The organism is Pseudomonas kielensis, assembly GCF_014236655.1.
In the GTDB taxonomy this organism is placed as follows: Bacteria; Pseudomonadota; Gammaproteobacteria; order Pseudomonadales; family Pseudomonadaceae; genus Aquipseudomonas; species Aquipseudomonas kielensis.
Map to the genome: position 1 here is coordinate 346,030 of NZ_JACMYG010000001.1, position 42,719 is coordinate 388,748.

The 42,719-nt window shown below is 62.7% G+C and carries 45 protein-coding genes and 1 pseudogene (1 of these 46 running past the window's edge); 27 read left to right on the forward strand and 19 right to left on the reverse strand.

Annotation, left to right across the window (positions count from 1 at the left end):
- The 3 genes and pseudogenes from H7995_RS01430 to H7995_RS28785 form a co-directional block, all read left to right on the forward strand.
- A protein-coding gene (locus H7995_RS01430) for an acyl-CoA dehydrogenase (RefSeq protein ID WP_182343214.1) crosses the window boundary here: on the forward strand, positions 1–161 show its final stretch. It extends 1,642 nt beyond the left edge of the window; 161 of the gene's 1,803 nt are visible here — the last part of the coding sequence; its start codon lies beyond the left edge, outside the window; its stop codon occupies positions 159–161.
- A 308-nt stretch (positions 162–469) separates the two neighbouring features.
- Positions 470–1,201, forward strand: coding sequence for a hypothetical protein (locus tag H7995_RS01435; protein WP_182343212.1), 732 nt, complete (start codon positions 470–472; stop codon positions 1,199–1,201).
- 273 nt (positions 1,202–1,474) lie between these two features.
- Positions 1,475–1,621, forward strand: a pseudogene (locus tag H7995_RS28785) (acyl-CoA dehydrogenase C-terminal domain-containing protein); the annotation flags it as partial.
- Between the two features lie 144 nt (positions 1,622–1,765).
- Here the strand turns inward: H7995_RS28785 and H7995_RS01445 are convergent.
- Both H7995_RS01445 and H7995_RS01450 read right to left on the reverse strand, forming a co-directional pair.
- Positions 1,766–2,068, reverse strand: coding sequence for a cell division protein ZapA (locus tag H7995_RS01445; RefSeq protein ID WP_166592752.1), 303 nt, complete (start codon positions 2,066–2,068; stop codon positions 1,766–1,768).
- Positions 2,065–2,295 carry a hypothetical protein gene (locus tag H7995_RS01450; RefSeq protein WP_166592769.1) on the reverse strand — a complete coding sequence of 77 codons (231 nt, stop codon included), beginning with the start codon at positions 2,293–2,295 and terminating at the stop codon, positions 2,065–2,067. Before H7995_RS01450 ends, H7995_RS01445 begins: the two co-directional genes overlap by 4 nt.
- Positions 2,296–2,613: 318 nt before the next feature.
- Between H7995_RS01450 and H7995_RS01455 the strand changes: the two genes are divergently transcribed.
- The 3 genes from H7995_RS01455 to selO are packed head-to-tail and all read left to right on the forward strand — an operon-like array spanning position 2,614 to position 9,253.
- Positions 2,614–4,356 (forward strand): potassium/proton antiporter, encoded by a 1,743-nt coding sequence (locus H7995_RS01455; protein ID WP_166592753.1) that lies wholly within the window; start codon positions 2,614–2,616, stop codon positions 4,354–4,356.
- A gap of 34 nt (positions 4,357–4,390) precedes the next feature.
- Complete coding sequence (mscK, locus tag H7995_RS01460; RefSeq protein WP_182343210.1) at positions 4,391–7,741, forward strand: mechanosensitive channel MscK; 3,351 nt, start codon at positions 4,391–4,393, stop codon at positions 7,739–7,741.
- Between the two features lie 48 nt (positions 7,742–7,789).
- Complete coding sequence (gene selO / locus H7995_RS01465; protein ID WP_182343208.1) at positions 7,790–9,253, forward strand: protein adenylyltransferase SelO; 1,464 nt, start codon at positions 7,790–7,792, stop codon at positions 9,251–9,253.
- Between the two features lie 6 nt (positions 9,254–9,259).
- On the opposite strand, the gene H7995_RS01470 is transcribed toward selO, so the two are convergent.
- Positions 9,260–9,661 carry a helix-turn-helix domain-containing protein gene (locus H7995_RS01470; RefSeq protein WP_103397313.1) on the reverse strand — a complete coding sequence of 134 codons (402 nt, stop codon included), beginning with the start codon at positions 9,659–9,661 and terminating at the stop codon, positions 9,260–9,262.
- Entirely contained in the window at positions 9,658–9,954 is a 297-nt protein-coding gene (locus tag H7995_RS01475; RefSeq protein WP_185817853.1) for a type II toxin-antitoxin system HigB family toxin, read from the reverse strand. The genes H7995_RS01470 and H7995_RS01475 overlap by 4 nt, the downstream gene beginning before the upstream one ends.
- Before the next feature lie 194 nt (positions 9,955–10,148).
- On the opposite strand from H7995_RS01475, the gene trxC reads away from it, so the two are divergent.
- Positions 10,149–10,583, forward strand: a complete 435-nt coding sequence (gene trxC / locus H7995_RS01480; RefSeq protein ID WP_185817854.1) for a thioredoxin TrxC — start codon at positions 10,149–10,151, stop codon at positions 10,581–10,583.
- Between the two features lie 14 nt (positions 10,584–10,597).
- On the opposite strand, the gene H7995_RS01485 is transcribed toward trxC, so the two are convergent.
- A complete protein-coding gene (locus H7995_RS01485; RefSeq protein ID WP_166592758.1) occupies positions 10,598–11,368 on the reverse strand; it encodes a ParA family protein in 771 nt (256 codons plus the stop codon).
- Between the two features lie 355 nt (positions 11,369–11,723).
- Between H7995_RS01485 and H7995_RS01490 the strand changes: the two genes are divergently transcribed.
- Genes H7995_RS01490 through H7995_RS01580 form a run of 19 tightly spaced genes read left to right on the forward strand, consistent with a single transcriptional unit; the run spans position 11,724 to position 29,066 of the window.
- On the forward strand, positions 11,724–12,443 hold the full coding sequence (locus H7995_RS01490) for a beta-ketoacyl synthase chain length factor (RefSeq protein WP_185817855.1): 720 nt from the start codon (positions 11,724–11,726) through the stop codon (positions 12,441–12,443).
- Positions 12,419–13,228 (forward strand): lysophospholipid acyltransferase family protein, encoded by an 810-nt coding sequence (locus H7995_RS01495; RefSeq protein WP_166592760.1) that lies wholly within the window; start codon positions 12,419–12,421, stop codon positions 13,226–13,228. Before H7995_RS01490 ends, H7995_RS01495 begins: the two co-directional genes overlap by 25 nt.
- Positions 13,209–13,469: a phosphopantetheine-binding protein gene (locus tag H7995_RS01500; protein WP_166592761.1), complete on the forward strand. Its 261-nt coding sequence runs from the start codon at positions 13,209–13,211 to the stop codon at positions 13,467–13,469. The genes H7995_RS01495 and H7995_RS01500 overlap by 20 nt, the downstream gene beginning before the upstream one ends.
- A gap of 9 nt (positions 13,470–13,478) precedes the next feature.
- A complete protein-coding gene (locus H7995_RS01505) occupies positions 13,479–13,733 on the forward strand; it encodes an acyl carrier protein (RefSeq protein WP_182343202.1) in 255 nt (84 codons plus the stop codon).
- The gene (locus tag H7995_RS01510; protein WP_185817856.1) at positions 13,730–14,275 is read left to right on the forward strand and encodes a COG4648 family protein; all 546 of its coding nucleotides are present in this window, start codon (positions 13,730–13,732) and stop codon (positions 14,273–14,275) included. Before H7995_RS01505 ends, H7995_RS01510 begins: the two co-directional genes overlap by 4 nt.
- Positions 14,272–15,954: an acyl-CoA synthetase family protein gene (locus H7995_RS01515; RefSeq protein ID WP_166592763.1), complete on the forward strand. Its 1,683-nt coding sequence runs from the start codon at positions 14,272–14,274 to the stop codon at positions 15,952–15,954. Before H7995_RS01510 ends, H7995_RS01515 begins: the two co-directional genes overlap by 4 nt.
- Positions 15,947–16,681, forward strand: coding sequence for a glycosyltransferase family 2 protein (locus tag H7995_RS01520; protein WP_185817857.1), 735 nt, complete (start codon positions 15,947–15,949; stop codon positions 16,679–16,681). The genes H7995_RS01515 and H7995_RS01520 overlap by 8 nt, the downstream gene beginning before the upstream one ends.
- Entirely contained in the window at positions 16,678–17,625 is a 948-nt protein-coding gene (locus H7995_RS01525) for a lysophospholipid acyltransferase family protein (RefSeq protein ID WP_166592765.1), read from the forward strand. Before H7995_RS01520 ends, H7995_RS01525 begins: the two co-directional genes overlap by 4 nt.
- Positions 17,606–19,150, forward strand: a complete 1,545-nt coding sequence (locus H7995_RS01530; protein ID WP_166592766.1) for an HAL/PAL/TAL family ammonia-lyase — start codon at positions 17,606–17,608, stop codon at positions 19,148–19,150. The genes H7995_RS01525 and H7995_RS01530 overlap by 20 nt, the downstream gene beginning before the upstream one ends.
- Entirely contained in the window at positions 19,143–19,568 is a 426-nt protein-coding gene (locus tag H7995_RS01535; RefSeq protein ID WP_166592767.1) for an acyl-CoA thioesterase, read from the forward strand. The genes H7995_RS01530 and H7995_RS01535 overlap by 8 nt, the downstream gene beginning before the upstream one ends.
- Positions 19,565–20,254, forward strand: a complete 690-nt coding sequence (locus tag H7995_RS01540) for an outer membrane lipoprotein carrier protein LolA (RefSeq protein ID WP_166592768.1) — start codon at positions 19,565–19,567, stop codon at positions 20,252–20,254. The genes H7995_RS01535 and H7995_RS01540 overlap by 4 nt, the downstream gene beginning before the upstream one ends.
- Positions 20,238–22,580: an MMPL family transporter gene (locus H7995_RS01545; RefSeq protein WP_185817858.1), complete on the forward strand. Its 2,343-nt coding sequence runs from the start codon at positions 20,238–20,240 to the stop codon at positions 22,578–22,580. Before H7995_RS01540 ends, H7995_RS01545 begins: the two co-directional genes overlap by 17 nt.
- Positions 22,574–23,734 (forward strand): cation:proton antiporter, encoded by a 1,161-nt coding sequence (locus H7995_RS01550; RefSeq protein ID WP_166592104.1) that lies wholly within the window; start codon positions 22,574–22,576, stop codon positions 23,732–23,734. Before H7995_RS01545 ends, H7995_RS01550 begins: the two co-directional genes overlap by 7 nt.
- Positions 23,721–24,968 carry an NAD(P)/FAD-dependent oxidoreductase gene (locus H7995_RS01555; RefSeq protein WP_166592103.1) on the forward strand — a complete coding sequence of 416 codons (1,248 nt, stop codon included), beginning with the start codon at positions 23,721–23,723 and terminating at the stop codon, positions 24,966–24,968. The genes H7995_RS01550 and H7995_RS01555 overlap by 14 nt, the downstream gene beginning before the upstream one ends.
- Positions 24,965–25,465, forward strand: a complete 501-nt coding sequence (locus H7995_RS01560; RefSeq protein WP_166592102.1) for a DUF3261 domain-containing protein — start codon at positions 24,965–24,967, stop codon at positions 25,463–25,465. Before H7995_RS01555 ends, H7995_RS01560 begins: the two co-directional genes overlap by 4 nt.
- Complete coding sequence (locus H7995_RS01565; protein ID WP_166592101.1) at positions 25,462–26,658, forward strand: beta-ketoacyl-[acyl-carrier-protein] synthase family protein; 1,197 nt, start codon at positions 25,462–25,464, stop codon at positions 26,656–26,658. Before H7995_RS01560 ends, H7995_RS01565 begins: the two co-directional genes overlap by 4 nt.
- On the forward strand, positions 26,655–27,119 hold the full coding sequence (locus H7995_RS01570) for a hotdog family protein (RefSeq protein WP_166592100.1): 465 nt from the start codon (positions 26,655–26,657) through the stop codon (positions 27,117–27,119). The genes H7995_RS01565 and H7995_RS01570 overlap by 4 nt, the downstream gene beginning before the upstream one ends.
- Positions 27,112–27,840, forward strand: a complete 729-nt coding sequence (gene fabG / locus H7995_RS01575) for a 3-oxoacyl-ACP reductase FabG (protein ID WP_166592099.1) — start codon at positions 27,112–27,114, stop codon at positions 27,838–27,840. Before H7995_RS01570 ends, fabG begins: the two co-directional genes overlap by 8 nt.
- Complete coding sequence (locus H7995_RS01580) at positions 27,840–29,066, forward strand: beta-ketoacyl-ACP synthase (protein WP_182343186.1); 1,227 nt, start codon at positions 27,840–27,842, stop codon at positions 29,064–29,066. Before fabG ends, H7995_RS01580 begins: the two co-directional genes overlap by 1 nt.
- 9 nt (positions 29,067–29,075) lie before the next feature.
- On the opposite strand, the gene H7995_RS01585 is transcribed toward H7995_RS01580, so the two are convergent.
- A complete protein-coding gene (locus H7995_RS01585) occupies positions 29,076–29,975 on the reverse strand; it encodes a LysR family transcriptional regulator (protein ID WP_166592097.1) in 900 nt (299 codons plus the stop codon).
- Between the two features lie 119 nt (positions 29,976–30,094).
- On the opposite strand from H7995_RS01585, the gene H7995_RS01590 reads away from it, so the two are divergent.
- On the forward strand, positions 30,095–31,372 hold the full coding sequence (locus tag H7995_RS01590) for an MFS transporter (protein WP_265537078.1): 1,278 nt from the start codon (positions 30,095–30,097) through the stop codon (positions 31,370–31,372).
- Positions 31,373–31,416: 44 nt separating this feature from the next.
- On the opposite strand, the gene H7995_RS01595 is transcribed toward H7995_RS01590, so the two are convergent.
- From H7995_RS01595 to H7995_RS01655, 13 genes are all read right to left on the reverse strand, one after another.
- Positions 31,417–31,764 carry a YgiW/YdeI family stress tolerance OB fold protein gene (locus tag H7995_RS01595; protein ID WP_166592096.1) on the reverse strand — a complete coding sequence of 116 codons (348 nt, stop codon included), beginning with the start codon at positions 31,762–31,764 and terminating at the stop codon, positions 31,417–31,419.
- A 143-nt stretch (positions 31,765–31,907) separates the two neighbouring features.
- Positions 31,908–32,384, reverse strand: coding sequence for a type II secretion system protein GspM (gspM, locus tag H7995_RS01600; protein WP_166592095.1), 477 nt, complete (start codon positions 32,382–32,384; stop codon positions 31,908–31,910).
- On the reverse strand, positions 32,381–33,478 hold the full coding sequence (gene gspL / locus H7995_RS01605; RefSeq protein WP_185817859.1) for a type II secretion system protein GspL: 1,098 nt from the start codon (positions 33,476–33,478) through the stop codon (positions 32,381–32,383). The genes gspM and gspL overlap by 4 nt, the downstream gene beginning before the upstream one ends.
- Positions 33,478–34,338, reverse strand: coding sequence for a type II secretion system protein GspK (locus H7995_RS01610; RefSeq protein WP_322740471.1), 861 nt, complete (start codon positions 34,336–34,338; stop codon positions 33,478–33,480). The genes gspL and H7995_RS01610 overlap by 1 nt, the downstream gene beginning before the upstream one ends.
- Complete coding sequence (locus H7995_RS01615) at positions 34,335–34,886, reverse strand: type II secretion system protein GspJ (RefSeq protein ID WP_232534578.1); 552 nt, start codon at positions 34,884–34,886, stop codon at positions 34,335–34,337. The genes H7995_RS01610 and H7995_RS01615 overlap by 4 nt, the downstream gene beginning before the upstream one ends.
- On the reverse strand, positions 34,876–35,268 hold the full coding sequence (gene gspI / locus H7995_RS01620) for a type II secretion system minor pseudopilin GspI (protein ID WP_166592092.1): 393 nt from the start codon (positions 35,266–35,268) through the stop codon (positions 34,876–34,878). Before gspI ends, H7995_RS01615 begins: the two co-directional genes overlap by 11 nt.
- Positions 35,261–35,728: a type II secretion system minor pseudopilin GspH gene (gene gspH, locus H7995_RS01625; RefSeq protein ID WP_166592091.1), complete on the reverse strand. Its 468-nt coding sequence runs from the start codon at positions 35,726–35,728 to the stop codon at positions 35,261–35,263. Before gspH ends, gspI begins: the two co-directional genes overlap by 8 nt.
- A gap of 3 nt (positions 35,729–35,731) precedes the next feature.
- A complete protein-coding gene (gspG, locus tag H7995_RS01630) occupies positions 35,732–36,187 on the reverse strand; it encodes a type II secretion system major pseudopilin GspG (RefSeq protein WP_166592090.1) in 456 nt (151 codons plus the stop codon).
- Positions 36,188–36,190: 3 nt separating this feature from the next.
- Complete coding sequence (gene gspF / locus H7995_RS01635; RefSeq protein WP_166592089.1) at positions 36,191–37,402, reverse strand: type II secretion system inner membrane protein GspF; 1,212 nt, start codon at positions 37,400–37,402, stop codon at positions 36,191–36,193.
- Between the two features lie 2 nt (positions 37,403–37,404).
- Positions 37,405–38,880, reverse strand: coding sequence for a type II secretion system ATPase GspE (gspE, locus tag H7995_RS01640; protein ID WP_185817860.1), 1,476 nt, complete (start codon positions 38,878–38,880; stop codon positions 37,405–37,407).
- Positions 38,877–40,772 carry a type II secretion system secretin GspD gene (gspD, locus tag H7995_RS01645; RefSeq protein ID WP_371927899.1) on the reverse strand — a complete coding sequence of 632 codons (1,896 nt, stop codon included), beginning with the start codon at positions 40,770–40,772 and terminating at the stop codon, positions 38,877–38,879. The genes gspE and gspD overlap by 4 nt, the downstream gene beginning before the upstream one ends.
- Positions 40,773–40,775: 3 nt before the next feature.
- Positions 40,776–41,312 (reverse strand): type II secretion system protein N, encoded by a 537-nt coding sequence (locus tag H7995_RS01650; protein ID WP_166592086.1) that lies wholly within the window; start codon positions 41,310–41,312, stop codon positions 40,776–40,778.
- A 221-nt stretch (positions 41,313–41,533) separates the two neighbouring features.
- Positions 41,534–42,719 (reverse strand): lytic polysaccharide monooxygenase (locus H7995_RS01655; protein ID WP_185817861.1); only part of this gene is annotated, 1,186 nt, incomplete at its 5' end.

Genomic DNA, 42,719 nt, shown 5'->3' on the forward strand with positions numbered 1-42,719 from the left:
GGTTGGCCAAGGGCAATGCCGCCGATGTCGGCTTCTACAAAGGCAAGCTGCAAGCGGCACGCTACTTCCTGACGTGGGAGGTGCCGGGTTGCCACCATGAACTGGCGATTCTTGAAGCGCGGGATGACGTGTGCCTGGGCATGCAGGATGAGTGGTTCTAAACCGCTGAAAGCTTCGCTCGCGAGCCAGCGCCTAGAGGATTCCCCCTACCGTCGTATGACGCCCCCCCCCCAAGTAGAGCCGGCTTACCGGCAAGGCCGATCGCAGCACTCCGCTGCTTTTATCAGGTCCTACCTGCCCGCGCTAGCTGTCAACTCTGACAGCTAGCGCGGCGCACCGTTTATCAATAGGCTCGAAACGCCGAATGGTTGTTCTTGTTGTCGTTCGGACAATTCGAATGAACACATCTATCGAAGCCCGACATGACGAATACCCATTGCTCCAGCACTGCGACAAAGGAGAATACGGCATGAGCACTCAACTATTGATTCCGCGTGGCGGTTCACTCATAAACAAAGGCCATTGCATTCAAGCTGCCACTACCTCGACAGGCAATGTTGCGCGCACGGTGTTTGCCTTGCACGATAAGTGGAGAGGTGTCATAAGCAAAATTTATCACTTAGGTGAAAACGAAGTCACCCACATCAACATCATGCTGATGCCAATGAACAAAGATCAGACATCCATCGAGACAGAATCCAAAGAGGGCATTGAGGAAGTAACAGCGCTCAATACATCTATTGGAGAAATGCTTGAAACCATAGCCAAAGATGCTGAAGTAAAGAGAAATGGTGTCCTCTACAGGCTTCAACGAAAAGTCTTCTACAAAAATGGCAATAACTGGACTTGTGAACTTATCGCACGCATTGAACAGGACGAAGTCATTCTCAGAAGGGACAACATCAGCCACGATCAGTTTATTTTCGCCGCGCGAACCGGGGATATCATTGCCCACTCCAACTCCCGAATCGACAAAAAAACATTCAAGCTGATCAGAGACAACACTTACAGTGTCACCCTCGAAGCTGCAGGAGAAACGTATAACAGCAGCCGTAACATCGACTTCAATCATGTATTCTTTGTCGCCGCACACGGTGATCAAATTACCACCACGAGCGCAACGCACGTCATCGACTATAAGTTCTGCGATGAAAAACCCTCCAACAGCGAAGCGTTCGACATTTATCTTGCTGTCAGTTGAAAACATGGCAATAGCCATGATGAACCAAAGAAACTTCATCATGGCTATTGCCAGGCATCGCGCACTTCAGAAAACAGCAAATCGCCTCTTCGAACAAACCCGAACCAATGCCAATCGGCTCGACGCATTCGCTACCGCACACTAAGCCCACCCATCTGCCGCGCCAGATCAGCCCAACTGCGCATTGTGGTTAATCTCTTCCATTACTGCCGACTGCTCTGCCGCGGCCGTGGCCCCACCCGCCTGAACCCAATCCAAAAGGGCATCTACAGCAATGCCGCAGATGTCGGCTTCTACAAAGGCAAGCTGCAAGCAGCACGCTGCTTCCTGACGTGGGAAGTGCCGGGTTGCCACCCTGAGTTGGCGATTCTTGAAGCGCTGGATGACGTGTGCCTGGGCATGCAGGATGAGTGGTTTTGATCAATGCCTTGTGGGGCTGGTCAAATCCAATCGTCGGATCGCCGCCCGGAGCAAGCCCGCTCCCACAAGGGTCTCTGTTGCTCACAGAGTAAGTGGGAGCGGGCTTGCCCGCGATAGCGCCGGCTGGGCCGACGCTATTTTCAGTCAGACCTGACTGATGGTCTTGGCGATAACTTCAACCGTGGCGCTGACTTGCTCTTGGTAACGGTCGAGTTCCTGTTGGTGACGCTTCTGCATTTCCAACTGCTTTGAACACAGGTTCATCGCCGTCAGCACCAGCAGTTTGTCCCCGATCAGGGTCGGGTATTTCTTCTTGGTCTCAGCCAGCACCGCCTTGAGCATGAGCGCGGCGTCGAGCAGCGTCTGCTCTTCCCCGGCCGGTGCCTTGATCGAATAGTCTTCTCCAAGAATGGAAACGACTTTTACCCCATCGGCACCGTAGTTCATGCGTTCACAGGGCCTGCGCTCACACGCTCAACCAGGGCCTGGATACGGGCCACGGTTGCGCCCTGCTTTTCTTCCTGTTCCATCAGGCTCAGTTGCAGGCTTTCGTTTTCGTCCTTGGCTTGGGCCAGCTCTGTGCTCAGGGCCTGGTTGGTGCCGAGCAGTTCCTGGTTCTGTTGCACCAGCTCGCTGACCAGTTGTTCCAATTGGCTTAGGGTTGCTTCCAACATTTTGATCTTCCGGGCATTTTCAAAGGGCGCGTACGATAAAGAAAAGTCACCACAGGCGCCAGGGTTATTCCGGCGCAGAGCCTTGATTTTGCTGGCGGCGAACTTTCCTGCGAGTGTTAAAGACTGCGATTGGCCCATCTGGTTCCTGCAGCTCGTCAGGGGCAGGCAATTGTTTGCCGCGCCCCCTTGATTGCACGGGCGTAAGCCAGGCCACTCAAAAGCTTTTTGACAGCATCACATTTCGACAGGTTAGAATCGCTGGCACGCAGACTGCATGGTCAGTTTGTGCCCGCCTTTCAGATTTACGGAGTACTGCCTTTGAATGCGACGACCATCAACAGCCTGTTCTTGATCGGCGCGTTGCTGGTAGGTGCGAGCATTCTGGTGAGTTCACTGTCCTCACGCCTGGGCATCCCGATTCTGGTGATCATCCTGGCGGTGGGCATGACCGCCGGCGTCGACGGCGGCGGCATCATCTTCGATAACTACCCCACCGCTTACCTGGTCGGCAACCTGGCGCTGGCCGTGATCCTGCTCGACGGTGGCTTGCGCACCAGGGTCTCGAGCTTTCGCGTGGCGTTATGGCCCGCGTTGTCGCTGGCCACCGTCGGGGTGCTGATCACCACCGGGCTGACCGGCATGGCCGCGGCCTGGCTGTTCGACCTGAACCTGATCCAGGGCCTGTTGATCGGCGCCATCGTCGGCTCCACCGATGCCGCGGCGGTGTTCTCCCTGCTCGGCGGCAAGGGCCTCAACGAGCGGGTGACGGCCACCCTGGAAATCGAGTCCGGCAGCAACGACCCGATGGCGGTGTTCCTCACCGTGACCCTGATCGACATGCTCGCCAGCGGCCAGACCGGCCTGCACTGGAGCCTGCTGACCCACCTGCTGCGTGAGTTCGGCATCGGCGGCCTGATTGGCCTGGGCGGTGGCTGGTTGATGCTGCAGATGGTCAACCGCATCAACCTGGCCACCGGCCTGTACCCGATCCTGGTGATCGCCGGCGGCCTGGTGGTCTTTGCCCTGACCAACGCCCTGCACGGCAGTGGTTTCCTCGCGGTGTACCTGTGTGGCCTGGTGATCGGCAACCGCCCGGTACGCAGCCGCCACGGCATTCTGCACATGCTCGATGGCATGGCGTGGCTGGCGCAGATCGGCATGTTCCTGGTGCTGGGCCTGCTGGTCACGCCCCACGATCTGCTGCCGATCGCCCTGCCGGCCCTCGGCCTGGCCCTGTGGATGATCCTGTTTGCCCGCCCCCTGTCGGTGATGGTCGGCCTGCTGCCGTTCAAGGCCTTCCATGGCCGGGAAAAGGTGTTCATTTCCTGGGTCGGCCTGCGCGGCGCGGTACCGATCATTCTCGCGGTGTTCCCGCTGATGGCGGGGCTGCCCAATGCCCAGCTGTATTTCAACCTGGCGTTCTTCATTGTGCTGGTGTCACTGCTGGTCCAGGGCACAAGCCTGCCGTGGGTGGCCAAGCTGCTGAAGGTGACGGTACCGCCGGAGCCCGCGCCGATCTCCCGCGCAGCCCTGGAAGTACACGTGACCAGCGAGTGGGAACTGTTCGTTTACCGCCTCGGCGCGGAGAAATGGTGCATCGGCGCAGCGCTGCGTGAGTTGAAAATGCCCGAAGGCACCCGCATCGCGGCACTGTTTCGTGGCCAGCAACTGCTCCATCCGTCGGGTAGTACGGTGCTGGAAGTCGATGACCTGCTCTGCGTGATCGGCCATGAACACAACCTCCCGGCCCTGGGAAAACTGTTCAGCCAGGCACCGCAACGGGGCCTGGACCTGCGCTTCTTCGGCGACTTCGTTCTCGAAGGCGACGCCCAGCTGGGCGCGGTTTCCGCGCTGTACGGGCTGCAACTGGAAGGGGTCGATCCGGACATGCCGCTCAGTCGCTTCATTACCCAGAAAGTCGGCGGCGCTCCGGTGGTGGGTGACCAGGTGGAATGGAACAACACCATCTGGACGGTCGCCGTCATGGACGGGAACAAGATTGCCAAAGTGGGCGTCAGATTCCCCGAAGGAAGTCGCCCGGGCCCCGGGTTGTTCCTCTAAACTCCTTTTTCCGCCACGTCTTCGATCGGTCTCTATGCCAACCCTGCGCACATTTTTAGCTATCGCCCTGCTGGGGCTGAGTCTTTCCGTCGGCACCCTGCAGGCGGCCGAACCACCCTCCGCTGACGCCGTGCAGAAGAGCCTGGACAAGATCGCCGAACGCAAACTGCCCGAGGCCGATCAAAAAGCCCTGCAAGCGGTGCTGCAACAGACCCTGGCCCAGCTGTCGAAAAAGGCCGACTACGACAAGCGCCTCACCGACCTCAAGCAACAACTGAGCACCGCGCCCAAGCAGAACATCGAGAACCAGCGCGAACTGGAACGCCTCGAGGCGACCAAGGTGATCCCGGTTGCCCAGCGCTACGCCAGCCTGAGCGTGCCGCAACTGGAGCAGATGCTCACCGATCGCAGCACCCAGCAAAGCGACCTGCAAAAGGCCCTGGCCGAAGCCAACAGCCTGATCATCACGGCCCAGACCCGCCCCGAGCGTGCCCAGGCCGAAATCAGCAGTAGCCAGACTCGCATCCTGCAGATCAACAACATCCTCAAGACCGGCAAGGACAACGGCAAGACCCTCTCCAACGAACAACGCGACCTGCTCAATGCCGAGCTCGCCGCCTTGAACGCGCTGATCCCGCTGCGCCGCCAGGAACTGGCCGGCAACAGCCAGCTGCAGGACCTGGGCAACAGCCAGCACGACCTGCTGACCGAACGCACCGCGCGCATGGAGCAGGAGATCCAGGACCTGCAGACCCTGATCAACCAGAAACGCCTGGCACAGTCCCAGGAGACGGTGACCCAGCAGTCGATCGAAGCCCAGAAAGCCGGCGGCAGCAGCCTGCTCGCCACTGAAAGTGCGGCCAACCTGAAGCTCTCCGACTACCTGCTCAAAAGCACCGACCGCCTCAACGAGCTGACCCAGCAGAACCTGCAAACCAAGCAGCAGCTCGACACCGTGACCCAGAGCGACGCGGCGCTGGACGAACAGATCAGCGTCCTCAAGGGCAGCCTGCTGCTGTCCAAGATCCTCTACAAGCAGAAGCAGGCGTTACCCCGCCTGCGCCTGGACGGCGACCTGGCCGACCAGATTGCCGACATCCGCCTGTACCAGTTCGAAGTCAATCAGCAACGCGAGCTGATCAGCAATCCCACGGCTTATGTGGATAACTTGCTGGCGGCCCAACCGCCGGACCAGGTGACCCCGCAACTGCGCAAGAACCTGCTGGAGCTGGCGCTGACCCGGGCCGACCTGCTGGAGCGCCTGAACCGTGAACTGAGCGCCCTGCTCAACGAATCCATCACCCTGCAGCTGAACCAGAAGCAACTGCTGACCACCGCCCAGAACCTGCGCTCGACCCTCGACGAACAGATGTTCTGGATCCCCAGCAACAAACCGCTGGACCTGGAATGGCTGCGGACCGTGCCGACGCGCCTGGAAAAACAGATCAACACCCTGCCCTGGACCTCGACCCTGAGCGAGTTGAGTGACGGCCTGACCCAGCGACCACTGCTGTTCACCCCACTGGCGTTGCTGTTCGGCTTTTTGCTGTGGCGCCGCAAGTACCTGTATGGCCGCCTGAACAAGGTCCACCAGGATATCGGGCACTTCAAGCGCGACAGCCAGTGGCACACGCCCCAGGCGATCCTGATCAACGTGCTGCTGGCGATGCCGGTATCCCTGGCACTGGCGCTGTGTGGCTACGCCCTGCAGATCGACGCCCGCGGGCAGAACACCAACCTCGGCGCGGCCCTGCTGCAAGTGTCCCAGGCCTGGTTGGTGTTCTACACCGCCTACCGGATCCTGGCGCCGGGCGGCGTGGCCCAGTTGCACTTCCGCTGGGAAAAACCCCAGGTCGAGTTCCTTCGCACCTGGATCCGGCGCCTGGGCGTGGTCGTGATCGCGCTGGTCGCCGTGGTGGCGGTGGCCGAGTTGCAACCCGCGGCGCTGGCCGACGACGTGCTGGGCATCGGCGTGGTGCTGACCTGCTACGCCCTGATGGCCTGGCTGCTCAGTCGCCTGCTGCTCAACAGCCCGAACCACAACAACGCCTCGCTGTTTCGCAAGGCGCTCGGGGTGCTGTTCACCGCCCTGCCCGTGGCCTTGTTCATTGCCGTGTGCTTCGGCTACTTCTACACCGCCTTGAAGCTCAGCGACCGGCTGATCAACACCCTGTACCTGTTGATGTTCTGGCTGGTGATCGAGGCCACCTTCGTGCGCGGCCTGTCCGTGGCGGCTCGGCGCCTGGCCTACCAGCGAGCGCTGACCAAGCGCCTGGCGGCCAAGGAAGCCGGCGACGGCGAAGTGGTGGTCGAAGAGCCGACGCTGGACATCGAGAAGGTCAACGAACAATCCCTGCGCCTGATCCGCCTGGCCCTGCTGGGTGGCTTCATTGCCGCCCTGTACTGGGTCTGGGCCGACCTGATCACGGTGTTCTCGTACCTGGACAACATCACCCTCTACGAATACACCAGCGGCACCGGCGCCAACATGAGCATGGTGCCGATCAGCATCGGCGACATGCTCGGAGCCCTGATCATCATCGGCATCACCCTGGCCCTGGCACGCAACCTGCCCGGCCTGCTGGAAGTGCTGGTACTGTCCAAGCTGAACCTGGCCCAGGGCAGCGCCTACGCCACCACCACCTTGCTGACCTATGTGATTGCCGGCATTGGCTTTGTGACCACGCTGTCGACCCTCGGGGTCAGTTGGGACAAGCTGCAATGGCTGGTGGCCGCGCTGTCGGTCGGCCTGGGTTTCGGCATGCAGGAAATCTTCGCCAACTTCATCTCCGGGATCATGATCCTGTTCGAGCGTCCGGTACGGATCGGCGACACCATCACCATCGGCAACCTGTCGGGCACGGTGAGCAAAATCCGCATCCGCGCCACCACCATCACCGACTTCGACCGCAAGGACATCATCGTCCCGAACAAGACGTTCATCACCGGGCAACTGATCAACTGGTCGCTGACCGACACGGTCACCCGCGTGACGCTCAAGCTTGGCGTGGACTATGGCTCGGACCTGGACCTGGTCAAGGAGCTGCTGCTCAAGGCCGCCCGCGAAAACCCGCGGGTGCTCAAGGAGCCGGAGCCCCTGGTGTACTTCCTGAACTTCGGCGAAAGCACCCTGGATCACGAACTGCGCGTGCACGTGCGTGACCTGGGTGACCGCAACCCGGTCCTCGACGAGATCAACCGGTTTATCAACCGTGAATTCAAGAAGCAGCACATCAACATCTCGTTCCGCCAGATGGAGATCTACCTGAAGAACCTCCACGGCCAGGAGTACAAGATGGTGCCGATCGAACCGGAAACGAAAACCATCGTTCCGGCAAAGGACCTCCCTGGCGAGCAACCGCCGTCCGCGCCGAAACTCGACTAACCGCGCAATCCCCAGCAGAATGCTCGGACATTCTGCTGGAGATGGCCGTTGAAAGCCCTCGACGAACTGACCTTCGACAACCGCTTCGCTCGCCTGGGCGACGCGTTCTCAACCCATGTCCTGCCCGAGCCCATCAGCGAGCCGCGCCTGGTCGTGGCCAGCCACGCCGCCATGGCCCTGCTGGACCTCGCCCCCGCGGTGGCCGAGACCCCGGTGTTCGCCGAGCTGTTCGGCGGTCATAAACTGTGGGCCGAGGCCGAACCCCGGGCAATGGTCTACTCCGGGCATCAGTTCGGCTCCTATAACCCGCAACTGGGCGATGGCCGCGGCCTATTGCTGGGCGAGGTCTACAACCAGGCCGGCGAGCATTGGGACCTGCATCTCAAGGGGGCCGGGCAGACGCCTTACTCCCGCATGGGCGATGGCCGAGCGGTGCTGCGCTCCTCGATCCGCGAGTTCCTCGCCTCAGAAGCGCTGCACGCATTGGGCATCCCGAGCAGCCGCGCGCTGTGCGTAATCGGCTCCAGCACACCCGTGTGGCGCGAAAAACAGGAGCGGGCGGCGATGGTCCTGCGCCTGGCGCCGAGCCACGTGCGTTTCGGTCACTTTGAATACTTCTACTACACCAAGCGTGCCGAGCAGCAGAAGGCCCTCGGCGAACACGTCCTGGCACTGCACTTCCCCGAGTGCCTGGAACAGCCGGAGCCGTACCTGGCGATGTTCCGGGCAATCGTCGAGCGCAACGCCGAACTGATTGCCAAGTGGCAGGCGTATGGGTTCTGCCATGGGGTGATGAACACCGACAACATGTCGATCCTGGGCATCACCTTCGACTTCGGGCCGTTCGCCTTTCTCGACGACTTCGATGCCCACTTCATCTGCAACCACTCCGATGACCAGGGTCGCTACTCGTTCAGCAACCAGGTACCGATCGGTCAGTGGAACCTCAGTGCCCTGGCACAAGCCCTGACGCCATTCATCAGCGTCGAAGCCCTGCGCGAGACCCTGAGCCTGTACCTGCCGCTGTTCCAGGCCCACTACCTGGACCTGATGCGCCGGCGCCTGGGCCTGACCACCGGCGAAGACAATGACCAGGCACTGGTCGAGCAGTTGTTGCAGTTGATGCAAAACAGCGCCGTCGACTACAGCCTGTTTTTCCGCCGCCTCGGCGATGAAGCCCCCGAACAGGCCCTCGCCCGCTTGCGCGATGACTTTGTCGACATTCAGGGTTTCGATGCGTGGGGTGAGCGCTACAGGGCCCGGGTGGCCCGTGAAGGGGTGGTTGACCAGGAGCAACGCCGCACACGAATGCACGGGGTCAACCCGCTGTACATCCTGCGCAACTATCTGGCGCAAAAAGCCATCGATGCGGCAGAAAACGGCGACTACTCGGAGGTCCGCCGACTGCATGCGGTGCTGAGCAAGCCATTCGAGCAACAAGCGGGGATGGAAAGCTACGCAGAGCGACCGCCGGAATGGGGCAAGCATCTGGAGATCAGTTGCTCGTCGTGAGGTGAGTCAGATAAAGACTTCAACCGACACGCTAAAGCGCTCGGCCAACCAGCGGACTTGGCGCAGGTTGAGCTGGCGCTTGCCACTCAGGATTTCGGACACGACCGACTGAGGGCCGACGCCAGGCAGGTCGCTCTGGCTGAGGCCGTGTTCACGCATCAAGTAGCCAAGAATCTCGACCCCGCTAGGCTTGGGCATCGGGTGATGCTTATGGTCCCACTCCTCAATCCAGTCACCAATGATATCCACCAGGCTCATCAGCGGGTGGGACTCATCATCGCCCGTCATCTCGAGCAACTCGTCCAGCGCATGCGCCAGCAGGTCATAGTCATCTTCACTTTTCGGTTTTCGAAGCAGCGGTGAGACAAACTCCCAATGCTCGGCAGCTTTTTTGATCAGTACACTCATGCTTTTTCCTCCTTCCACTTGCCGCGGTCATATTCGCGATGATCCAGCACAGGCTTGATATAAAGCTTTTTCGATCGATATCTGACAAAAGCTATCAACCGCAGCTTGTTGCCACCGATATCGAAAACATGAAGCTCACCTACCTTGTCGACAGCAGGGAATGTGGCTCTCATCGCCGCAAAATCCGACGGATTGCTTCCTTTGGCTAATTGATACCAATGGTCCAGCGCATTGGCTGCCATTGGCCATCTGACCTTGGCTTCACGTACTCTTTTTTCGGTGAGAACATGCATGCAACATCCTTATCGCATTTTGCTATGGGGAGTTATTCACAGATAAGAAATATCGCAAGTTGCGATAATCCGAAGTAGACCAGCGGTCTGGCTCGGTACGACTCAGCCTGGTTTTCACGCTGATCACTGCGCGATTGAAAACATGAGCAAACGTCTCCAACTAGGTGATATCAGCTTCCCATTGGATATCACTCATGACCGACCCACTCCTCATCCCCTGCCCCCACTGCAACGGCCTCAACCGCATTCCCGCCGAACGCCTGGGCGACCATCCGAAATGCGGGCGCTGCAAGGCCGAAGTCCTGCTGAACAAGCCGTTCGAGTTGAAACAGGGGGACTACGCCAGCCAGATCAAGGGTGACCTGCCGTTGCTGGTGGATGTGTGGGCGGATTGGTGCGGGCCGTGCAAGTCCTTTGCACCGGTGTTCGCCCAGGCTGCCGCGCAGTTGCAGGGCAAATGCCGCCTGGCCAAGCTGGACAGCGAGGCCAATCAGCAACTGTCGGCTCAGTTGGCGATTCGCTCGATTCCCAGCCTGATCCTGCTCAAGAACGGCCGGGAAGTGGCACGCCAGAGCGGGGCCATGCCGTTACCGCAATTGCTCGGCTGGCTGCGCGCCCAAGGCATCTGATGCGCGCGTGAAGGTCAGGAGTGTTCCAGCAGATTGTGCAGGTCGACGAACTGCTGGGTCAGTTTATGCCGAGGGTCGAGGTGGATCAGCGGCATGTTGGCCTGGTGCGACTCACGCATGCGCACCGAACTGCCCAGGTACACCGGCAACACCGGCAGGCCTTCGGCAATCAACTCATCGAGCATCTGCTGCGGCAGACTGGCCCGCGCCTGGAATTGGTTGACCACGATGCCTTCGACCTCCAGGCCTTCGTTGTGGTCTTCCTTCAACTCTTCGATCTCCGCCAGCAGGCCGTACAGCGCCTGACGGGAGAAACTGTCGCAATCAAAGGGAATCAACACACGATCGGCGGCGATCAACGCTGAAACCGCATAAAAGTTCAGGGCTGGCGGGGTGTCGAGGTAGATCCGGTCGTAGTCTTCGGCCAGTTCGTCGAGCAATTTGCGCAGTTTGTTGATCTTGTGTTTGGCCTCAAGCTTGGGCTGCAGGTCGGCCAGTTCGGCCGTGGCCGTGATCACGTGCAGGTTGTCGAACGGGGTTTCATAGATATCCACCCGGTTCTTCTTCGAGAACGGCCCGGACGACAGGGTCTGCTTGAAGAAATCGGCAATCCCCATCGGAATGTCATCGCCGGTCAGGCCGGTGAGGTATTGAGTGGAGTTGGCCTGGGCATCGAGATCCACCAGCAGGGTGCGATAGCCCTCGCTGGCGCTGACCGCCGCCAGATTGCAGGCAATACTGGACTTACCCACGCCACCTTTCTGATTGAACACCACGCGCCGCATTGCAAAACCTCCGTGTATCAAAGAATGACCGAGTGTAGTAGGCCTCGATGCTGCTTAGCTACCTTGGCGGCAAACGGACTACAGAGTCAGCTGCAATCCCCTCGAATTAACCAGCGCGTTCCTCCATTGGCTGAAGACGTGACTGGCGGATTATCCCGACGAAAACCGCAGAATTGCCTCGCTGCCCATTACTTGAGAACGCTCACCATCTACTGAACAAAATGTAACCAGCATTTGCTACAAGCCAACAGCACCGGGATAATGCGCGACACTCGGCCGTCATGCCACGCCAGGTCAGTCCCTGATCGAAACGACTTACCGCGTCAAGCAAGCCCGCAGGGGCGGGAATAATTCAGTGATCACATTCAGCATCGCCCAATGGCGCGCCTGGGCCCCTGGGCTCGTAAGCGTGGACGACTGGCAAGCCTGGAGCCGCCGACCGGTGGTGCTCCCGGGTAGCGATGAAGCCCCCGACGTGTCCTTTCTTCCGGCCATGCAGCGCCGCCGCCTGAGCCGCCTGGCCCGCATGGCCTTCAGCGTCGGCTGGCCGCTGGCCGAAGGGCGCGAGCAACTGCCCTTGGTGTTCGTGTCCCGTCATGGCGAAACCCCGCGCACCTTCGAGATCCTCAGCGACCTGGCGGCCGAGCAACCGCTATCCCCTACCCAGTTCAGCCTGTCAGTACACAATGCGATCATCGGACTGTGGTCGATCATGCGCGGTGAAACCAGCGAAATGACCGCCCTGGCCGCCGCCGGCGACGGCCTCGAACATGGCGTGCTGGAAGCCGCCGCCCTGCTCGACGAAGGCGCACCGGCAGTGCTGCTGGTGGTGACCGAGGATCAGCCACCCCAGGCCTACTCGCCGTGGATCAACGACGTGCCGTTTCCCTACGCCGTCGGCTTGCTGCTGACCCCCGGTAAAGACTGGCAGCTGTCCCTGAACAGTGCAGCGGATCCGTTGTCCAACGCCCACTGGCCCCACGCGCTGAATCTGTTACCTGTGCTGCTCGGCCAGGAGACTTCTTGCCAACATGCCTGGAAAAATCGTGTATGGACCTGGCAACGCAATCCGTGACCGAAAAAAACCGCGACGCCTACTATTGGCGCCTGCTGGCGACGGCTGCCAGCTTTGCCCTGTTCGGGCTGGGCGGGCTGTGCCTGCGCCTGGTGGTTTTCCCGGTACTCGGTTGCCTGCCCGGGGATGCCCCGACCCACAGGCGGCGGGCTCGCGCGACGGTCAGCCGGCTGTTCTGGCTGTTTGTGCGGTTCATGGCCCGTACCGGCGTGCTGACCTATGACATCCAGGGCGCAGAACGCCTCGGTCGACCGGGGCAGATGATCATGGCCAATCACCCCTCGCTGATCGACGTGGTGTTTCTGATCGGCCTGGTGCCCCACGCCAATTGCGTGGTCAAGCAAAGCCTTTGGCAGAACCCCTTTACCCGCAGTCCGCTACGCTGCACCGAATACATCAGCAATGACGGCAGCATGGACATGCTCGATGCCGCCGCCGACGCGCTCAGGAGCGGGCAAACCCTGATCATCTTCCCGGAAGGCACACGCACCCAGCCCGGCCAACCACCGGTCTTGCACCGTGGAGGGGCGGCCATTGCCCTGCGAGGTGCGAGCATCCTCACCCCGGTGGTCATCAAGGTCAGCCCGACCACCCTGACCAAGGCCGAACCCTGGTACCGGATTCCCAAGCGCCGCGTGCATTTCAGTTTCCACGTGGGGGCCGATATAGACCCACAAGCCTTCGCCGCGATGGGGCCTGCGCCGCAGGCCTCGCGCAAGCTCAACGACTACTTGCATCATTACTTTATTAAGGAGCTCGCCCAAGATGAGCGAACTGCACCGTGAGATAAAACTGCTGATCATCGATTCCCTGGGCCTGGAGGATATCGGTGTCGATGACATTGACGATGAACAGACGCTCTTCGGCGAAGGCCTGGGCCTGGACTCCGTGGATGCCCTGGAGCTGGGCCTGGCCATCCAGAAAAAGTACGGCATCAAGATCGATGCCGACGCCAAGGACACCCGCAACCACTTCATCAATGTGGCGAGCCTTGCGGCCTTCGTCACGGCAAAACAGGCAGCTTGAGACCGGACCATGCAAACTCGTGACGATATTTTCAACACCTTGCGCGATGCCCTGGTCGAACTCTTTGAACTGGATCCGGCGCGCGTGAGCCTTGAATCCAATCTGTATCAGGACCTGGAGATCGACAGCATCGATGCCGTCGACCTGATCGACCACATCAAGCGCCAGACCGGCAAAAAGATTGCCGCCGAGGAATTCAAGTCGGTCCGCACGGTCAGTGATGTGGTCGAGGCGGTCTACCGTCTGGTTCAACCGACAGCATGAGCCCAGTGATCGGCCTAGGCCTGTTGCTCACAGGCCTGTTGTACCCCTTTGCGGTGTATTACGGCATGGCGCACTTCGCCCCTTGGCAATTCGCCCTGCTGCTGGGCAGCCTGTGGCTGGCCAGGGCCGTGACCGGCAAACGACGCCCTGGCGACGTGCTGATGGCCGCTGCGGTCCTGCTGTTTTGCCTGCTGCTGGCGCTGTTCGACAGCCCTGGCCTGCTGCGCTGGTACCCAGTGCTGATCAGCGCGCTGTTGCTGGGGCTGTTCGGCGCGAGCCTGAAGTACGGCCCGCCGATGGTCGAGCGCCTGGCGCGCCTGCGCGAGCCACAACTGCCGCAAAAAGCCATCCGCTATACCCGCCATGTGACGATTGCCTGGTGCCTGTTTTTCCTGTGCAACGGCCTGTGTGCAGCCGCCCTGACCCTCTGGACACCGCTGAGTTGGTGGGCGCTGTACACCGGGCTGATTTCCTACGTTTTGATCGGTCTGATGTTTGCCATCGAGTGGCTCATACGACAACGGGTACGAGGCCACCCATGAACTGGATAAAACTTGAGCACCTGCTGCTCAAGGCTCAAACACAACGGGCCGTGACCACCGCCCCGGCGCTCGACCATGCACGCCTGTGCGAACAGGCGCTGAGTCTGGCTGCCGGCCTGCAGGCCCGCGGCGTACAGCGCATTGCCGTGCACCTGGAAGACGCCGCCGACCTGGCCATCGCCCTGCTCGGCGCCTGGCGTGCCGGGGTCAGCGTATTGCTGCCCGCCGACCTGCAAGCCCAGACCCGTCAACGCTGGAGCCGCGAAGTCGAGCTGTGGCTGAGCGACCAGCCGGGTGACGCCTGCCTGGCCGATCTGTGCGCCCCGCCACTGGCGGCCGCCGCCCTGGACCTTGATCGCTGCCAATTGAGCCTGTGCACCTCCGGCTCCAGTGGCGAACCCAAGCGCATCGACAAGTCCCTGCGCCAACTGGCCAACGAAGTCCAAGCCCTGGAGCAACTGTGGGGCGCGGACCTGGGCGACGCCTGCCTGATTGGCAGCGTCGCCACCCAGCACATCTACGGCCTGTTGTTTCGCGTGCTCTGGCCGCTGTGTGCCGGGCGCCCGTTCGTGCGCAAGCAACTGGCATTCCCCGAAGACCTGCAGCGTGCCAGCCGCGAACACCCGGCCTTTGCCTGGGTCGCCAGCCCGGCACTGCTCAAGCGCATGGGCGACAACCTCGACTGGCCGGCCCTGAGTGCCGTACGCCGGGTGTTTTCTTCCGGTGGTGCGTTACCCGGCGAAGCTGCGCAAACCCTGCATGACCGGCTGCAGCAATGGCCGACGGAAATTCTCGGCAGCTCGGAAACCGGTGGCATTGCCTGGCGTCAGGGGCACGAACCCTGGCAGCCCTTTACCGGCGTCCAGTTGCGCCAGGACAGCGACGGCGCCTTGCTGATCGCCTCGCCCTATCTGCCGCCCGGTCATGTCGAACACAGTGCCGATGCCGCCCGCATCGGCGCGGACGGTCGCTTCGAACTGCTGGGGCGCCTGGACCGGATCGTCAAACTGGAAGAAAAACGCATTTCCCTGCCCATGCTCGAGCAAGCCCTGGTGACCCACGACTGGGTCGCCGAAGCCCGCCTGGGCGTGGTCCAGGAAAACCGTGCCTCGCTCGGTGCCGTGCTGGTCCTCAGCGAAACGGGCCTGCATGCCTTGCGCAACATCGGTCGGCGCAACCTGACCCAGGCCCTGCGCGAACACCTCAACCAGCATTGCGAAACCCTGGCCCTGCCCCGCCGCTGGCGCTTGTTGCGACAACTGCCGATGAATGCCCAGGGCAAACTCGCGCAGAAAACCATCGATGCCCTGCTGCTGGCCCCACGCCCCAAGACTCCCGAGGTGCTGGAGCAGAGTGAAGACGAGGGTCAGTGGAGCCTGCAACTGGCCGTGCCCCCGGACCTGGCCTACTTCAGCGGCCACTTCCCCCTGGCGCCGGTGCTGCCGGGCGTGGTGCAGGTGGACTGGGCCTTGAAGCTGGGCCAGCAGTTGATGAACCTGCCGCAAAAGTTTGCCGGCATGGAAGTGCTCAAGTTCCAGCAACTGGTGCGTCCGGGCGATGAAATCCAGCTGCACCTGCGCTTCGACGCAACACGCGGCAAGCTGTACTTCACCTACCGCAATGCCACTGCCACCTGCTCCAGCGGGCGGATCCTGCTCGAGAGCGCAATTGATGCATAACCCTTGCGCGGTGATCCCGGTCTACAACCACGAAACCGCCATTGCCCGAGTGGTCGAGGCCCTGCTGGCCGCCGACTTGCCGTGCATCCTGGTGGACGATGCCAGCAGCCCGGCCTGCGCCGCAGTGCTGGATGCCCTCGGCCAACGGCCCAAGGTGTTTGTCTTGCGCCTGAGCGTCAACCAGGGCAAGGGCGGCGCGGTGATGCACGGCCTGCGCGAAGCCGCACGCCTGGGCTATAGCCATGCCCTGCAAGTGGACGCCGACGGCCAGCACGACCTGCAGGACGCCGCGCGATTCATCGCCTGCTCCAAAGCCCATCCCGAGGCGCTGGTCTGCGGTTACCCGCTGTACGACGCCAGCGTGCCCAAAGGCCGCCTCTATGCGCGCTACCTGACGCATGTGATGGTCTGGATCAACACCTTGTCGTTGCAGATCCGCGACTCCATGTGTGGCTATCGCGTCTATCCGCTGCCACCGACCCTGGCCCTGATCGACTCGGCCAACATCGGCCAGCGCATGGACTTCGACTCCGACATCCTGGTGCGCCTGGCCTGGCGCAACCAGCCCATGCTGTGGCTGCAAACCCGCGTCCACTACCCGCTGGACGGCGTTTCGCACTTTCGCCTGTTCCACGACAACGTGCTGATCACGCGCATGCACACCCGGCTGTTCTTCGGCATGCTACTGCGCTCGCCCGCACTGCTCTGGCGGCGGTGGCGCCGATGAGCGGCAACGCCGATAACAAGCACTGGGCCGACCGCGAGGAGCGCGGCAGCTTCTGGCTGATGAAATTCACCGCCGGCGCCGCCCGCTTGCTGGGCCGACGCGCATTGAGCCCGCTGCTGTATGGCATCGTCCTGTACTTTTTCCTGTTTGGACGCAATGCCCGCCAGAGCGCCTGGCAGTACCAGCAGCGCCTGGCCGACTGGAGCGGCCGCGACGACTTGCGCCCCAGTCATTGGCGGGTGTTTGGCCAGTTCATGGCCTTCGCCGACTCGATGCTCGACAAGCTCGACGTCTGGAACGGCAAGCTGAGCATCGAGCAGATAGAGATCAACGACCCGGCCCTGCTGCGCAATCAACTGCGCGGTAGCCGCGGGCAACTGCTGGTGGGCGCCCACCTGGGCAACCTTGAGGTTTGCCGCGCGCTGGCGGAGATCGGCGAGCGGGTCACCATGAACGTACTGGTGCACACCAAGCACGCAGAGCAGTTCAACCGCCTGCTGGGAGAAGCCGGGGCCACCAACCTGCGGCTGATCCAGGTCAGTGAGCTGGACCCGCTGACCATGCTGCAACTGCACGAGCGCCTGGAGCGTGGCGAATGGCTGGCAATCGCCGGTGACCGCGTGCCCCTGCACGGCGGGCGCAGCGTGACCGTGGACTTTCTCGGCCATCCGGCGGCGTTCCCCCAAGGCCCGTGGTTGCTGGCCGGCTTGCTGAAATGCCCGGTCAATCTGCTGCTGTGCCTGAAACAACCCGCGGGCCACTACCGCCTGACCCTCGAACCCTTCGCCGAGGCGATCCTGTGGAAACGCAGCGAGCGCGAGCAGGTCATTCATCAGTGGGCTTCCCGTTATGCCGAACGCCTGAGTCACTATTGCCTGCAAGCGCCCCAACAATGGTTCAACTTCTACCCTTTCTGGAAAGCCGATGACGACGCCCACGCTTGAGCCGGTAACCTTCGGCGAACTCCCCCTGCGCATCGAGGACGTGCTGGCCCTGGCCAACCGCCAGGCCCCTGCGCGGCTGCAAAGCGACAGTGCCTACCGCGAGCGCATCGCCAAGGGCGCCCGGTATCTCGACTCGTTGCTGGACAAGGAAGGCGTGATCTATGGCGTGACCACCGGTTACGGCGACTCCTGCGTGGTGGCGGTACCGCTGCACCACGTCGAGGCCCTGCCCCGTCACCTGTACACCTTTCACGGCTGCGGCCTGGGCCAACTGCTCGACGCCCAGGCCACCCGCGCCGTGCTTGCCGCACGTTTGCAGTCGCTGTGCCACGGCGTCTCCGGGGTGCGCGTGGAGTTGCTGGAGCGCCTGCAGGCGTTCCTCGACCAGGACATCCTGCCGCTGATCCCGCAGGAGGGTTCGGTGGGGGCCAGCGGCGACCTGACGCCCCTGTCCTACGTGGCCGCGACCCTGTCCGGCGAGCGTGAGGTGCTATGGCGCGGCGAGCGCCGCACCTCGGCCGAGGTCCACCGCGAGCTCGGCTGGCTACCGCTGGTGCTACGCCCCAAGGAAGCCCTGGCACTGATGAACGGCACCGCCGTGATGACCGGCCTGGCCTGCCTGGCCTTCGCCCGCGCCGACTACCTGCTGCAACTGGCCACGCGCATCACGGCGATGAACGTGGTCGCCCTGCAAGGCAACCCGGAGCACTTCGACGAGCGCCTGTTCGCCGCCAAGCCCCATCCCGGGCAGATGCAGGTCGCCGCCTGGCTGCGCAAGGACCTGGCGATCGATGCCCCCACCGCGCCCCTGCATCGCCTGCAGGACCGCTACTCGCTGCGCTGCGCGCCCCATGTGCTGGGCGTGCTGGCGGACAGCCTGAACTGGCTGCGCTCGTTCATCGAGATTGAACTCAACAGCGCCAACGACAATCCGATCATCGACGCCGAAGCCGAGCGCGTGCTGCACGGCGGGCACTTCTACGGCGGGCACATCGCCTTCGCCATGGACAGCCTGAAGAACCTGGTGGCCAACGTCGCCGACCTGCTCGACCGCCAGCTTGCCTTGCTGGTGGACGAACGCTACAACCATGGCCTGCCGAGCAACCTGTCGGGCGCCAGCGCCGAGCGGGCCATGCTCAACCATGGCTTCAAGGCGGTGCAGATCGGCACCAGCGCCTGGACCGCCGAAGCGCTGAAAAACACCATGCCGGCCAGCGTGTTCTCGCGCTCCACCGAATGCCACAACCAGGACAAGGTGAGTATGGGCACCATTGCCGCCCGCGACGCGATTCGCGTGCTGGAACTGACCGAGCAGGTCGCTGCCGCCACCTTGCTCGCCGCCCAGCAAGGGGTCTGGCTACGCGGCCAGGCAGCCGACGCCCGGCCATTGCCGCCGGCACTGGCGGCCATGCACGCGGAACTGGCCAAGGACTTTGCTCCGGTGATCGAAGACCGCGCCCTGGAAGGCGAACTGCGCCTGTGCCTGCAACGGATCGGCGAACAACACTGGAGGCTGCATGCGTAGCAAAGGAGTGCTGCACCACGACACCCAGATCCTCGTGCCGTTCTTTGACGTCGACAGCATGCAGGTGGTCTGGCATGGCCACTACGTGAAGTACCTGGAAATCGCCCGCTGCGCCCTGCTCGACCGCCTGGGCCACAACTACAACGCGATGCACGATTGCGGCTACGCCTGGCCTGTGATCGACCTGCAGTTGCGCTACGTGCGCGGCGCCGTATTCGGCCAGACGCTCAACGTGCGTGCCAGCCTGGTGGAGTGGGAAAACCGCCTGAAGATCAACTACCTGATCACCGACCTCGCCAGCGGCGAGCGCCTGACCCGTGCCTGCACGGTGCAGGTCGCGGTCGACCTGGCCAGCCGCGAGATGCAACTGGCCTCGCCCAAAGTGTTTACCGACGCCGTCACGAGAGCCCTCGAATGATGCACACCCCCCCTGTAGGAGCGAGCTCGCTCGCGAAGGTCGTCAACGATAACGCTGCACGCCTGGTATTGCGACGCGTCCTCAGGTTCTTCGCGAGCAAGCTCGCTCCTACCGGAATGGGGGTATTACTGAGCTTCAGCGCACAGGCATTCGATCTGCAACAACTCAGCACTCAACTGGCCAAACCTGCGGTGATCCACGGCCAGTTCATTCAGGAAAAACACCTGCGCGCCCTGCCCCAGCCGCTGACCAGCCAGGGCACCTTCGTGCTGGCCAAGGATCACGGCTTGCTCTGGTTGCTCAAGACACCGCTGCAGCAGGACTACCGCATCAACGCCCAGGGCATCGCCCGGCGTGACGCCAACGGCTGGCACATGCTGCCGGGCAAAAGTGCCGGCGCCGAGCAGAACCGTTTGTTTCTTGCCGTGCTGCAAGGCGACAGCAGCGGCCTGCAACGGGATTTCGAACTGGCCCTCAGTGGCGATGCCCAGCGCTGGCACCTGACCCTGACCCCGCGCTCAGTGCTGCTCAAGCAAGTGTTCCAGCAAATCAACATCGAAGGCGGCGAACTGGTGCAACGCATCGAACTGCTGGAAACCCAGGGCGACAGCACCTTGCTGCGCATGCCGGACAGCACGGCCGATCAACCCCTAAGTGATGCGGAGCAACATGACTTTGCCCAGTGAACGCAGGCTGCCCTGGCTGTTCCTGGGCCTGCTGCTGGCGGTGCTCGCGCTCGGCGCCTGGCAATGGCGCGACGGCGCACCCGTGTCGGCCAACCTCATGGAGCTGGCACCCGGCACCACCCCCGACCCGCTGGAGCTGCGCGCCGAACAGCGCATGCAGGAACCGCTGAATCGGGAAATCCTGGTACTGGTCGGCCACCCGCAGCGCAGCCAGGCCATCCAGATGACGCAGACCCTCGGCGCTCAATGGCAGGCCAGCGGCCTGTTCGAAAAGGTCCAGTGGGATCTGCAGGCCGACCTGCCGGCCCTGCGCAGCCAACTGCTGCAAGGTCGCCTGGCCATGCTGTCGAAAACCGACCGCCAACAATTGGTGGAACAGCCCGACGCCTTTATCCAGCAACGCCTGCAAGCCCTGTTCGACCCCTTCAGCGGCTTCAGCCTGGTGCCCAGCCAGGACGACTGGCTGGGCCTGACCGGACGCATCCAGAACAGCCAACCGCAGCGTGGCGTCGTGCAACTGGACATCGGCAGCGGCGCATTGATTGCCGACGCCGACGGCAAGAGCTGGGTGTTGTTGCGGGCCCGCACCACCGGCAATGCCTTTGACATGCAACTGCCGCTGCAAGTGGCCGGGCTGCTCGAACGCAGCCGCGAACAGGCCGCCAAGGCTGACGTGCAACTGCTCGCAGCCAGCGGCCTGCTGTATGCCGCTGCCGGTCAGCAGCAAGCGACCCGGGAGATGACCTGGGTCGGCGGCGGCGCAACCCTGGGGATCCTGCTCCTGCTGTTGCTGGCTTTCCGCCGCTGGCGGGTACTGCTGGCGTTCGTCCCGGTGCTGGTGGGCATGCTGTTTGGCGCGGTGGCCTGTGTCGCGCTGTTTGGCCACATGCATGTGATGACCCTGGTGCTGGGCTCCAGCCTGATCGGCGTGGCGGTGGATTACCCACTGCATTACCTGTCCAAGAGCTGGAGCCTGAAACCCTGGCGCAGTTGGTCGGCCTTGCGCCTGACCTTGCCGGGACTGACCCTGAGCCTGATCACCAGTTGCATTGGCTACCTGGCCCTGGCCTGGACACCCTTCCCGGCCCTGACCCAGATCGCCGTGTTCTCGGCCGCCGGACTGCTCGGCGCCTACCTGTCGGCGGTGTGCCTGCTGCCGGCGCTGCTCAAGGGCCTGGAGCTGCACCCGGCGCAGTGGCCGCTGCGGGTCTGCGAAGGCTTGCTGAGCCTGCGCGAAGCCCTGCTCAGGCACCTGCGTCCCCCCGTGCTGCTCGCGCTGCTGCTTGCCTTCTGTGTCGGTGGCCTGCTGCAACTGCACACGCGCAACGACATTCGCCAATGGGTCGGAGCGCCGGCGCAACTCACCGAAGAGGCGCGGACCATCGCACAGATCACCGGCTTTCAGCCCACCAGTCAGTTTTTCCTGGTGCGGGCCGCCAACCAGGAGCAATTGCTCGAGCGCCAGAGCGCCTTGACTGAGCGCCTGGAGCAACTGGTCAACCTGGAAAGGCTCCAGGGTTTCCTGGCGCTCGATCAACTGGTCAGCGCCCCCAGCGTCCAGCAGCAGGTGCGCGAGGCGCTGGCCAAGCTGCCCCAGCACTGGCAACCCCTGCAGGCCCTCGGCGTCTCGAACGAGGCGCTGCAGGCAGAACTGGCGGCGCTGCAGGCGCTGCCGGTGCAGGACATCGACGCCGCCCTGCTGGGGCCGCTGGCAGAACCCTACCGCACCTTGTGGCTCGGCCCGAACGCCGAGGGCGTGGCGGCCATGGTCAGCCTGCAAGGTTTGAACGACCCGGCGTTGCTGCGGGTGCAGACCCTGGACTTGCCCGGTGTGGCACTGGTGGATCGCCTTGGTGACCTGAACCAGGTGTTCGCCGCCACGCAAATCAGCGCCGCCGAATTGAAGCTCGCGTCCTGCGTGCTGATCGTGCTGGTGCTGATCCTGCCTTTCGGCCTGGGCGGCGCCCTGCGCATCGTGCTCCTGCCGTTGCTGGCCGCCTTGTGCAGCCTGGCCAGCCTGGGCTGGCTGGGGCAACCCTTGACCCTGTTCAGCCTGTTCGGCCTGCTGTTGGTCACGGCGATCAGCGTCGACTACGCGATCCTGATGCGCGAACAGGTCGGTGGCGCGGCGGTGAGCCTGCTCGGCACCCTGCTGGCGGCGCTGACCACCTGGCTGTCGTTCGGCCTGCTGGCGGTGTCCAGCACCCCGGCGGTCAGCAACTTCGGCCTGGCGGTCAGCCTGGGCCTGGTGTTCAGCTTCATCCTCGCGCCGTGGGCGGGAAGCCAGGCACACACCGCGCCACGCCGGGAGCTGGGAGCATGCTGATTGTCCTGTTCTGGCTCCTGGCCCTGGCGCTGTTCGCCGCGGCCACCTACGTCGGCCGACACCTGGGCCTGATTCCGATCGTCAGCCAATTGCTGCTGGCCACCTTCGGCCTGCCGTTGCTGATGTACTTCTGGATCGAACCGGGCTGGCAGCTCACGGGCGCCGAACTGATTGCCCCGGGGTGGCTGAAAAACCTCTACAGCCTGGGGTTTGCCTTGCTGCTGGGGCATATCCTCAGCGACGTGATCGACCTGCGCCTGGACCGCCAGAGCCTGAAAATCGCCCTGCCGAGTTTTTGCCTGCCCTTCGCCTGCGGCCTGGCCACGGCCATCTGGTTGCTGCCCGCGCAACCCTGGATCAGCTCCCTGGCTGTCGGCCTGCTGTTCGCCATCACCGCGATTCCGGTGCTGTACCTGTACCTGCGCCACATCGGTTATCCCGCAGCGGCGACCCGGCGCCTGGTGCAAACGGCGATCCTCATCGACCTGACCTGCTGGACCCTGTTCGCCGTGGCCCAGGGCAGCCTGCACCTGAGCAGCCTGTTACTGCCGTTGGCCGGGGCGTGCATGCCACTGCTCCTGCGCCTGCTCGGGCTGCGCCAGCCGCTGGTCTACAGCGCCGGCTTTTTTCTGCTGCTGGTGGCGGCCGAGCACTACAAGCTCAATGCACTGATCCTCGGCATCGGCTACCTGCTGTTGATGGCCAGTTTGAAGATCGCGCTGGTGCTGCCCCTGCCGGCGGTGTGGATGAACCGAGTGCAGACCTGGGTCGCCATCCCGCTGATCCTGACCTTCGGCATTGTGCAGATCGACGTGCACAGCGCCCTCGACAGCCTGGGCTGGCATCAGTTGCTGGCCCTGCTGCTGTTGCCGATCGCCAGCAAATTGCTCGGCAACTGGCTGGGCCTGGGCTGGGCCGGACTATCCTTTGCAGGCGCCAGCCGTTGGCGGGAATCGGTCCTGCTGAATATTCGCGGGTTGAGCGAGATCGTCTTTCTCAACCTGCTGCTGCAACAACACCTCATCAGTGGCGCGCTGTACTTCGCGCTGATGCTGATGGGTCTCGTCGCGACGCTACTGCCGGCTTTGCTCGGCATGCATCGCGCGCCCGGAAACAGCGCCGCTACGGCAAGGAGTCCACGTGCCAACCGTTGAAATCGAACAGCGTCAGGTTGTGATCATCGGTGCCGGCCCCTCGGGGGCCATTGCCGCCGCGTTGCTCAAGCGCAAGGGCCACGATGTGCTGGTCATCGAGCGCCAGCATTTCCCGCGATTCTCCATCGGCGAAAGCCTGCTGTGCCACTGCCTGGATTTCGTCGAAGAAGCCGGCATGCTTGATGCGGTCAACGCCGCCGGGTTCCAGTTGAAGAACGGCGCCGCCTTCGCCTGGGGCGAGCACTACAGCGCGTTCGATTTCGGTGACACCTTCAGCGCCGGCAAGCCGACCACCTTTCAGGTGCAGCGCGCCGACTTCGACAAGCTGCTGGCCGACCAGGCCGCCTTGCAAGGGGTGGAAATCCGCTACGGCGAGGCCATCGTCAGCGTCGATGTCGAGTGCCCGCGACCGCACCTGCAGGTACAACGCGAGGACGGTAGCCAGTACCCCGTGCAAGCCGCCTTCATCCTCGACGCCAGTGGCTATGGCCGCGTCCTGCCGCGCCTGCTCGACCTCGAAGTGGCGTCGAACTTTCCGCTGCGCCAGGCGGTGTTCACCCACGTGCAGGATCGGATCGACAGCCCGGCGTTCGAGCGCGAAAAAATCCTCATCACCACCCACCCGACCCAACGCGACATCTGGTTCTGGACCATCCCGTTCAGCAACGGCCGCTGCTCGGTCGGCGTGGTTGCGGCCGCCGAGCACTTCGTCGGGCGCAGCGACGACCTGGATGCGTGCCTGCGCGGCTTCATCGCCGAAACCCCGAGCCTGGCCGGGGTCCTGGAAAACGCTGTGTGGGACACCGAGGCCCGGACCATCGGCGGCTACTCGGCCAACGTCAAGACCCTGCACGGGCCGGGGTTTGCCCTGCTGGGCAATGCCGCGGAGTTTCTCGACCCGGTGTTTTCTTCCGGCGTGACCATCGCCATGCGCTCGGCGAGCATGGCCGCCGCCGTCCTGGATCGCCAGCTGCAAGGGCACAGCGTCGATTGGCAGCGTGAGTTCGCCGAGCCCCTCAAGCGCGGGGTCGACACCTTCCGCTGCTATGTCGAAGGCTGGTACAACGGCACCTTCCAGGATGTGATCTACCATCAGGGCGGCAACGCCGAGATCCGCCGCATGATCAGCGCGATCCTCGCCGGCTACGCCTGGGACGAACGTAATCCGTTTGTCAGCGAGGCCCGGCGCCGGCTGAAAATGATCTCGCAGCTCTGTGCCCGGGATGCCACATGAGCCAGCGTGACCTTGTCGCTCGCCTGATGCTGCTGGGCGCTGCCTTGCTGCTGAGCGCATGCGCCGGCCAGCCTCCCCTGCCCGCGGGGCAACCGACGCTGGCACTGCCGCTGCAACTGCACGTACAACAATCCCAGGACCAGCAACGCCAGGACTGGGTGCTGGTGATCCAGCGTGAAGAACCCGGGATTCGCTGGTCGATGATGGACTTGCTGGGCATCCCCCAGGCGCGCCAGATACTGGTCAACGGCCAGTGGCAGGCTGACGGCCTGTTGCCGCCCAACCCGCAAGCCCGGGAACTGTTCGCCGCGCTGCTGTTTGCCCTGACGCCGCCAGACCAGTTGCAGGCCAACTACCCCACTGCCTGGCAGCATGGCGCACAACGTTCGCTGCCTACCCGCTGGGACGTACGTTATGACCAGCCCCTGAACTTTCAACTCAACCTGCCCCAAGGCCCGACCTATCAGGTCACGCCACTTCGCGGGGACACCCCATGACGGCCTACCTCAACACTCTCGGGCTGGTCTGCAGCCTCGGTCGCGGCCAGCAGGAAGTCGCGCGCAATCTGTTCGCCGGGGACGACTCGGGGATGCGGCTGGAGTCCGGCTGGGTGCCACAGCGCGTCCTGCCCGTGGCGGCAGTCCGGGGCGAACTGGCAGCGATTCCCGGTCACCTGCGTCAGCACGCCAGTCGCAACAACCAGTTGTTGCTGGAAGCGGCGCTGCAGATCCGTGCCGACATCGACCAGGTCATCCAGCGCTACGGAGCCCAGCGCATCGCCGTGGTCCTGGGCACCAGCACCTCGGGGATCGACGAAGCCAGCCAGGGCCTGGCCACCTACCTGCGGGACCAGCAATTCCCCGCGGACTATGACTATCGGCAGCAGGAACTCGGTGCCCCGGCGGACTTCCTCGCCGACTGGCTACAACTGCGCGGCCCGGCCTACGTGATTTCCACCGCCTGCACCTCCAGCGCCCGCGCCCTGATGAGCGCCCAGCGCCTGCTCGACCTGGACCTGTGCGACGCGGTGCTGTGCGGCGGTGTCGACAGCCTGTGCAAGCTGACGCTCAACGGTTTTTCGGCCCTGGAAGCGGTGTCCGGACAGCGCTGCAATCCGTTCTCCGTGAACCGCAATGGCATCAACATCGGCGAGGCGGCGGTGCTGTTCCTGATGACCCGTTGTGCCAATGACCAGCCGACGCTGGCCCTGCTCGGCGGCGGTGCGAGTTCCGATGCACACCATATTTCCGCCCCCGAGCCCTCCGGTCGCGGTGCCCGGCAAGCGATGCACAAGGCCCTGGCCCGTGCCGGCCTGCAGCCCGGGCAGATCAGCTACCTGAACCTGCACGGCACCGCCACCCAGCACAACGATGCGATGGAAAGCCAGGCCGTGGCCAGTCTGTTCCCGGCCGGCGTACCCTGTTCCTCGACCAAACCCCTGACCGGCCACACCCTGGGTGCCGCCGGGGCCCTGGAAGCGGCGTTCTGCTGGTTGAGCCTGAGCGCGGAAAACCCCGCCCACGCCCTGCCTCCTCACCTCTGGGACGGCCAGCCGGACCCAGGGCTGCCAGCGCTGCAGTGGGTGACCCCTGCCGATCGCCTGGCGTCCATTGGTCCGCGCTACCTGATGAGCAATTCCTTTGCCTTCGGTGGCAACAACGTCAGCCTGATTATCGGAGACGCACCATGATTGACTGGCCGCTCGCCGAACTGCTGCCCCACGCTGGCGACATGATCCTCATCGACCGGGTCCTGGGGTTCGACGAAGAACAGATTCACACCCAACTGACGGTCAAGCCCGACGGCCTGTTCAATCATCCGGACGGCAGCCTGCCGGCCTGGGTCGGTATCGAACTGATGGCCCAGAGCGTTGCCGCCTTTGCCGGTTGCCATGCCCGGCGCCGGGGCAATCCCGTGGAGCTGGGGTTCCTGCTTGGCACCCGCAAGTTCGAGTGCAACGTGGAGCACTTCCCGGCCGGCGCCGAGCTGACCATCCACGGGATCCGCTCCCTGGAAGACGACAACGGCATGGGCGTGTTCGAATGCCATATCCATGGCGCGGGCATTCACGCCAGCGCTCGCCTGAACGTGTTCCGCCCGCCCAAGGCGGCTCAATATCTCGATCAATCCAAGGAGTCCAGTGATGACTGAATTCGTACTGGTCACCGGCTCCAGCCGTGGCATCGGCCGCGCCATCGCCCTGCGCCTGGCCCAGGCCGGGCATGACATCGTGGTCCATTGCCGCAGCGGCCGCGCCGAGGCCGACGCGGTCCAGGCCGAGATCGAGGCCCTGGGCCGGCGCGCACGGGTCCTGCAATTCGACGTCGCCGACCGCGCCCGTTGCAAAGCCGTGCTGGAGGCCGATGTCGAGGCCCATGGCGCCTATTACGGCGTGGTGCTCAACGCCGGCCTGACCCGCGACGGTGCATTTCCCGCCCTGAGCGAAGAGGATTGGGACCAGGTCATGCGCACCAACCTCGACGGTTTCTACAACGTGCTGCACCCGGTGATGATGCCGATGATCCGCCGCCGCGCCGCCGGCCGGATTGTCTGCATCACGTCGGTGTCGGGCCTGATCGGCAATCGCGGGCAGGTCAACTACAGTGCGTCCAAGGCCGGCCTGATCGGTGCGGCAAAGGCATTGGCGATTGAGCTGGGCAAGCGCAAAATCACCGTCAACTGTGTCGCACCCGGCCTGATCGACACCGCCATGCTCGATGACCACGTGCCGGTGGAAGAACTGATGAAAATGATCCCCGCACAACGCCTGGGCACCCCGCAAGAGGTGGCCGGCGCGGTGAATTTCCTGATGTCGGCGGAAGCCTCGTACATCACCCGCCAGGTACTGGCCGTCAATGGAGGCCTGTGTTGATGAAGCGCGTCGTTGTCACCGGCATGGCCGGCATCACCTCCCTGGGTAACGACTGGGCAACCATCGCCGGCCACTTCAAGGCCAACCACAGCGGCATCCGGCGCATGCACGAGTGGGATCGGTTCACTGAGCTGAATACCCGGCTGGCCGGCCCCATCGATGACTTCAAGGTGCCGGCCCACTGGACCCGCAAACAGCTGCGCAGCATGGGGCGGGTGTCCCGGCTGGCGGTCGGCGCGGCCGAGCGGGCCCTGGCCGATGCCGGCTTGCTGGGTGACGAGTCTATCAAGGACGGACGCATGGGCGTGGCCTGCGGCTCATCCACCGGCAGCACCGACGAGATCAAGGCCTTCGGCAACATGCTGCTCAACTCGGTGGCCGAAGGGCTCAACGCCAACTCCTACGTGCGCATGATGCCCCACACCACGGCGGCCAATATCAGCATCTTTTTCGGCCTGACCGGACGCCTGATTCCCACGTCCAGCGCCTGCACCAGCGGCAGCCAGGGCATCGGCTACGCCTATGAAGCGATCAAGTTCGGACGCCTGCCGTTGATGCTCGCCGGCGGCGCCGAAGAGCTGTGCCCGACCGAGGCCATGGTGTTCGACGCGCTCTATGCCACCAGCCTGAAAAACGATGCCCCGCAATCCAGCCCACGGCCCTACGACACCGCGCGTGACGGCCTGGTGATCGGTGAGGGGGGTGGCATGCTGGTGCTCGAAGAGCTTGAGCACGCGTTGGCCCGTGGTGCGCATATCCACGCCGAAGTCGTCGGTTTTGGCAGCAACGCCGACGGTCAACACACCACTCGCCCGGAACAGAGCACCATGCGCCGGGCCATGGAGCTGGCGCTGGAAGACGCCGGCCTGGCGCCTTCGGCGATCGGCTACGTCAACGGTCATGGCACCGCCACCGAACAGGGCGATATCGCCGAGACCCTGGCCACCAGCAGCCTTTTCGGCAGCCGCATGCCCATCAGTTCGCAGAAAAGTTTCCTGGGCCACACCCTGGGCGCCTGCGGTGCCCTGGAGTCCTGGTTCAGCATTGAAATGCTCAACAGCGACGAATACGCCCACACCTTCAACCTCGACCACGTCGACCCCCAGTGCGGCGCCCTGGACTACCTGCGTGGCGAGTTCCGGCAGATGAGCAACCAGTACGTGATGAACAACAACTTTGCGTTTGGCGGGGTGAATACTTCGTTGATATTCAAGCGCTGGGCCTAGGTACTGCGCCTACAGTAGGGGGTCAGTCTTGAGGGTGAGGAGGTCGACAAACGCCTTGGCCATCGGCGACTTCTGGTCCTTGCGCTGGACCAGCCACACCGCTGACATGGCCAGGGGATCGAGCAACGGGCGATAGACCACGCCGTCGATGCGCATCCGCTGGTAGGACGCCGGCAATACCGATACACCCAGCCCCGCCGCCACCAGGCCGATGATGGTCATGGCCTCGCCGGCTTCCTGGGCAAAGTGCGGGCTGAAGCCGGCGTCACGTGCCAGGCTCAGTAACTGGGCGTACAGACCGCTGCCATAGCTGCGCGGAAAGAATACGAACGGTTCATGGGCCAGCGCCGACAGAAACAGGCCCTCCTCACTGCCCACCGACAACGGGTCCTTGGAACTGAGCACCGCCACCAGTGGCTCGCGGGTCAGTTCGACCACCTCCAGCGAGTCCGGCAGCGGCAAGGGCCGCATGATGCCGACCTGGATCGACTCGTCCACCAGGGCATCGGCGACCTGGGTGCTGCTCATCTCCCGCAGGTTCAGGTGCACGGCCGGGAAGCGCTGGCGAAAGGCAAAGATGGCTTGGGGGATGGTTGAGTTGAACGGCGCCGACGAGGTGAAGCCGATCTTCAGTTCGCCCAGTTCACCAAGCTGGGCCCGACGCGCCACGTCGGCCGCCTTGTCGACCTGGGCCAGCACCAGCCGGGCTTCTTCGAGAAACAGACGACCGGCTTCGCTGAGCTCGACCCGACGATTGGTGCGCTCGAACAGACGCGCGCCGACCTCCTGTTCCAGCACCTGGATCTGCTGGCTCAGCGGCGGCTGGGAGATGCCCAGCACCTGTGCTGCGCGGCCGAAATGCAGTTCTTCGGCGACAGCGATGAAGTAGCGCAGATGGCGCAATTCCATGAAAACTCCATTAGGTCGTAAAACCTCTTAAACAGGTCGAACAATATATTGGATAGAAACATTAGCCAGCTATATGCTTTTTTCATTGCCTGCCCGGCCGTGCACTCCTGAGGTCCCCCGTGAAAACTGCTGTTGCGCCACTTGCCCATGATCTTCCGCCTGCCCCACAGGCCCCCGGGGTCGCCCAACTGCACGAGGTGTACATCGAAAAAGGTACGCCGATGTTCCTGCGCACGGTGCTGGCGCTGTTCAGCGGCGGCTTCGCCACCTTTGCCTTGCTGTACTGCGTGCAGCCAATGATGCCGCTGTTCTCCCATGAGTTCTCGATCAACGCCGCGCAGAGCAGCCTGATCCTCTCTGTGTCCACCGGCATGCTCGCCATCGGCCTGTTGATCACCGGCCCACTCTCGGACCGCATCGGGCGCAAACCGGTGATGGTCGCAGCGTTGTTCGCCGCCGCGCTGTGCACCCTGGGCAGTGCGATGATGCCGACCTGGGAAGGCATCCTGCTGATGCGCGCGCTGACCGGCCTGGCCCTGAGCGGCCTGGCGGCGGTGGCCATGACCTACCTCAGTGAAGAGATCCATCCGCAGCACATCGGCCTGGCGATGGGCCTGTACATCGGCGGCAACGCCATTGGCGGCATGTGCGGCCGGCTGATTGTCGGGGTGCTGATCGACTTCGTCAGCTGGCACACGGCGATGCTGGTGATTGGCGGGCTGGCGTTGATCGCCGCGGCGGTGTTCTGGAAGATCCTCCCCGAATCACGCAACTTCCGCGCGCGCTCGCTGCACCCACGCAGTTTGCTCGATGGCTTCACCATGCATTTTCGCGACGCCGGCCTGCCGCTGCTGTTCCTCGAAGCCTTTGTGCTGATGGGCGCCTTCGTCACGCTGTTCAACTACATCGGCTACCGCTTGCTGGCCGCGCCGTACCACATGGACCAGGCCTTTGTCGGCCTGCTGTCGGTGGTGTACCTGTCGGGCATCTACAGCTCGGCGAAAATCGGCTCCCTGGCCGATCGCCTGGGGCGGCGCAAGGTGCTCTGGGGCACCATCGTGCTGATGCTGGGCGGATTGGCCGTGACCATGCTCAGCCCCCTGCCGCTGGTGATCATCGGCATGCTGATCTTCACCTTCGGCTTCTTCGGCGCGCATTCGGTGGCCAGCAGCTGGATCGGCCGCCGCGCCACCAAGGCCAAGGGGCAGGCATCGTCGCTGTACCTGTTCACCTACTACGCTGGGGGAAGCATCGCCGGTACGGTGGGTGGCGTGTTCTGGCACCAGGGCGGCTGGAACGGCATCGGGTTGTTCATCGGCACGCTGCTGGTGATTGCACTGCTGGTCGCATTGAAGCTAGCGAAGTTGCCGACCTTGGCGGAGAGCGCCAAGTCCTGACGCAAAAAAGGGCCGCATGGCGGCCCTTGGGTGGGAATACGGTCTTAGTTGAGGATTTCCACCTGATCGACATCGATCTCACGCTTGAGCAAGCCCTTTTCCACTTCACCGGTCAGCTTGACCTTGGTTTTGTCGTTGAAGGCGACAGCAGGCATGTCTTCATCATCGATTTCAACGGTGACCGTACCGCTGGAATCCTTGAACTCGTATTTGTCGTCGTTGTTCAGTTTCTTCACCACAAAGCCCTGCAGGACGACAGGCGTGTCGTCAGCCGCTTCGTTGGCCGCGGCCACCGTGGTGATGGGCTCGGCACCCGGCCCGGTGTAACCGGCAGCCAGGACGGCAGTGCTGAACAGGGGGGCAACGAGCAGAGCGAGGTAGCGTGCTTTCATGGCGATGGTTCCATCTGGATTTCGATGGACCCAGCGTATACAGGCTCGCTGAATTGAAACTTAATCTGCGCGCAGGCACTGGCTTGCCTGCGAAAGCGCAATGTCTGATACGGCCCAGGCCCCATTCGCCAGCAAGCATCTGCCTACAGATCAGGCGCTGCTTGTATCCGCAGTTGAGCTTCCAGCCGCTTATCGCGTTTATCCAGTGTCAGCGACTGCACCAAGCCTCCCTCCAGTTCGGTGTGGTGAATCCAGCTCAATAGCGTTCGCGCATCACCACTCAAGGTCAGGCGCAAAACATCTTCCTGCACATCCAGTTGATGCAGGTCGAGGCCATCGGCAACGGCCCGCTCGCTGAGGCGCACCGCCAGGGGCTGCGTGTCATGGCCCCGGACATTGGGGGCCTGGGCACGGCTGACCTCGGCGGCCAGCACCAACCGCTGCTGGTACACCCGTTCGGCTATCGCCAATCGCGCCTGGGCCGGTTGCCACAATCCGACGAAAACCAACACCGCCAGTAATACCAACCCCAGCGCACTCACGGCCTGTCGGTCGCGGGGCGCCAACCGTTGCCAGATCGATAAAACCGCCGCCGGTAATTTGGGTATCCGCACGTTCATGGCTGATGCTCCAGGGTCAGCAGTGCCTGGACCCCCTCGCGCACCTTGCTCGCGCCGCTCAGCCTGATCGGTAACTGACTGTTCTGCCCCCGCTCGCGCAGTTGCTCCAACTGAGCAAAACTGTCTGCGGTGAGTTGCAGCTTCCAGCCTTCCGTGAGGCGGTACTCAATGCGCTGCACATCCACGCTGCTGGCGCCGATGACCTGCTGGGTCAGTTTCAACAGGCGCGCAACCTGAGTGTCCTGTGTGTCCGCACGGCTGTGCTTTTGCAGGACCTTGAGCTGGGCGGACAGGTCGACGATGCGTGTTTGTTGTGGGTACAGGTCCCTGAAACGTTGCTCGCTCACGGCGTACAAACGCTGGGCCTGAGCTTCGAGAAAGCTACTGCGTGCCTGCATGAAACCCCACGCCAAGGTGAACATCATCAGGCTCGAGAATCCCGCCGCGGCCCAGGGAAACCGCCGATGCCGGCGCGCAAACTCGCCTTGCAACAGGTTGATCGGCTGTCTCTGCGTGCCCTGCCCATGCAGCGCCGGATAACCGTCCTCGAGCCAGCAGGTGATTTCGGGCAACCGCGGCCTGAGCAGCGCCAATTCAGGCGCCGACAGTGCAAGCCGCGCGGGCACCGCACCACCGATGAGCCAGCGGCCCAGCCACCACACGCCATAGGCCTGGTCATTGGGTAAGCGGTCGGCATCGACCTGTACCAAAGCCAGGGTGATCCCCAGCCGGGCCATCAACGCCAATACCTGTGCAAAGCGCTGCCGATTGACCACCCACAGCCCGTAGCGCCCCAGCCGGTCACGGGGCGCTAAACACAGGTGCAGGGTCTCGAGGTCTTCGCACAGTTGTTCTTCGATGGAGTAGGCAACGGTCCGCACATCGGGGCGGCGACGTGAGGGCCACGTTTCGGTCTGCAGCCAGCCACACATTTCCATCGGCAACACCAGGCCGACCGCCTGCCCCTGCAACTTGGGGGCGGCTTCGGCCAGCGTCAGCGCCAGTTGTTCACCCGATTCCGTGACCAGGCAGCAGGGCCATTGTGCCGAGGGTTCAGACAGGCCTTCGGCGCTGAGGTAAAGCCAGGAGGTCATCACGAGGACTCGCTTGTCAGTGGGTTCAAAAAACGTCGTTGCAGGACACTCGCCTGCCGGGTTTTGGCATCGAGTTCAACTTCGCTGACCAGGCGCAATCGAGCGGATCCGAAAGCAACGTCTACGGTGATGAGGAACCAGCGACTGCCCAGCCCCAGGCCATGGCTGCCCAGCTCAAGCCCCGCAAGCAAAGGGTCTTCGACGAACGCCTGGACCGAGCGATAACCGTCCACAGGACGCTGCTGCACCAATGTGCGGGCCGTCGCGTCGTTGATGTCGGCAAGGGTCATTAGTTGCTGCATCGAGGCCGTATTGATATTCAGGCTCGCGTTCTTGGGCAGCAGTGCAATCATCGGCTGCAAATGGCGCAGCTCATCGGCCTCGACACCGGCTAGCGCCCGCAACTGACTGAGGTCGGTCAAGCCGGCGAGACCGGCCTGCGCAAGGTTTTCCAGGTGCTGATTGTGGATATTCAGTTGGGCCAGCAGGCGCATCCAGCGCGATAGCATCAAGTCGTCGACTTTGTTCGTGCTGATCAGCGACGTCAGGTTGAAACGTGCTGCCAGGTCTTCGATACGGATATGCAGCGTGCCACCGTCGAACTCAAGGGACGGTTGCGCCTTTGCCCAGTCCTGCGCCAGATTGACGTCAGGCGACGCCTGCAGGTCGGCGCTGCGCAAGCGCTGCAACGCCCAGCGTTCTGCGGCAAACCCGGCCTGACGCAACTGCACCTGGTACAGCTGTTGCGCGGTGCTTTTGACCACTAGCCGGTGGTTACGCAACATCGCACTGGTGAGCAGCAGCGCCAGGCTCATGACCAGCAGCACGCTGATCAATGCCACGCCCTGTTGCCGACTCACGATGCGCTCCCCGGTAGTAGCAGGACCCGGCGAATCTGCTCGAAACGCGCCGTCGAGAAGGTCAGCTCCAGCGCCTGTGGCCGATCCACCGGTTGTCCCGCAGCGGCCGGCCAGTCACTGCGCCAGCCGAGCTTGCCATCGTAGAGCCGCCAACGCAGTTCAAGCACGTCGTCCAACAGCTTCTGGCGCTGCGCGACAGGGTGTTCCACACCCAGACTTTCGCGCCACAACGTGCCTTGGTCGAGGCGATAGGTGACGTTCTGCAGCTCGCTACGCGGCTGATCCAACGGGTTGCGCCAGTTACCGCGTTGCAACTGCAAAACGCCTTGCTCAAGCACCAGCGGATGCACAGTCACCTGCAACACATCCCGCTCGATCACCGCGACGGCCCGGAGCAAGGTGCGCATGTACTGCTCATGGTTTGCACCGCTGCGCTCGGCACGGACCACGCCATCGAACAAGCGCCAACTGGCCAACCCCAGCACGGCGAAAATCGCCATGGCGATCACCAGCTCAAGCAAGGTGAAGCCCTGCTGCCTAGTGGTCACGGGCATCGATCCAGCCAGTGGCACGATGCACCACGCGGTTGTTGTCGGCCCGGCTGACGCTGACCTCGACCTCGAGCAATCCGGAATCGATCGCGGGCCTGACGACCTGATCCAAACGCCACTCACGCCGGTCGAAGTGCCGCCTCACATGCTCGCGCGCAGTGGCCGGTACAGCCCCCACCTGCAATTCGCTCAGATGGTTGTCCACCAGCCAAACGCCACACAACTGCTCCTCCAGCCGAGCGTTTTGTTTGAGCGCATATTGCCCGGCGGCAATGACGGCAGCCGCCAGCGTGGCAAACACCACCAGGGCGATCATGATCTCCAGCAAGGTAAAGCCACGGTGTTTTCGGCGCGTCGGGCGAGGCTTGCGCTTACTCATCCAGCACCGCCTCGTTCAAGCCATCGCTAGACAAGCTGATCAGCGATCGCTTATCGGCCCGCAGGTGCAAGGTGAAGGCTGTGCTTTCATCGCTGCTGAGCAGCAACAATTGCGGCTGTTCCCCGGCAGTGCTCAAGCTCGGAATCTGTCCTGGCAGCTCCAGGTGCAGCTCAAATCCCTGGGGCAAACGATAGACACTTCCAACCGGGCGCCAGCCCTGTCCCTCGAGGCTAAGCACCTGATAGCTGTCAGGCGCCAGGCGCAGACCGAACTCACGCCCTTCCAACACCGCCTGCTGACGCAGCGTGTGCAGCACCTGGATCAGTGTGTTGGCCTCCTGTCGGGCCAAGCGCGCGGGGGTACTACCGGTGGCCAGCCCAACCATGCCCAGCAGCACGCCCACCAGCACCATGACCACCATCAGTTCGAGCAGGGTAAAACCCCGGCATGCCTGGCGCATCCGTCAATGCCCCCAGTTGCCGATGTCCGCCGCATTCCCTTCACCACCGGGCAACCCATCCGCCCCCAGGGAGTACAGGTCATAACTGCCATCCGCCGAGTGAACACCCGGGTTGAGGTACTGGTACGGCGTCCCCCAAGGGTCCACCGGGATACTTTTGAGATAACCCTGCGCGTTCCAGTTTCGTGGCACCGGCGCGCCTTGCGGATACTTGACCAACGCCTCCAACCCTTGCTGGGTGGAGGGATAGCTGAAGTTGTCCAGCCGGTACATTTCCAGGCTCGTGGTGATCGCCTGGATATCGATCCGGGCCGCCGTGACTTTGGCCTGGTCGGGACGACTCATGAACTGTGGCACGACGATCGCACCGAGCACACCAATGATGACAACCACCACCATGATTTCGATCAAGGTAAAGCCGCGCTGCGCGCGGGGATTTGAATGGGGGACAGGGTTCATTGATCAACTCACCAATTGGTTCAGACTGAGAATGGGTAACAAAATGGCCATGACGATTAGCAGCACGACGCCACCCATCAGCACCAGCATCACGGGCTCGAACAAGCTCACGACCAGGCCGATGCGTGCCGCGAGGGTCTTTTCCTGCTGCTCGGCAGCGCGCGCCAGCATGCTGTCAAGCTCTCCAGCGCGTTCGCCACTGGCGATCATGTGCAGCATCATCGGAGGGATATCACCGCTTTGCTCCAAGGCACGGGTCAGGGTGCCGCCCTCGGTCACGGCGCGGGCGACGTCGTGCATGCGTGCGCGGATGGTCAGGTTGCCGATCACGGCCGCGGCAATGTCCAAGGCATCAACCAGCGGTACTGCACTTTTGCCGAGGATCGCCAAAGTGCTGGCAAATCGTGCAGCCTCCATGGTTCGCAGCACCTTCCCCAGCAAGGGCAGGCGCAATACCAATGCGTGCCCGCGCAGGCGCAGGGAGGGCTGAAGCAAGGCCCAGCGCGCCAGTAACCCGAGTATCGCCAGCAGCCCCAGCAACAGCAGGCCATGGTCGCGCAGGCCGTCACTGAGCAGGATCATCCCTCGGGTCAGCAGAGGTAATGGCTGACCACTGTCGACAAAAATCTTCACAACATCCGGCACTACGTAACCCAGTAGAAAACCGACGATGGCCAGCGAAGAGACCATCAGGATCATTGGGTACACCAATGCCAGTTGGATGCGCTGACGGGACGCATGGCGAGCCTCGGTGTAGGCCGCCAGTTGTTCCAGTACAAAACCCAGATGCCCGGAGCGCTCGCCCGCCGCGACAGTGGCGCGATACAACTCGGGAAAGGCCCGGGGAAATCCACCCAGAGCGGTCGCGAGCGCGTGCCCTTCCATGACCTGCGTGCGCACCGCCGACAACAACGCACTGATCCGACGCTTTTCGCTCTGTGCGGCAACCGCACGCAAGGACTCCTCCAGCGGCAAGCCGGCCTGGATCAGCGTGGATAACTGCAACGTCAGCAACGCCAGTTCGCCAGCGGCCAATGAGGTGCCGTGGGCAAATCCGCGGGCGCGCGTCCCCTGGTGCTTTGCCGGCCCCACATGGCTTGGCAACAACCCGCGCTCGCGCAGCAATTGACGGGCGTGCCTGGGGCTGTCAGCTTCCTGAACGCCCCGGCATGAACGGCCATTGCAGTCCTGGGCACGGTAGTCGAATCCCGGCACGCCTAATCCTCCCGGCTGACGCGCAAGAGCTCATCGAGGCTGGTCAACCCTTCAAGTACCAACCGTTGCCCGTCCTGGAACAGGCTTGGTGAGTGCCTGCGTGCTTCCTGAGCCAGGTCCTGCTGACTGGCGCCCTGATGGATCAGTGCCGATAGCGCCGGCGTCATGCTGATCAATTCATACACACCGGTCCGACCGCGATAGCCTTGCTGGCAGTGGGCGCACCCACGAGCCTTGAACACGCGCGCCGGTGCCTCGACGCCCAGCCGCTGGCACTCCATGGCGTCGGCCAGGTACGGCTCCTTGCAGTGGGCGCACAGGGTGCGCAGCAGGCGCTGGGCGAGCACACCGACCAGTGATGACGCCAACAGGTAGGCATCGACGCCCATGTCCAGCAAGCGGGTGACGGCACCGACCGCACTATTGGTGTGCAGCGTCGACAACACCAGATGGCCGGTCAACGAGGCCTGCACGGCGATCTCGGCAGTTTCCCGGTCACGAATCTCACCGACCATCACCACGTCCGGGTCCTGACGCAGAATCGCCCGCAGCCCCCGGGCAAAGGTCATTTCCACCTTAGGATTGACCGGTGTCTGACCGATCCCCGGCAAGTGGTACTCAATGGGGTCTTCCACCGTGAGAATGTTGCGCGTCTGGTCGTTGAGGCTGGAAAGAGCGGCGTAGAGGCTGGTGGTCTTGCCTGAGCCGGTGGGTCCGGTCACCAGGAAAATCCCGTGGGGCCTGGAGAGAATCCGGGCGAAGTGCGTCAGTGTTTCGGGTGGCATGCCAAGGCACTTTAAATCGAGCCGTCCGGCCTGTTTATCGAGCAGGCGAAGCACCACACGCTCGCCATGGGCCGATGGCAGCGTCGAGACCCGCACATCCACCTCGTGCCCGGCCAGGCGCAAGGCCATGCGGCCATCCTGGGGCACGCGCTTTTCGGCGATATCGAGGCGCGCCATCACCTTGATCCGCGACACCAGCAAATTGGCCAGCTCGCGTCGCGGCTTGAGCACTTCACGCAATTGCCCGTCCACCCGCAAGCGCACCGACAGGTACTGTTCGAAGGTTTCCAGGTGAACATCCGAGGCCTTCTCACGCACGGCTTCACTCAGTAATGCGTTGATCAGGCGGATGATTGGCGCGTCCCCCTCCTGCTCAAGCAGGTCGGCGGTCTGAGGAAGCTGGTCTGCCAGGCTCAACAGGTCCAACTCGTCGTCCAGACCCAGCGCGACCTGTTCGGCGGCGCTTTGCCCCTCGCGATAAGTGTTGGCCAGGCGTGTGGCGAACTCCGCGGGCTCAAGCACCTGCAACGGCAGATGACGGCCGATGGCCCGCCGCACTTCTGCCAGCGCGGTCAGTGGCGTGTCGGCACGAATCGACAGGCTCAATGTCTCGCCAGCACCGTCCACCAACACCCCGGAACGCCGGGCGAAGCCGAACGGCAGTTGCTCGCCGTGCTCCGGCTGACGGGTCATGGTGTCGAGCGCTCAGGTTTGTGGTCAAACAGCTGATGCGGATCATTCGGCAATAACAACGAGTTGTTCTGTCGGTCCGTGGGCTGACTCAGTTCACGCAGGGCCTTGTAGCGGTCCTCACTGATCTCGGCGATATCCTGCCGGCTACGCAGGATGGTCGGACGCAGGAACACCATCAGGTTACTTTTGGTCTGAGTGTCTTTGGTCCAGCGGAACAACGCGCCCAGGTAAGGGATGCTGCGCAATCCTGGCACCCCGCTTTCCTGGCTCCGCACGCTGTCCTTGATCAGGCCACCGATCACGATGATCTCGCCATCATTGGCCAGGATGGTGCTTTTGAGCGCGCGCTTGTTGGTGATCAGGTCCGACGAATCGACACCGGACACCGAGGGTGCGATGTCCGAGATCTCCTGCTCGACTTCCAGACGCAGCAGCGAACCCTCGTTGATGTGCGGACGGATTTTCAGGCTGATTCCCACATCCTTGCGCTCGACCGTGGTGAACGGGTTATCCGCGCCGTTGCTGTTGGTGGTGTAGGAACCGGTCTTGAACGGGACGTTCTGGCCAACGATGATTTCCGCCTCCTGGTTATCCAGGGTCAGCAGACTCGGTGTCGACAACAGGTTGCTGCGGCTGTTACTCGCCAGGGCCGAAATCAGCGCGCTGAAACTGCCGCCACCGAGACGCAAAAACGAACCCTCGGGAGCAGGATTCTTGTCATTGAAATTCAACCCTCCCAGTACCGGCACACCGGTACCCGGGAAGTTGATGAGGCCTTTGGCATTCCCAGTGTCCAGGCCCCACTGCACACCCAGCGCCTCGACGATATCACCGGTGATCTCGACAATAGCGGCGTGAATCAGCACCTGCGCACGGGGCTGGTCCAATTCGCGGACGATGTTTTCCAAGGTACGCAGTTGACTGGGATCGGCGAATATCACCAGGGCATTCTGACGCTCGTCGGCCTTGACCATGACCGGCTTGGCCGATGACGAATCCTTGGTGTTTTTGTTGCCGTCTTGAGTGTTGAACCCTTGGCCCAGGGCATCCAGGACTTCAGCCAGTTGCTTGGCGTCACTGTGGTGCAAGCGAATGACCCGGGCACTGTCGAGCTTGGTGGTCGCAGGGACATCCAGTGACTGCGCCAACTGGACCAGGCGCTTGCGCACTGACTCCGGCCCAACGACCACCAGCCGGTTGGCCCTATTGTCCGCAATCACCAGGCTGCCAGCATCGGCACCGGACTTGCCCAGCGAAGCCTCCAGCACACTGGCGATCTCACCCGCCAGACCGTGGCGTAACGTCACGAGGCTGTGGGCGTTGCGCACTCCAGAGTCGAGTTGGCGCACCACCTGCCCGACCCGCCGGACATTGCTGGCGGTGTCAGTCACTACCAGCGCGTTGGCAGAAACCGAGGGGCCTACATAACCGTTGACCGAGACCAACGGTCGAACCAGCCCCGCCAGATCGGCGGCCGTGCTGGCGCCCAAGGCAATGACTTCGGTGACAAACTGTCCGTCACCCACTGCTTTCGAATCGCCCTGACTGGCTCGGGTCTTGGCCTCTGTCACCGGCGTGATGAGAATGCGGTCTCCTTGATCGATCACGGTGAAGTTGTGCGCATCCAGCACTGAATAGAACAACCGTCGCACCCCTTCACGGTCCAGTGCCTGCCGGGACATCACGGTGACCCGGCCTTCTACCTTGGGATCGAGGATCACCGTCGTGCCGAGAATCACCGACATTTCTTCGACGATATCCCGCAGCTGCGCATTGTTCATCGCCAGCTGCCAGCGCTCCTCTTCGGCCGCCCCCAGACTCGGGATCAACAGCGTCGCGAGCGCCAGGACACGCAGCCGTGCGCGGACGGCGCCAACTTGCATTGAAAACATCATTCAGGGACTCGGAGGTAGATCAGCACTTGGCCGAAGATGAAGAAGGGGTGGCGCAGGTCTTGGGGTTGTCGGGTTGAGCGTCAACACGCGAAGCTCAATGGCCGGTTGCAGGGTCAGCACTTCCTCGCGTCCCTTGCGCCACAACACCACTCTTGAGACCTCTACCCGACGCAACACACTGCCGCCTGGCAAACTTTCGCCCACCTGATACAAGCGTTCGCCGTCAGCCCCCGCCAACAACGCCCGCGAAATGCCGGCGCTGGAGACAAAGCTGGCGCGTAACGTCAAAGGTTCGGCGCTGCGCACATTGGCGGCGTGTTCCGCCAGGCCCAGTACCGTAGCGATGGCTTCGGGGTTGAACTCGATGGCCGGTAGCGCTTGCTGCGCGGGCGCGGCTGGCAGGACGGACCGCGCCAGCAGATGGTCGCGCGTCCGGACTTCGTTATCGAACAGATAAACTCCGTAACCCAATGGCAAGATCCACAAGACACTTGCAAGCAACTCCGGCCAGCGTGAGATAAAGACCGCCAGTGACATATAAAATCACCCTGCCCAGTCCATTACCGGCAACGACATGCCAAGTAACGAAACATGAAGTTCATTGACCCACAAAAAAAACGCTGAAAACCTGCTTGTACATCTTGCGAGTCCGTACTCGCCAGGCCTTCACCGCAATAAAACTGTTGCTCTCTTAAAATAAAAACTACCTCTTCGGACGGCCCGCTGCAGCGGACTACCCGAAGAGTTGTTACTTAAACTTACTTCTGATCCCAGGCCATATGCCAGTGAGCGCCAACTCCTGGTTCATAGCCATTCGCCGCAGGGCTGTACTGCTTGCAGTAACCCGAATAAGGGAACGGCTTGCACTCATAGACATTGCCAGTCTTTGGTTGCAGGACAGTGGTCCCAGCGGTGTATTCACCGATGTTGTTCGGGAACTCGAAGTCGTACTCATGCGCACCACCTTCACCCGTCACATTGACCGTGCGATTGTCCTGGCGAGTGGTCCGACCATCCAGGGTAGTACCCACCAGTGTCAGAGTGTGCGTGCCAGGGATACTGCGAATATCTATGGACTGCATTGTCGTGCCGCTGTCCATCTGCACCGCAGTGGAGCCGACCGACTTGTTGTTTTGGTCAAACAACGTGGCCTCAATGTTCATCGTGCGGTTAGCGATAACCCCGAAATCAACCTTGGCCTGACCTTTGTCCAGTACATATTCAGGTTGCAGTGACGCGACCATCAGACGTGCCGCCGCATCTTCCTGCATGTTCAACTGCACTTCGTAGCGGGTTACACCGCTATCCTTTTGTGCGTACAGCTTGTTTTCGCCTTCGATTGGTACGATGTTGCCTGCATCGTCACGGACACCGGCTCGCACCAGTTTCTGGCTCTTGTTGATCTGCTCGGCCAGTGCAAACGACCATTTCTCGGGCTTGCCGGCGTCAGCCGAGGCGATGCCGATTTCGACGCTGTGCGACGGACTTTCACCGTTGGCAGTGAAGGCGCGCGCCTTGACCTTGTCACCCGGCAACAGGGTGCTGGCAGGGGTTATGTTACCGACATGGTTCCATCCACCCGGCAACGCTGCCTCGGCCAGGACGTTGACGTCGACGACGTTGTAGAAGGCGGCATCAGTGTCGCCGACGGTCCAGATACCGAGAATTACATGCTGCCCGCTCTTGTCATTGGGGATCACGCAAGAGTGCTTGGCTCCGGAAATGGGCAGAACATTACCGCCGTCGACATAGCAAAATGGCGCGCTGTCAAAAGAGGCGCGTGCGAGTGGCTCGTTCGGATTCCAGCCATTTTTGGTAATGAAGTATTCGTGCTTGGTCGCCGGGTGCGCTGCGGTGTATGTCCAGGCGAAATCGATGTTGCGGTCGTTGATTTCAGTCAGGTGCCAACGTGTGGCGGTCTGCGCATCCACGGCGGAAAACAGG

Coding starts and splice junctions, on each gene's coding strand:
- H7995_RS01435 (WP_182343212.1), top strand. CDS start 470: ATGAGCACTCAACTATTGATTCCGCGTGGCGGTTCACTCATAAACAAA.
- H7995_RS01445 (WP_166592752.1), bottom strand. CDS start 2,068: ATGAACTACGGTGCCGATGGGGTAAAAGTCGTTTCCATTCTTGGAGAA.
- H7995_RS01450 (WP_166592769.1), bottom strand. CDS start 2,295: ATGTTGGAAGCAACCCTAAGCCAATTGGAACAACTGGTCAGCGAGCTG.
- mscK (WP_182343210.1), top strand. CDS start 4,391: ATGCCAACCCTGCGCACATTTTTAGCTATCGCCCTGCTGGGGCTGAGT.
- H7995_RS01470 (WP_103397313.1), bottom strand. CDS start 9,661: ATGAGTGTACTGATCAAAAAAGCTGCCGAGCATTGGGAGTTTGTCTCA.
- H7995_RS01475 (WP_185817853.1), bottom strand. CDS start 9,954: ATGCATGTTCTCACCGAAAAAAGAGTACGTGAAGCCAAGGTCAGATGG.
- trxC (WP_185817854.1), top strand. CDS start 10,149: ATGACCGACCCACTCCTCATCCCCTGCCCCCACTGCAACGGCCTCAAC.
- H7995_RS01485 (WP_166592758.1), bottom strand. CDS start 11,368: ATGCGGCGCGTGGTGTTCAATCAGAAAGGTGGCGTGGGTAAGTCCAGT.
- H7995_RS01495 (WP_166592760.1), top strand. CDS start 12,419: ATGGACCTGGCAACGCAATCCGTGACCGAAAAAAACCGCGACGCCTAC.
- H7995_RS01500 (WP_166592761.1), top strand. CDS start 13,209: ATGAGCGAACTGCACCGTGAGATAAAACTGCTGATCATCGATTCCCTG.
- H7995_RS01505 (WP_182343202.1), top strand. CDS start 13,479: ATGCAAACTCGTGACGATATTTTCAACACCTTGCGCGATGCCCTGGTC.
- H7995_RS01510 (WP_185817856.1), top strand. CDS start 13,730: ATGAGCCCAGTGATCGGCCTAGGCCTGTTGCTCACAGGCCTGTTGTAC.
- H7995_RS01515 (WP_166592763.1), top strand. CDS start 14,272: ATGAACTGGATAAAACTTGAGCACCTGCTGCTCAAGGCTCAAACACAA.
- H7995_RS01520 (WP_185817857.1), top strand. CDS start 15,947: ATGCATAACCCTTGCGCGGTGATCCCGGTCTACAACCACGAAACCGCC.
- H7995_RS01525 (WP_166592765.1), top strand. CDS start 16,678: ATGAGCGGCAACGCCGATAACAAGCACTGGGCCGACCGCGAGGAGCGC.
- H7995_RS01530 (WP_166592766.1), top strand. CDS start 17,606: ATGACGACGCCCACGCTTGAGCCGGTAACCTTCGGCGAACTCCCCCTG.
- H7995_RS01535 (WP_166592767.1), top strand. CDS start 19,143: ATGCGTAGCAAAGGAGTGCTGCACCACGACACCCAGATCCTCGTGCCG.
- H7995_RS01540 (WP_166592768.1), top strand. CDS start 19,565: ATGATGCACACCCCCCCTGTAGGAGCGAGCTCGCTCGCGAAGGTCGTC.
- H7995_RS01545 (WP_185817858.1), top strand. CDS start 20,238: ATGACTTTGCCCAGTGAACGCAGGCTGCCCTGGCTGTTCCTGGGCCTG.
- H7995_RS01550 (WP_166592104.1), top strand. CDS start 22,574: ATGCTGATTGTCCTGTTCTGGCTCCTGGCCCTGGCGCTGTTCGCCGCG.
- H7995_RS01560 (WP_166592102.1), top strand. CDS start 24,965: ATGAGCCAGCGTGACCTTGTCGCTCGCCTGATGCTGCTGGGCGCTGCC.
- H7995_RS01565 (WP_166592101.1), top strand. CDS start 25,462: ATGACGGCCTACCTCAACACTCTCGGGCTGGTCTGCAGCCTCGGTCGC.
- H7995_RS01570 (WP_166592100.1), top strand. CDS start 26,655: ATGATTGACTGGCCGCTCGCCGAACTGCTGCCCCACGCTGGCGACATG.
- fabG (WP_166592099.1), top strand. CDS start 27,112: ATGACTGAATTCGTACTGGTCACCGGCTCCAGCCGTGGCATCGGCCGC.
- H7995_RS01580 (WP_182343186.1), top strand. CDS start 27,840: ATGAAGCGCGTCGTTGTCACCGGCATGGCCGGCATCACCTCCCTGGGT.
- H7995_RS01585 (WP_166592097.1), bottom strand. CDS start 29,975: ATGGAATTGCGCCATCTGCGCTACTTCATCGCTGTCGCCGAAGAACTG.
- H7995_RS01595 (WP_166592096.1), bottom strand. CDS start 31,764: ATGAAAGCACGCTACCTCGCTCTGCTCGTTGCCCCCCTGTTCAGCACT.
- gspM (WP_166592095.1), bottom strand. CDS start 32,384: ATGAACGTGCGGATACCCAAATTACCGGCGGCGGTTTTATCGATCTGG.
- gspL (WP_185817859.1), bottom strand. CDS start 33,478: ATGACCTCCTGGCTTTACCTCAGCGCCGAAGGCCTGTCTGAACCCTCG.
- gspI (WP_166592092.1), bottom strand. CDS start 35,268: ATGAGTAAGCGCAAGCCTCGCCCGACGCGCCGAAAACACCGTGGCTTT.
- gspH (WP_166592091.1), bottom strand. CDS start 35,728: ATGCGCCAGGCATGCCGGGGTTTTACCCTGCTCGAACTGATGGTGGTC.
- gspG (WP_166592090.1), bottom strand. CDS start 36,187: ATGAACCCTGTCCCCCATTCAAATCCCCGCGCGCAGCGCGGCTTTACC.
- gspE (WP_185817860.1), bottom strand. CDS start 38,880: ATGACCCGTCAGCCGGAGCACGGCGAGCAACTGCCGTTCGGCTTCGCC.
- gspD (WP_371927899.1), bottom strand. CDS start 40,772: ATGTTTTCAATGCAAGTTGGCGCCGTCCGCGCACGGCTGCGTGTCCTG.
- H7995_RS01650 (WP_166592086.1), bottom strand. CDS start 41,312: ATGTCACTGGCGGTCTTTATCTCACGCTGGCCGGAGTTGCTTGCAAGT.